The organism is Pseudonocardia sp. OZ21 (assembly GCF_059359135.1).
This window is the reverse complement of the sequence record NZ_JCADBN010000026.1, coordinates 1-56,761: the sequence shown is the minus strand read 5'-3', so window position 1 is coordinate 56,761 and position 56,761 is coordinate 1. Positions and strand designations below refer to the sequence as shown.

The 56,761-nt window shown below is 72.7% G+C and carries 50 protein-coding genes and 1 riboswitch (1 of these 51 cut by a window edge); of the genes, 17 read left to right on the top strand and 33 right to left on the bottom strand.

Translation table 11 applies throughout. From position 1 onward, the window contains the following. The 4 genes from AC5L35_RS35150 to AC5L35_RS35135 all read right to left on the bottom strand — a co-directional run. On the bottom strand, positions 1 to 312 hold the 5' portion of the coding sequence (locus AC5L35_RS35150) for a MarR family winged helix-turn-helix transcriptional regulator (protein ID WP_495064075.1). 219 nt of this gene lie to the left of the window's left edge; the window shows 312 of its 531 coding nt (coding positions 1-312); its start codon is at positions 310 to 312; its stop codon lies beyond the left edge, outside the window. A gap of 41 nt (positions 313 to 353) precedes the next feature. After that, positions 354 to 1,664, bottom strand: a complete 1,311-nt coding sequence (locus tag AC5L35_RS35145; RefSeq protein WP_495064074.1) for an MFS transporter — start codon at positions 1,662 to 1,664, stop codon at positions 354 to 356. Positions 1,665 to 1,714: 50 nt separating this feature from the next. Then, positions 1,715 to 3,040 (bottom strand): MFS transporter, encoded by a 1,326-nt coding sequence (locus AC5L35_RS35140; RefSeq protein WP_495064073.1) that lies wholly within the window; start codon positions 3,038 to 3,040, stop codon positions 1,715 to 1,717. A gap of 236 nt (positions 3,041 to 3,276) precedes the next feature. Further along, on the bottom strand, positions 3,277 to 4,047 hold the full coding sequence (locus tag AC5L35_RS35135; protein WP_495064072.1) for an IclR family transcriptional regulator: 771 nt from the start codon (positions 4,045 to 4,047) through the stop codon (positions 3,277 to 3,279). 145 nt (positions 4,048 to 4,192) lie between these two features. On the opposite strand from AC5L35_RS35135, the gene AC5L35_RS35130 reads away from it, so the two are divergent. Genes AC5L35_RS35130 through AC5L35_RS35105 form a run of 6 tightly spaced genes read left to right on the top strand, consistent with a single transcriptional unit; the run spans position 4,193 to position 10,878 of the window. Continuing rightward, the gene (locus tag AC5L35_RS35130; RefSeq protein ID WP_495064071.1) at positions 4,193 to 4,885 is read left to right on the top strand and encodes an SRPBCC family protein; all 693 of its coding nucleotides are present in this window, start codon (positions 4,193 to 4,195) and stop codon (positions 4,883 to 4,885) included. An 8-nt stretch (positions 4,886 to 4,893) separates the two neighbouring features. Continuing rightward, entirely contained in the window at positions 4,894 to 5,841 is a 948-nt protein-coding gene (locus AC5L35_RS35125) for an FAD binding domain-containing protein (RefSeq protein ID WP_495064070.1), read from the top strand. Continuing rightward, positions 5,798 to 8,137 (top strand): xanthine dehydrogenase family protein molybdopterin-binding subunit, encoded by a 2,340-nt coding sequence (locus AC5L35_RS35120; protein WP_495064069.1) that lies wholly within the window; start codon positions 5,798 to 5,800, stop codon positions 8,135 to 8,137. The genes AC5L35_RS35125 and AC5L35_RS35120 overlap by 44 nt, the downstream gene beginning before the upstream one ends. Next, a complete protein-coding gene (locus AC5L35_RS35115; RefSeq protein ID WP_495064068.1) occupies positions 8,134 to 8,613 on the top strand; it encodes a (2Fe-2S)-binding protein in 480 nt (159 codons plus the stop codon). The genes AC5L35_RS35120 and AC5L35_RS35115 overlap by 4 nt, the downstream gene beginning before the upstream one ends. Further along, positions 8,610 to 9,389, top strand: a complete 780-nt coding sequence (locus AC5L35_RS35110; RefSeq protein ID WP_495064067.1) for an alpha/beta fold hydrolase — start codon at positions 8,610 to 8,612, stop codon at positions 9,387 to 9,389. The genes AC5L35_RS35115 and AC5L35_RS35110 overlap by 4 nt, the downstream gene beginning before the upstream one ends. A gap of 13 nt (positions 9,390 to 9,402) precedes the next feature. Beyond that, positions 9,403 to 10,878 (top strand): UbiD family decarboxylase, encoded by a 1,476-nt coding sequence (locus AC5L35_RS35105; protein ID WP_495064066.1) that lies wholly within the window; start codon positions 9,403 to 9,405, stop codon positions 10,876 to 10,878. A gap of 561 nt (positions 10,879 to 11,439) precedes the next feature. Here AC5L35_RS35105 and AC5L35_RS35100 read toward each other — a convergent pair. The 5 genes from AC5L35_RS35100 to AC5L35_RS35080 all read right to left on the bottom strand — a co-directional run bounded on the left by AC5L35_RS35100 (position 11,440) and on the right by AC5L35_RS35080 (position 16,282). Further along, positions 11,440 to 12,708, bottom strand: a complete 1,269-nt coding sequence (locus tag AC5L35_RS35100) for a kynureninase (RefSeq protein ID WP_495064065.1) — start codon at positions 12,706 to 12,708, stop codon at positions 11,440 to 11,442. After that, positions 12,705 to 13,583: a tryptophan 2,3-dioxygenase gene (locus AC5L35_RS35095; RefSeq protein ID WP_495064064.1), complete on the bottom strand. Its 879-nt coding sequence runs from the start codon at positions 13,581 to 13,583 to the stop codon at positions 12,705 to 12,707. Before AC5L35_RS35095 ends, AC5L35_RS35100 begins: the two co-directional genes overlap by 4 nt. A 73-nt stretch (positions 13,584 to 13,656) precedes the next feature. Then, entirely contained in the window at positions 13,657 to 13,848 is a 192-nt protein-coding gene (locus AC5L35_RS35090) for a hypothetical protein (RefSeq protein WP_495064063.1), read from the bottom strand. 22 nt (positions 13,849 to 13,870) lie between these two features. Continuing rightward, complete coding sequence (locus AC5L35_RS35085) at positions 13,871 to 15,094, bottom strand: GNAT family N-acetyltransferase (RefSeq protein ID WP_495064062.1); 1,224 nt, start codon at positions 15,092 to 15,094, stop codon at positions 13,871 to 13,873. Between the two features lie 51 nt (positions 15,095 to 15,145). Further along, positions 15,146 to 16,282, bottom strand: a complete 1,137-nt coding sequence (locus AC5L35_RS35080) for a glycosyltransferase (protein WP_495064061.1) — start codon at positions 16,280 to 16,282, stop codon at positions 15,146 to 15,148. Between the two features lie 115 nt (positions 16,283 to 16,397). Between AC5L35_RS35080 and AC5L35_RS35075 the strand changes: the two genes are divergently transcribed. Both AC5L35_RS35075 and AC5L35_RS35070 read left to right on the top strand, forming a co-directional pair. Further along, positions 16,398 to 18,698 (top strand): glycerol-3-phosphate 1-O-acyltransferase, encoded by a 2,301-nt coding sequence (locus tag AC5L35_RS35075; protein ID WP_495064060.1) that lies wholly within the window; start codon positions 16,398 to 16,400, stop codon positions 18,696 to 18,698. Further along, positions 18,695 to 21,676 carry an HAD-IB family hydrolase gene (locus tag AC5L35_RS35070; protein WP_495064059.1) on the top strand — a complete coding sequence of 994 codons (2,982 nt, stop codon included), beginning with the start codon at positions 18,695 to 18,697 and terminating at the stop codon, positions 21,674 to 21,676. Before AC5L35_RS35075 ends, AC5L35_RS35070 begins: the two co-directional genes overlap by 4 nt. A gap of 7 nt (positions 21,677 to 21,683) precedes the next feature. Here AC5L35_RS35070 and AC5L35_RS35065 read toward each other — a convergent pair whose 3' ends face one another. Beyond that, positions 21,684 to 21,911: a hypothetical protein gene (locus AC5L35_RS35065; RefSeq protein WP_495064058.1), complete on the bottom strand. Its 228-nt coding sequence runs from the start codon at positions 21,909 to 21,911 to the stop codon at positions 21,684 to 21,686. A 252-nt stretch (positions 21,912 to 22,163) separates the two neighbouring features. On the opposite strand from AC5L35_RS35065, the gene AC5L35_RS35060 reads away from it, so the two are divergent. After that, a complete protein-coding gene (locus AC5L35_RS35060) occupies positions 22,164 to 23,315 on the top strand; it encodes a CaiB/BaiF CoA transferase family protein (RefSeq protein WP_495064057.1) in 1,152 nt (383 codons plus the stop codon). 329 nt (positions 23,316 to 23,644) lie between these two features. Then, positions 23,645 to 24,976, top strand: a complete 1,332-nt coding sequence (locus tag AC5L35_RS35055) for a CehA/McbA family metallohydrolase (RefSeq protein ID WP_495064056.1) — start codon at positions 23,645 to 23,647, stop codon at positions 24,974 to 24,976. 21 nt (positions 24,977 to 24,997) lie between these two features. Here AC5L35_RS35055 and AC5L35_RS35050 read toward each other — a convergent pair whose 3' ends face one another. Beyond that, positions 24,998 to 25,873: a metallophosphoesterase gene (locus tag AC5L35_RS35050; RefSeq protein WP_495064055.1), complete on the bottom strand. Its 876-nt coding sequence runs from the start codon at positions 25,871 to 25,873 to the stop codon at positions 24,998 to 25,000. Between the two features lie 35 nt (positions 25,874 to 25,908). On the opposite strand from AC5L35_RS35050, the gene AC5L35_RS35045 reads away from it, so the two are divergent. Then, positions 25,909 to 27,873 (top strand): ABC transporter ATP-binding protein, encoded by a 1,965-nt coding sequence (locus AC5L35_RS35045; protein WP_495064054.1) that lies wholly within the window; start codon positions 25,909 to 25,911, stop codon positions 27,871 to 27,873. A 43-nt stretch (positions 27,874 to 27,916) separates the two neighbouring features. Here AC5L35_RS35045 and AC5L35_RS35040 read toward each other — a convergent pair whose 3' ends face one another. The 4 genes from AC5L35_RS35040 to AC5L35_RS35025 form a co-directional block, all read right to left on the bottom strand. Next, positions 27,917 to 28,156 carry a hypothetical protein gene (locus AC5L35_RS35040; protein WP_495064053.1) on the bottom strand — a complete coding sequence of 80 codons (240 nt, stop codon included), beginning with the start codon at positions 28,154 to 28,156 and terminating at the stop codon, positions 27,917 to 27,919. A 31-nt stretch (positions 28,157 to 28,187) separates the two neighbouring features. Then, complete coding sequence (locus AC5L35_RS35035) at positions 28,188 to 29,321, bottom strand: inorganic phosphate transporter (protein ID WP_495064052.1); 1,134 nt, start codon at positions 29,319 to 29,321, stop codon at positions 28,188 to 28,190. 142 nt (positions 29,322 to 29,463) lie between these two features. Next, positions 29,464 to 30,885, bottom strand: a complete 1,422-nt coding sequence (locus tag AC5L35_RS35030; protein ID WP_495064051.1) for an SDR family NAD(P)-dependent oxidoreductase — start codon at positions 30,883 to 30,885, stop codon at positions 29,464 to 29,466. A gap of 20 nt (positions 30,886 to 30,905) precedes the next feature. Then, complete coding sequence (locus tag AC5L35_RS35025) at positions 30,906 to 31,412, bottom strand: DUF6319 family protein (protein ID WP_495064050.1); 507 nt, start codon at positions 31,410 to 31,412, stop codon at positions 30,906 to 30,908. A 242-nt stretch (positions 31,413 to 31,654) separates the two neighbouring features. Between AC5L35_RS35025 and AC5L35_RS35020 the strand changes: the two genes are divergently transcribed. Continuing rightward, on the top strand, positions 31,655 to 32,104 hold the full coding sequence (locus AC5L35_RS35020) for a universal stress protein (RefSeq protein ID WP_495064049.1): 450 nt from the start codon (positions 31,655 to 31,657) through the stop codon (positions 32,102 to 32,104). Positions 32,105 to 32,254: 150 nt separating this feature from the next. Here the strand turns inward: AC5L35_RS35020 and AC5L35_RS35015 are convergent, their stop codons facing one another. The 9 genes from AC5L35_RS35015 to AC5L35_RS34975 form a co-directional block, all read right to left on the bottom strand. Further along, entirely contained in the window at positions 32,255 to 33,730 is a 1,476-nt protein-coding gene (locus AC5L35_RS35015) for an APC family permease (RefSeq protein ID WP_495064048.1), read from the bottom strand. Continuing rightward, on the bottom strand, positions 33,730 to 35,235 hold the full coding sequence (locus AC5L35_RS35010) for a glutamine synthetase family protein (RefSeq protein ID WP_495064047.1): 1,506 nt from the start codon (positions 35,233 to 35,235) through the stop codon (positions 33,730 to 33,732). Before AC5L35_RS35010 ends, AC5L35_RS35015 begins: the two co-directional genes overlap by 1 nt. Before the next feature lie 152 nt (positions 35,236 to 35,387). Then, a complete protein-coding gene (hrpB, locus tag AC5L35_RS35005) occupies positions 35,388 to 37,895 on the bottom strand; it encodes an ATP-dependent helicase HrpB (protein ID WP_495064046.1) in 2,508 nt (835 codons plus the stop codon). 29 nt (positions 37,896 to 37,924) lie between these two features. Then, positions 37,925 to 38,872 carry an SDR family NAD(P)-dependent oxidoreductase gene (locus AC5L35_RS35000; RefSeq protein ID WP_495064045.1) on the bottom strand — a complete coding sequence of 316 codons (948 nt, stop codon included), beginning with the start codon at positions 38,870 to 38,872 and terminating at the stop codon, positions 37,925 to 37,927. Beyond that, positions 38,869 to 39,888: an iron-containing redox enzyme family protein gene (locus AC5L35_RS34995; protein ID WP_495064044.1), complete on the bottom strand. Its 1,020-nt coding sequence runs from the start codon at positions 39,886 to 39,888 to the stop codon at positions 38,869 to 38,871. Before AC5L35_RS34995 ends, AC5L35_RS35000 begins: the two co-directional genes overlap by 4 nt. Beyond that, a complete protein-coding gene (locus AC5L35_RS34990) occupies positions 39,878 to 40,114 on the bottom strand; it encodes a CDGSH iron-sulfur domain-containing protein (protein WP_495064043.1) in 237 nt (78 codons plus the stop codon). Before AC5L35_RS34990 ends, AC5L35_RS34995 begins: the two co-directional genes overlap by 11 nt. Next, entirely contained in the window at positions 40,107 to 40,757 is a 651-nt protein-coding gene (locus AC5L35_RS34985; protein ID WP_495064089.1) for a HemK2/MTQ2 family protein methyltransferase, read from the bottom strand. The genes AC5L35_RS34990 and AC5L35_RS34985 overlap by 8 nt, the downstream gene beginning before the upstream one ends. A 42-nt stretch (positions 40,758 to 40,799) precedes the next feature. Beyond that, positions 40,800 to 41,810, bottom strand: a complete 1,011-nt coding sequence (locus AC5L35_RS34980; protein ID WP_495064042.1) for a ferritin-like domain-containing protein — start codon at positions 41,808 to 41,810, stop codon at positions 40,800 to 40,802. Between the two features lie 158 nt (positions 41,811 to 41,968). Then, positions 41,969 to 42,934 carry a hypothetical protein gene (locus tag AC5L35_RS34975; protein ID WP_495064041.1) on the bottom strand — a complete coding sequence of 322 codons (966 nt, stop codon included), beginning with the start codon at positions 42,932 to 42,934 and terminating at the stop codon, positions 41,969 to 41,971. 222 nt (positions 42,935 to 43,156) lie between these two features. On the opposite strand from AC5L35_RS34975, the gene ligD reads away from it, so the two are divergent. Next, positions 43,157 to 44,137 carry a non-homologous end-joining DNA ligase gene (ligD, locus tag AC5L35_RS34970; RefSeq protein ID WP_495064040.1) on the top strand — a complete coding sequence of 327 codons (981 nt, stop codon included), beginning with the start codon at positions 43,157 to 43,159 and terminating at the stop codon, positions 44,135 to 44,137. 64 nt (positions 44,138 to 44,201) lie between these two features. Here ligD and AC5L35_RS34965 read toward each other — a convergent pair whose 3' ends face one another. From AC5L35_RS34965 to AC5L35_RS34940, 6 genes are all read right to left on the bottom strand, one after another. After that, positions 44,202 to 45,860 (bottom strand): catalase, encoded by a 1,659-nt coding sequence (locus AC5L35_RS34965; RefSeq protein WP_495064039.1) that lies wholly within the window; start codon positions 45,858 to 45,860, stop codon positions 44,202 to 44,204. 51 nt (positions 45,861 to 45,911) lie between these two features. Continuing rightward, a complete protein-coding gene (locus AC5L35_RS34960; RefSeq protein ID WP_495064038.1) occupies positions 45,912 to 47,084 on the bottom strand; it encodes a zinc-dependent alcohol dehydrogenase in 1,173 nt (390 codons plus the stop codon). A gap of 22 nt (positions 47,085 to 47,106) precedes the next feature. Continuing rightward, a complete protein-coding gene (locus tag AC5L35_RS34955; protein ID WP_495064037.1) occupies positions 47,107 to 48,027 on the bottom strand; it encodes an SRPBCC family protein in 921 nt (306 codons plus the stop codon). 120 nt (positions 48,028 to 48,147) lie between these two features. Then, positions 48,148 to 48,420, bottom strand: a complete 273-nt coding sequence (locus AC5L35_RS34950; protein WP_495064090.1) for a hypothetical protein — start codon at positions 48,418 to 48,420, stop codon at positions 48,148 to 48,150. Further along, positions 48,407 to 48,832, bottom strand: coding sequence for a DUF3618 domain-containing protein (locus AC5L35_RS34945; protein WP_495064036.1), 426 nt, complete (start codon positions 48,830 to 48,832; stop codon positions 48,407 to 48,409). The genes AC5L35_RS34950 and AC5L35_RS34945 overlap by 14 nt, the downstream gene beginning before the upstream one ends. Beyond that, positions 48,829 to 49,206: a phage holin family protein gene (locus tag AC5L35_RS34940; RefSeq protein WP_495064035.1), complete on the bottom strand. Its 378-nt coding sequence runs from the start codon at positions 49,204 to 49,206 to the stop codon at positions 48,829 to 48,831. The genes AC5L35_RS34945 and AC5L35_RS34940 overlap by 4 nt, the downstream gene beginning before the upstream one ends. Positions 49,207 to 49,485: 279 nt before the next feature. Between AC5L35_RS34940 and AC5L35_RS34935 the strand changes: the two genes are divergently transcribed. From AC5L35_RS34935 to AC5L35_RS34925, 3 genes are all read left to right on the top strand, one after another. Beyond that, a complete protein-coding gene (locus AC5L35_RS34935) occupies positions 49,486 to 49,938 on the top strand; it encodes a DUF4383 domain-containing protein (protein WP_495064034.1) in 453 nt (150 codons plus the stop codon). Between the two features lie 282 nt (positions 49,939 to 50,220). Next, positions 50,221 to 50,790 (top strand): ATP-binding protein, encoded by a 570-nt coding sequence (locus tag AC5L35_RS34930; RefSeq protein WP_495064033.1) that lies wholly within the window; start codon positions 50,221 to 50,223, stop codon positions 50,788 to 50,790. A gap of 39 nt (positions 50,791 to 50,829) precedes the next feature. Further along, positions 50,830 to 51,114 (top strand): DUF6343 family protein, encoded by a 285-nt coding sequence (locus AC5L35_RS34925; RefSeq protein ID WP_495064032.1) that lies wholly within the window; start codon positions 50,830 to 50,832, stop codon positions 51,112 to 51,114. A gap of 10 nt (positions 51,115 to 51,124) precedes the next feature. On the opposite strand, the gene AC5L35_RS34920 is transcribed toward AC5L35_RS34925, so the two are convergent. From AC5L35_RS34920 to AC5L35_RS34910, 3 genes are all read right to left on the bottom strand, one after another. Further along, complete coding sequence (locus AC5L35_RS34920) at positions 51,125 to 52,081, bottom strand: methionyl-tRNA formyltransferase (protein WP_495064031.1); 957 nt, start codon at positions 52,079 to 52,081, stop codon at positions 51,125 to 51,127. Between the two features lie 112 nt (positions 52,082 to 52,193). Continuing rightward, on the bottom strand, positions 52,194 to 53,552 hold the full coding sequence (locus AC5L35_RS34915; RefSeq protein ID WP_495064030.1) for an aminotransferase class V-fold PLP-dependent enzyme: 1,359 nt from the start codon (positions 53,550 to 53,552) through the stop codon (positions 52,194 to 52,196). A 38-nt stretch (positions 53,553 to 53,590) separates the two neighbouring features. Continuing rightward, positions 53,591 to 53,706, bottom strand: a riboswitch (SAM riboswitch). Between the two features lie 270 nt (positions 53,707 to 53,976). Next, a complete protein-coding gene (locus tag AC5L35_RS34910) occupies positions 53,977 to 55,350 on the bottom strand; it encodes an alpha/beta hydrolase family protein (RefSeq protein WP_495064029.1) in 1,374 nt (457 codons plus the stop codon). A 152-nt stretch (positions 55,351 to 55,502) separates the two neighbouring features. Here AC5L35_RS34910 and AC5L35_RS34905 point away from each other — a divergent pair, with 152 nt between their 5' ends. After that, positions 55,503 to 56,723: an MFS transporter gene (locus tag AC5L35_RS34905; RefSeq protein ID WP_495064028.1), complete on the top strand. Its 1,221-nt coding sequence runs from the start codon at positions 55,503 to 55,505 to the stop codon at positions 56,721 to 56,723. Positions 56,724 to 56,761 lie beyond the last annotated feature (38 nt).

Here is a 56,761-nt window from a genome sequence, read left to right as displayed (position 1 = left end):
GTCGTCGCGTTCGAGGGTGTTGACCAGCGCCGACACCGCCGCCCGGCTCATCCCCGCCAGCTGGGCGACGCGCTTGGACTCCAGCGGGCCGCCCACCCACAGCACGAACAGCACCCGGAACCCGGCCCACGACCAGCCGTGGGGCCGATGCACCGCCGACTCGAGGTCGTAGACCATCGCGTTCGACGCGCGGTAGAGGCTCAGGACCAGCCGCATCGCGTGCGCGTCCACTGTGGGCAGGGCGCGCACGGTGCGCTCCACCGCGACATTGACGAACGACCAGTAGTCCACGTCGGATGAAGGGTCGGACACACGGGCAGCGTATGCGGCCGGTTGCGGTCCACAGTCCGGGCTCATTCGACGGCGACGATGGTGCGTCCGGTGCGGTCGGGCACGGCCAGCGCGAAGATCGCACCGAGGACCGGCCCGACCACGCCGAGCGCGAGGGCCACCGGCACGGAGCCGCCGATGCTGAGCGCCGCCAGCGGGAACAGGCCGGCGCCGACGCCGCGCCCCGCGTAGTAGCTGGTGTTGGAGCCGGCCGACCGGATGCGGGTGGGGAAGAACTCGGCCATCCACACCCCGAGCACGCCGAACCCGCCGCTGCCCGCCGCGCACAGCATGACGGCCCAGAAGGTCTGGTCGGTCCAGAAGTGGACCGTCACGTGCGCCGAGCCGGTGGTCACCAGCAGCAGCAGCCAGCCGAATCCGACCACACCGACGAGCACGGACACGAAGAACGCGGACCTGCGGCTGATGGCGTCGGAGAGCGCGCCGGTGAGCGGGTAGGTGATGGCCGTGATCACCAGCCCGAAGAGCACGATCAGGCTGGCCGTGCCGAGCGGCACCTTCTCGACCTGCACCAGGAACGTGGTGAGGTAGGAGATGAGCGAGTTGGTGCTGATGAACATCGCGCTGGCCAGCACGATGAACAGCACGGTGCCGCGGACGTGCTCGCGACGGAACAGGTCGCTCAGCGGGACCTTGGCCGGGCGCATCCGCTCGGGCACCCGCCCGGCCGCGAGCTCGCTGCGGTAGTGGCGCCACTGCTCCGACTCGGGCAGGGTCAGGGCGGCCAGCAGCCCGATCACCAGCGTCACGACGCCGATCACGATGTAGCCGCCGCGCCAGCCCTCGGCCTCGCCGAAGCGGACCGTGCAGAAGTAGACGATGCCCTCGGTGACGATCTGACCGGCGAAGTACATGGACTGGATCGAGCCGCCCATGGCGCCGCGCCTGCTGGTCTTCCAGCTCTCCGTGAACATCGAGTAGGCCAGCCCGAACAACCCGCCCATGCCGACGCCGGCGATCAGCCGGGTGACCAGGAACAGCCCGTAGGTGGGGGCGAGGCCGCCGAGCACCGCCGCCACGCCGAAGATCAGCACCGAGCCGGTGTAGGTCCAGCGCCTGCCGAAGCGGTCGCCCAGCCAGCCGCACACGAGGCCGCCGAGGATGGACGCGAACCCCTGCAACGTCGTGACCTGCACGATCTGGATGGTGCTGACGTGCAGGCTGCCGGCGATGTAGGCCATCGGGTAGCCCACGAGGTTCAGCTCGGCGCCGTCGAACAAGGTGCCGAGGAACGCGAACACGAGAACGCGTCCGGCTCCCTGGCGGAGCGAGCGGGCCTCGGCTGGGGACGCGGCCCTGCTGACTGTCGACATCGACTTCCTCTGCACGGATGTGGTGGGGGTGCGGCAGGGCCGGGGAGTGCTCACTCCGGCAGCGGGCGTCCCCGGGTCTCGGGGCAGAACGGGGCGGTGATCAGACCGACGATGTAGATCAGCCCGACCACGGTGGCGGCGATCCCGTAGCCGCCGAGCTTCGAGATGATCGCGCCGGAGAGCAGCGGTCCCAGGAACGCGACGAAGCGGGCGGCGTTGAAGACGAACGCCGAACCCGTCGCGCGCAGGTGCGTGGGGTAGAACTCGGGGAGCCAGACGGGCATCCAGGTGTACTGGCCGAGGGTGAAGAACCCGTTCACGACGAGGACGACCACGATCAGCCGCAGGTCGTGGGTCCAGAGGAACAGCACCGGGGTGAGCACCAGCGACCCCGCGAAGTACAGCAGGACCGTGGGCTTGCGGCCGTAGCGGTCGGCGAGGAAGCCGAACGCCACGTACCCGGCGATCGCGCCGATGTTGTAGATCATGCCGGCGAGGCTGGCCCAGCTGGACGCGCTGTGCCCGGCCTTCACCGCGACGTCGGAGACGTAGAGCGGCACCCAGGTGGAGATGCCCCACCAGCCCAGCGTGGTCACCAGCGACATGATCGAGCCGAGGATCGTGAGGCGTCGCAGCTTCGGGTCGGCGAAGATCTGGCGCAGGGTCAGGCGGGTGTAGGCCTGCTCGCTCTCGGTCAGCCGGCCGGGGCCACGCTCGCGCAGTTCCGCGCGGCGGCGGTGGGCCTTGGTCCACTGCTCCGACTCCGGCACCGTTCGGCGCAGCCAGAGCGCGAACAGCGCGGGCAGCACGCCTATCAGGAACATCAGGCGCCAGGAGTCGGGCCCCAGCGGGGCGATGAAGAACCAGCAGGCCGAGGCGATGAAGAAGCCGAGCCCGAGGCCGCACTGCATCAGGCCGGCCGCCTTCGCCCTGGCGCTGCTCGGCCACATCTCCGCCACCAGCGACGTCCCGGTGCCCCACTCCGAGCCGAGGGCGAACCCGGTGATGAAGCGCAGCACCAGGAACGACTCCCACGACCACGACAGCGCGCTGAGCCCCGTGAACGCCGCGTAGAGCACGATCGCCGTGATCAGCGTGCGCCGCCTGCCGAAGTAGTCGGCGAAGACGCCGCCGAGGATGCCGCCCATGCCCCAGCCCAGCAGCGTCACCGCGATGGTGGCCCCGGTGAGGAACGCGAGCGAGCCGGCGGGCACTCCGGGTGCGAGCCGGTGCAGCACCGTGCTCGCGGTGAGGATGAGCGCGTAGGTCTCGAACCCGTCGAACAACCAACCGAGGTTCGCTGCGATCAGCGAACGCCACTGGGAGCGGTCGAGGCCGCTGCGCCAGGAATTCCGTGCGACAGCGATGTCGTGCACCGAGGTCCTCCTCCGTCGTCCGGCGGCGATGAGCCTGCCCGCTGGACGAGTTGTCCTATATGCAGGACATCTGATCCGGTGCCGGACGCTATGGCAGAGCGAGATGTGCCGTCAAGGCGCCGCGCGTGGCCGATGTGGGGGCGCCCGGAAGTTCAGGAAAGCCACTTTCCTGCCCTCTGCGGGCCTGAAAGTGGCTTTCCTGAACTTCGTCCCGGGGCCCGGCGGGGGGCGTTGGGTTACGTGGGGGGGAGGGTGCCGCCGGTGCGTTCCGTGATGCGCTGCGCGCACTCGCGGATCAGTTCCCCGGCCCGTGCGGCGGCCGGCTCGTCGAGCTCGGAGGAGAACGCCAGCGAGCACAGCACCATGCTCACCCGGCCCCGCTCGTCGAAGACGGGGGCGGAGACGCCGGACTGTCCGAGGTCGTACTCGCGGATGCTGACGCCGTAGCCGCGCTCCCGGGTCTCGGCGAGCACGCCGCGCAGCGCGTCGCGGTCGACGACGGTCTCCGGGGTGAAGGCGGTGAGCCCGTACTTGTCGATGAGCCGGTCCACCTCGGTGGGGTCGGACCAGGCGACGAAGGCGCGCATGATCGCCGGCGCGGAGAACGCGAAGGTGTCGCCCAGGCCGACGGTGATCCGCACGCCCTGTGCCCGGTCGGCCTTGGCCAGCACCGCGTACTCGGAGGAGCCGTGCCTGCGCACCGCGAAGGTGAGGTAGCCCAGCCGCTTGCTGAGGTCGTCGAGCTCCTGCTGGACGACCTCGCGCGTCCAGTCCTGGGAGGTGTCGACCATGGCCAGCAGGCGCGGGCCGAGCCACCAGCCTGCGCGGTCGCCCCTGGTGGCGGCCCAGCCGGCCCGTTGCAGGGTGCCGAGGATGTTGTAGCAGGTGCTGCGGTTGAGCTCGAGATCCTCGATCAGCACCCCCGAGGGGACGGGTTCGGGCCAGTCGCGGGCGATCCGCTCCAGCAGTCGCACGGCGTTCATGACCGCGGGCACATCGCTCGCCATCACGCTCCCCTGTCTCTCCGTACACGCTGCGCGACCAGACGGTAGCCGAGGCGTTCCGGCCGGGCGGTGGTCGGGTTGACGCCCGTCCCGAGCCCTGCCTAGTGTCCTGCATAGGAGATAACTAGTCCAGTATGGTGGTCATGCTATGAAGCTGAGTTCCTCGTTCTGGGTGCCCGCTGCCCCGGAGCGTGTGTTCACGCACTTCCTGGATCCGGACTCGATGCAAGCCTGCGTCCCGGGCTGCCAGGAGCTGGTGAAGGTCGACGACACGCACTACCGGGGCCGGCTGGTGAACGAGGTCGCGCATGTCCGGTTCAGCGCCGGCTTCACGGCCGAGATCACGGAGCTGTCCGGCCCGGGGCGGGTACGGGCCACTCTGCGCGGCGAGGACCGCAGGCTGGGCAGCACGATCAAGATCGAGGCGGACCTGTCGGTCCGCGAGGACGGCGCAGCCGACCGGTCGTGCGTGGAGTTCGGTCTCGACGTCGCGCTCTGGGGCAAGATCGGCCGGCTCGGCGAGTCGATCGTGCGGCGCCGCACCGAGGAGGTGGAGCGCCAGTTCGCGGCGGACTTCTCCCGGGTGTGCGCCGCCGGGCCGCCGGGGCCGGAGAACAGCGCGGTGCGCGAGCTGCTCGCGGGTACGGGTACGGGTCGTCGCGCGGCTGCGCCCGTGACCGTCCCGGAGAAGCCGGTGCCGGACAACCCGGTGCCGGAGATGTCGGTGCAGGCGGAGCCCGTGCCGACGACCGCGCCCCGGGCCGCGACCACGCGCCGGCTGCCGTGGTGGCGGCGCCTGCTGGCGCTCCTAACCGGCCGGACCGCGGCGGCCAGGCGATGACGGCAGGGATGGCAGCGCCTCTCGGGGCGCCCACGCTGCACCGCCCGGGCACGCTCGACGAGGCCTGCGCGCTGCTGGCGAGCCTGGACGATGCGATGGTCTACGGCGGCGGCACCGCGGTGCAGATCCTCATCAAACAGGGTGTCCTGTTCGCCTCCGACCTGGTCGACCTCTCCCTGGTGCCCGACCTGGACGGGATCGAGCGCACCGACACCGGCCTGCGGGTGGGCGCCATGGTGAGCCTGCGCCGGATGGAGACCGACCCGGTGGTGCGCCGGGTGGTGCCGCTGGCGGCCCAGGTCTACGGCCACGTGGCCAACCCGAGGGTGCGCAACACCGCGAGCGTCGGGGGGAACCTCGCCCACGGCGACTACCGGCTCGACCCGCCCACCGCGCTGATGGTGCTGGGTGCCCGCGTGGAGCTCCGCAGCAGTGCCGGCGTGCGGCACGTCCCGGTGCGCGACTTCTTCGTCGCCTTCCAGGAGACGGCCGTGGCGCCCGGTGAGCTGGTGACCGCGGTGGAGATCCCCGCCCAGACCGGGTCGTCGTCCGGGTTCACGAAGCTGAGCAGCCAGTCGGTCAACGACTGGCCGTGCGCCTCGGCGGCCGCGCTGGTGACGTCACCGGTGCGAGGGCAGCGAGAGCTCCGGCTCGGACTCGGCGCGCTGGCCGAGGTGCCGAAGTACGTGAGCGTCGACGTGCCGAGTGACGCCGGGGTGGCCGATGCCGTGCGGCTGGGCCAGGAGGCCGCGGGTCCCGCGATCGACCCCATCCCCGACATCCGCGGGGGAGCGGATTTCAAACGACGCCTCGGCCTCGTCGCGGTCGAGGACTCGATTCGAGCGGCCTGGGGTTCGACGGGCGGCACCGATGCCGATGCCGCCGGCAGGTCCACAGGAAAGGAGGACTCGGATGCTCGGCGAAACTCGCGTCGCCGCTGGTGGCGCAGTCGGTGAACGGTGGGCGCGCACCGATGCGCGGGCGAAGGTGCGTGGGGAGCTGCTCTACGCAGCCGACCAGCCGCTGCGCCCGTGCCTCGACGTCGTGGTGCACCGCAGCACCCGGCCCCACGCGCTGATCGGTTCGGTGGACACCGAGCGGGCCATGGCGGTGGACGGCGTGGTCGCGGTGGTCACCGGAGCGGAGCTCTACAAGCTCTTCGGGAACGCGTTGATGACGGGCCCGGCTTTCTCCGACCAGCCCTGCCTCGCGGTGGACCGGGTGCGCTACATCGGTGAGCCCGTGGCCGCGGTGCTCGCGCGGGGGCTCGCCCCGGCGCGGATGGCCGCCGACGAGATCGAGGTCGACTACACCGAGCTGGAGCCGGTGCACGACGTGGACGTCGCCGTCGCCGGTGCCCCCTACGTGCACGATGTCCTGCGCCCGTCGGTGGTCTTCGGCGACCTGAAGCACCTGCGCGGCAAGCGCGACACCAACGTCAACTACGAGTACACCCTGCGCCGGGGCGACGTGGCCGAGGCGGCCGCGGTCGAGGGCGGCCGCACGGTGCACGAGGAGTTCTGGTGCCCGCCGACGCACCACGTGCCGATCGAGCTGCCGTTCACCGCCGCGTGGCGGGACGGGGACCGGCTCGAGATCCTCTCCGCGACGCAGACCCCGTCCTACGTCCGGCAGTCGGTGGCCGACCTGCTCGGCATCCCGCTGAACGCGGTCCGGGTGCGGAGTGCGCCGCTGGGCGGCAGCTTCGGCGCCAAGATGTACGACCGGCTCGAGCCGCTGGCCGCCGTGCTCGCCTGGACGCAGCGCACCGCCGTGCGGATCACGGCCTCCCGCGAGGAGGCGTTCCTGCTCACCACCCGCCACGGCGCCGCGGTGACCGGCAGCATGACCGCCGACAAGGACGGCCGCATCGTCGCGGCCACCGCCGACGTGCGCTACGACACCGGGGCGTACGCCGACGTGGGCCCGCGGATCACCGCCAAGTCCGGGATGGTGGCCACCGGGCCGTACCGCGTGGAGAACGTGGACGTCCGCTCGCGCTGCGTCTACACCAACAAGCCGTCGGCGGGCCCGTTCCGCGGCTTCGGGGTGCCGCAGGTGACCTGGTCGCACGAGTCGCTCGTGGACGAGCTCGCCCGGAGCTGCGGCGTCGACCCGGCGGAGTTCCGGCGGCGCAACCTGCTCCGCGAGGGCGACGTCGCACCGGTCGGCACGCCGATGCACAGCGCCGACTTCGCGGGCTGCCTGGACGCCGTGACCGAGGCGATCGGCTGGGACGCCCCGCTCCAGCGTGAGGAGGGGCGGCTGCGCCGGGGCCGCGGCGTCGCCGTCGGCGTCAAGGCCGTGCTGACCCCGACGATCGCCAACGCGGTGCTCCAGCTCAACCAGGACGCCTCGGCCACCCTGCTGATCAGCACCGTGGACATGGGGCAGGGCAGCGACACGATCATGGCCCAGATCGCCGCCGAGGCACTGTGCCTCGGCGAGGGACAGGTCCGGGTGGTGGCGGCGGACACCGACGTCACCCCCTACGACACGATCACCGCGGGCAGCCGGTCCACCTACCACACCGGCAACGCGGTGCGCCGGGCCGCGGAGTCCATGCGCGACAAGCTGCTCGACCTGGCAGCCGAGCGCTTCGGCGTGGCCGTCACCGACGTCAAGCTGACCGGGGACGGCCTGGTCAGCGCCGAGAACCAGCAGAAGGTGTCGATCCCCGAACTGCTCCACGGGCACTTCGGCGCGCGGGGCACCACCCTCACCACCGAGGCCAACTTCACCACCTCCTGGGTGCCCTACGACCACGAGACCGGCCAGTCCGAGCGGGTCACCGAGCACTGGTTCGCCGGTGCGGTGGCCGTGCAGCTCACGGTCGACACCGCCACCGGCCGGGTGCACGTCGAGCACCTCGCCGTGGCCGGCGACGTCGGCCGGGCGATCAACCCGAAGCTGGTGGAGCAGCAGCTCACCGGGGCGGCGATCATGGGTGTCGGCCACGCGCTGTTCGACCAGATGGTGTTCGACGAGGGCCAGATCGTGAACGGCACCCTGCTCGACTACCAGCTGCCCTCCGTGCTCGACGTGCCCGACAAGATCACGCCGATCATCGTGGAGAGCCCGCACCGCAGCGGGCCGTACGGCGCCAAGGGCGTCGGCGAGACCACGATCATCCCGCTCGCCCCCGCGGTGGCGAACGCGGTGCGCGACGCCATCGGCATCCGTTTCCCCCGGCTGCCGCTCACGCCGGAACGGATCCTCACCGCACTCGCCGAGCAGGAGGCCGGGGCATGACCACGGATGTGCAGATGACCGTGAACGGGGTGCGCCACCGCGTCGCGGTCGCGGACGACGACCTGCTGCTGGAGGTGCTGCGCAGCCTCGGCATCACCAGCGTCCGCGAGGGCTGCGGCGTCGGGGCCTGCGGGGCGTGCACGGTGCTGGCGGAGGACCACAGCGTGAGCAGCTGCCTGGCCCGCGCGATCCGTTACGACGGGGTGCCGCTCACCACCGCCGACGGGCTGGCGGAGGACGACGACGTCGTCGAGGAGTTCGTCGCGGCAGGCGCGATGCAGTGCGGCTACTGCATCCCCGGGTTCGTGCTGATGGGGCACGAACTGCTGGCGCAGAACCCGGCCCCGACCCGCGAGGAGATCGCGGCGCACCTGGAGGGCAACATCTGCCGCTGCGGCACCTACCAGGAGATCTGCACCGCGATCGAGGCCACCGCCCGCCGCAGGCAGGCCGAGAACGAGCGGCGGTCGGCATGAGGGTCGACACCGCGCGGGGCACGTTCGAGATCACCGCAACGGGAGACTCCGGTCGCCCCCTCGTGGCTCTGCACGCGCTGGCGCTGTCGGGACGGGTGTGGGACCCGATGGCCGCGACGATGGCCGCGAACCGCCGGGTGCTCGCCCCGGACGCCCGCGGGCACGGCGGCTCCGGCTGGGACGGCGGCCCGTTCGGCATCGCCGACCTCGCCGACGACGTGGCCGCGATCATCGAGGCCGTGGCCGAGGGTCCGGTCGACGTGGTCGGCCTGTCCATGGGCGGCAGCACCGCGATCGTCCTCGCCCAGCGCCGTCCCGACCTCGTCGCGCGCCTGGTGCTGGCCGACACCACCGCCGACTACGGCCCGGACCGGGCGGCGCAGTGGATCGAGCGCGCCGAGAAGGCCGTGGGTGTGCCGCGGGAGAAGCAGGTGGCCTTCCAGGTCGACCGCTGGTTCTCGCCGTCCTTCGTGGAGGCGCACCCGGACGAGGTGCGCCGGGTGTCCGACATCTTCGTGGCCACCGACTCGCGGGCCCACGCCGCGGCGTGCCACGCGTTCGCCGGACTGGAGGCGGAGGCCGGGCTGGGCGACATCCAGGCCCCGACCCTGGTGCTGGTGGGACGCGACGACTACGCGACGCCACCTGCGATGGCGCAGGTCCTGGCGGCCGGCATCCCGGACGCCCGCCTCGAGGTGCTGGACAACACGCGGCACCTCAGCCTGATCGAGCGACCGGACCTCTGGCCGCTCGTCGAGAAGCACCTGGACTCCTGAGGAGCGCACCGGCATGACGACATCCACCCCGCCCGGTGACGAACCGCTGCTGAGCCTGCGCAGCCACATCGACGCCGTCGAGAAGATGGGCGAGCTGCGGCACGTCCGCGGTGCCCACTGGGACCTCGAGCTGGGCGGGATCGCCGAGGTCAGCTACCACCTGCCGCATCCGCCGGCCGTGCTGTTCGACGAGATCACCGGCTACCCCGCCGGCATGCGGGTGCTCACCGGGAGCACCGGGTCGTCCCGTCGCTTCGGCGCCACCCTGCGCCTGGGCGACGACCTCGACGACGCGGCCCTGGTGGACGCGCTGCGCGGCAAGCCCTCGCGCTGGGCCGCGGCCGCCACCGACTTCCCGGTCGAGCCCGTCGACACGGCGCCGCTGCTCGCGAACGAGGTGCCGGGCGACGAGGTCGACCTGCTGAAGTTCCCGGTGCCGCGCTGGCACGAGCACGACGGCGGCCGGTTCATCGGCACCGGCTGCTTCGTGGTCACGAGCAACCCGGAGACCGGCGTGCACAACGGCGGGTGCTACCGGATGGAGGTGCAGGACGACGGCCGCAGCACCACGATCGCGGCCGTCCCGGGCAAGCACGGCGCGCAGAACATCGAGCGGTGGATCGCGCGCGAGGGACGCGCACCCGTGACCGTCTCGTTCGGGCACGACCCGCTGCTGCTGGCGCTCGGCGGCACCGAGGTGCCGGGCGGCGTGTCCGAACTGGAGTACGCGGGCGCGGTGCTCGGGCAGCGGGTCCCGGTGGTGATCGCCCCGGACACCGGCCTGCCGATCCCGGCAGGCAGCGAGATCGCCGTCGAGGGCTGGCTCACGCCCGACAACATGCGCGAGGAGGGGCCGTTCGGGGAGTGGACCGGCTACTACTCGGGACGGCGCCGCCCCTGCCTGAACCTCTCGATCACCCGGCTCTACCACCGCGACGACCCGATCCTGCTCGGAGCGCCCCCCGGCCGCCCGCCGCACGACTACTCGTACATGCGCACCGTCATGAAGTCGGCGATGATCCACGACGAGCTGGTGGCCATGGGCGTGCCGGGCGTCACGGCCGCCTGGGCGCACGAGTCCGGGGGCGGCCGGCTGTTCGTCGCGGTGTCGCTGGAGCAGCGCTACCCGGGTCATGCCCGCCAGGTCGCCCACCTCGCCGCCCAGTGCCCCGCCGCCGCCTACATGAACCGGTACGTGGTGGTGGTCGACGACGACATCGACCCCTCCGACCTGGAACAGGTCATCTGGGCCATGTCCACCCGCAGCGACCCGGAACGCGACATCGAGACGATGCGCTACGGCTGGGGCAGCAAGCTCGACCCGATGCTCCCCGAAGGCGCCCCCGCCTACAACAGCCGGGCGATCATCGACGCCTGCCGCCCCTTCGAACGCCGAGCCGACTTCCCCCGCGTCGCGGAGAGCAGCCCGGAGTACCTGCACGGCGTCCGCCAGAAATGGGGCCACCTCCTGACCACCCCCACCCCCTGACCCCACCCCGCGAGTCGCCCGCTCCCTCCCCGCGAGTCGCCCGTTCCCGGCGCGCGAGTCGCCCGTTCCTGGTGCGCGAGTCGCCCGGATTCCGTGCGCGAGTCGCCCGCTGTGGCCCCGCGAGTCGCCAGCTCGCTCCTTGATCGCCGCGAGATGCGGGCTTCGGATGTTCGGAGGGCGAAGAGGCGGGCCTCGCGACGATCTTGCTTGCTTGATCGCTACGAGATCCCGGTCCTGGCCCCTCCGAGGGCGAAGCGTCGTGTCTCGGATCAATCTTGCTGGTCGCCGCGGTCCGGGGCCGCATGCGGCCGGCGGCGCGGTCCCCGGTGCGTGACCCTTCGGCCCCGCGAGTCGCCCGTTCCCGGCGCGCGAGTCGCCCGGATTCCGCCCGCGAGTCGCCCGCGCCGGTTTTCTTGATCAGTGTGAGACGCGGGTTTCGGCCCTTCGGGGGGCGACAAGGCGGGTCTCGCAGCGATCTTGCTGCCTTGGTCGCTACGAGATCCGCGGTTTGGCCCTTCCGGGGGCGAAGAGCCGGGTCTCGGAGTGATCGGGTGTCCGGGGTCAGGTGCCCTGTTCGAGTACGTCACGCAGCACGCGGAGTCCGGCGTGGACCTCGGTGAAGCTGGTGCTGAGGGGGGCGAGGCCGAGGCGGATGCCGTCCGGCTCGCGGAAGTCGGGGATCACGCCGCGTTCCCAGAGGTGGGGGAGCAGGTCGCGGAACCCGGCCCGGCGAATCGTGACGTGGCCGCCGCGGCGGCTGGGGTCGCGGGGGGAGGCCACCTCGACGCCGTACGGCGCGAGCCAGGCGTCCACCAGTTCCAGCGCGAACTCGGTGAGGGCCACGGACTTGGCGCGCACGGCGGCGATCCCGGCCTCCTCGAGCTGGTCCAGCGCCGACAGCAGCGGCACCATCGCCAGGATCGGCGGTGTCCCGCTGACCACGCCGCGGACGCCGTCGGCCGGCGCGTAGCCGGGGCCCATCAGGAAGGGGTCGCGGCGGCCCATCCACCCCTGGATCGGCTGGCGGAGAATGCCCTGCAGGTCGCGGCGGACGTAGCCGAACGCGGGGGAGCCGGGGCCGCCGTTGAGGTACTTGTAGGTGCAGCCGACGGCGAGGTCCACGCCCCAGGCATCGAGTTCCAGCTCCACCGAGCCTGCGGAGTGGCAGAGGTCCCAGAGCACCAGGCCACCGGCGTCGTGGACGATCCGGGTGATCGCCGGGGCGTCGGCGAGCCACCCCGACCGGTAGGCGATGTGGCTGAACAGCACCAGCCCGGTCGCCGGCCCGACGACGGACGCGACCTGCTCGGACGTGACCCCTTCGGCGGGGTCGGGCTCGATCCAGCGCAGGACGCACCCGCGCTCCGCGGCGATGCCCTCCAGCACGTACCGGTCAGTAGGGAAGTTGTCGGTGTCGAGGACGATCTCGCGGCGGCCGTCGAGGGCCTGTGCGTCGACGGCGGCGCGCGCCAGCTTGTAGAGCAGCACGGTGGTGGAGTCGGCGACGACGGTCTGCCCGGGGGCCGCGCCGAGCGCGGCGGCGGCGATCCGGTCGCCCACCAGGCCGGGCCAGTCCATCCACGGCCGGGCCGAGCTCGCGCCGGCCGGCCTGTCGCTGGTCCATCCCCGGATGAGCCCGCCGCCCCACTCCTCGCGGACGAACCGCTCGAGCCGTTCGGCGGTGCCGGCCAGCGGGCGGCCGAGGGAGTTGCCGTCGAGGTAGGCCACCACATCGGGGGTGGGGACGAAGCGGTCGCGGTGGGCGGCGAGCGGGTCGGCGGCGTCCAGTTCGGCGGCGCGCGAGGCGAGGTCGAGGGTGTCCGCGGTCATGAGCCGATCTCCGTGCGCACCGCGTACAGCTCCGGGAAGAATGTGAGCTCCAGCGCCGCACGCAGGAACTTGACCCCGCTGGAACCCCCGGTGCCGCGCTTCACCCCGATCGTGCGTTCCACGGTCTTGAGGTGACGGAAGCGCCAGAGCTGGAAGTTCTCCTCCAGGTCCACCAGCTCCTCGCAGGCCTCGTAGGCCTCCCAGTGCTCGTGCGAGTGCTCGTAGATCCGACGGAAGACGGGCACCAGCTCGGGGCAGAACGTGTGCGGCTGCGTGACGTCGCGTTCCAGCAGCGCGCGCGGCACGTCGTGGCCGTGGCGGGCGAGGTAGCGCAGGAACTCGTCGTAGACGCTGGGCCGGGCCAGCAGCTCCGCGAGCTGGGAGCGGGCCCGCTCGTCGTGGCCGAAGAGCTGGAGCATCTCGGCGTTCTTGTTGCCGAGCACGAACTCGACGGCGCGGTACTGGTCGGACTGGAACCCCGACGACGTGCCGAGGAAGCTGCGGAACTCCGCGTACTCGGACGGGGTGAGCGTGGCGAGCACCGACCACTGGTCGGTGAGGGTGCGCTGGATGTGCTTCACCCGCGCCAGCCCCTTGAGCGCGGGCCGCAGGTCGTCGGCGGCCAGCTGGGCCTGCACGGCGCACAGCTCGTGCAGCACCAGCTTGAGCCACAGCTCCGACGTCTGGTGCTGCACGATGAACAGCAGCTCGTCGTGGTGCTCCGGCCTGCTCACGGGGTGCTGGGCCGACAGCAGCTCGTCCAGGTGCAGGTAGGCACCGTAGGAGAGGTTGACCCGGCCCTCGCGCGACCTGTCGACGCCGAACTCGCGGACGATGCCGTCCTCGAGCGGGCGGCTGCCGCCGGTGTCGCTCATGGGTGGAACCTTAGGACCTGCCCCGCTCGGTCACCGTGTGTCGATTGTCGCGCCGAGGGGACCGGCCCGTCCGTCAGCTGCCGCCGGGCTTGCCCCCGAGATGCTCCTTGAGCTCCTTCATCACGCCGCTCGGAGCGTCGACCTTCCGCAGCCCCTTCAGCGCCCCGACGAGGTCGTCACCGGCGCCGTTCTTCTTCGCCAGCCGGGCGAGGGCCGTGCCGTACATCGGGTAGTACGCGGGGCTACCCGACGCCCGTGACGCCATGCGGCATTCGTCGAGGCAGGTCTCAGAACTCCGTGCCGTGCTGGGGGAGGCGGTCGGTCAGGAACGCGGCGTCGACGTGGCGCAGCGCGACCGGGTCGTCGCTCTCCAGCAGCCCGCCGCGGGCGAGTGTCGCGGCGCGCTCCCCGCCGAACAGCAGCGGGCCCAGCCCCGCGATGTCCACCACGACCGAGGGGCCGCCCCCGGCCACGCGTTCGCACTCGGCTCCGTCCGGGCCGCCGCGGAGCCGGAACCGGCCGCCGAGGTCGAGGAACGAGTCGTGCACGTCGAGGACGACGTCGAGCTCGGTGCGGTACCGGCGGGCCGACAGCGCGGCCGGTACGTCGAGGACGCGGGCCCACATGCCGTCCCGTAGGCGGGTGGTGCGTACCTGCCGGGGGTCGGCGAGCAGGTGGCCCAGCGGGTCGTCGAGCGGGTGGGACCACAGCGCCACCGTCTCCACGAGGTCGAGGGCCAGCAGCACCCGCCACAGTGCGGCGTGCGCCTCCGCGGTGACGCTGACCAGCTCCACCACGCGACAGGTCCGCTCGCCGTGCTCGATGCGGTAGGAGGCGTAACCGTCGGCGTGGACCAGGTGGAACAGCGCCGTGCCGCCCCCGCGCCGCGACTCGCGGTCGAGCATGTGGTTGTCCCACCACGCCTCGCTGCGGCTGAGTGCACCCGGGACGAGAGCGGTCCAGCGGCGGTGGATGTCGGGGAACAGCAGCCGTGCCTCGTTGCCGTCGATCTCCCGGACGCCGCCCGGGTCGGGCGCGCCGGCACGGAACGTGGCGCGGCGGCGCGTGATCTCGATGGCACGGTGCTGGGTGGTGATGCCGTAGCCGAAGCGGCGGTAGATCGCGCCCTCGCTCGCGGTGAGGAGCGAGACAGCGGAGCCGTCGGCGGCGAACCCGCGGTGCTGCTCGGCCATCAGTGCGCGCAGGATGCCGCGGCGCCGGTGGGTGACGGCCACGGAGACCCAGGTGACGCCGGGCGCGGGCAGCGTGGCTCCGCCGGGCAGCGTGACGTCGAACGGGAACGAGCCGGTGACCCCGATGATCGGGCCGTCCTGCTTCGCGCCGTCCTCGGGATCCTGGGCCAGCAGGTAGCGGTCGGGCTCGAACAGCGGCCGGAAGTCCTCGATGTCGGTGTCGCTGTAGTGCACCCCGAACCCACGTCCGTCCGTGATGGTGATGGCGCGGAGGTCGTCGGCGGTGGCTCGGCGCAGGGCGGGGGCGGCATGCGGCACGATCAGTGATTGTGACGGCCGGGAGGCGCGTCGTCGACCGGTTTGCCGGGGTCAGGACGGCTGGGGCTTGCCGAGGTCGACCAGCACCTCCCGGTAGAGGTCGTGCAGCCGCCGGGCCCACCCGATCGCCTCGTACTCGGCGAGGAACCGCGCCCGCGCCGCCGTGCCGAGCCGCTCCCTCCGTGCGCCGTCCTCGGTGAGGGCGACGAGCGCGTCGGTGATCGCGGCGGGGTGCAGGGCGACGAGCACACCGGAGTCGGCCGTGACGATCTCCGGGACGCCCCCGACCCGGGTGGCGACGGCCGGGACACCGGCCGCCATCGCCCGCAGCAACGCCGTGGGCGCCGCACCGGAGCGGGCGGTGTGCAGCACCAGGTCAGCCGCCCCGAGCAGGGCCGCAGGCTCCTGGTGACGGTGCACGAACCGGACCCGCTCGGCCAGGTCGTCGCTCGCGTCCACCCGCGACTCCAGCCACGGCCGCAGCGGGCCGTCCCCGGCCAGCGCGACCCTCAGGCCGAGCCCGTCCGGAAGGGACTCGAGCGCCTCGAGCAGGAGCTCGAGTCCCTGGTCGCGGCGCATCGGCGCCGTGCTCACCGCGAGCACCTCGCCGTCGCCGACCCCGAGGGCGCTGCGCCTGCGCTGCCGCTCGGCGGGATCGACGGGACCGGGGTCGGTGACGCCGTTCGGGACCACCACGAGGTTCTGCGCGGGCCCGGCTCCCGACAGGCCGCGGTACCACTCCCGTTGCACCTGCGAGATCGCGATCGTGCGGGCCATGAACCGCTGCCGGGCGAGGATCTTCGCCGTGCGCTTGAACCGGTCGATCCGGTCGGCGGGCAGGTTCTCGATGCGGTGCAGGGTGGACACGGCGGGCACCCGGTTGCGCAGCGCCGCCGCCGCGCCGACCACGTCGGCAGGCGGGAGGTGGGTGTGCACGAGCTGCACCTGCTGTTCCCGGACCAACTGCGCGGTGCGGCCCACCGCGCGCGGGTCCCACGGGCCGAGCCCCAGCTCCAGCACCGGCACGCCGAGCCGCTGCAGGGCGCTCACCTGGCTCGTCTCCGACGTGGACGCCAGCGCGATCACCAGGAGCTCCATCCCGGTGTCCTGCGCGGCGCCGGCGAGGTCGACCAGGCCGATCTCCGGTGCGTCGGGGTGCAGGGTCGGGACGAGATGCGCGATCTTCACGGGCCCTCAGGGTACTGACGCTCGCCCGCAGCGTCTCGGGGACACGATGCCGATTCATATGTCCACGTGGGGCCGGTGGCCGGGCAGGATGGGACGTCGACGGAAAGGTGGGCACATGGACGTGCGTCGACCGGTGGGCCCGCAGCACGAGGGCGGATCGGACGCCCCGCTGATCCTCTTGTCGGACGCGTCGACCGCGGTGGAGCGAGGGCTCGTCGAGGACTGGATGCGGCAGGAGGAGCTGCGCCCGGTCGCGGTCCTGCCGGTCGCGGGCCCCGCGCTGGCGTCGACGCTGGCGGAGTCCGGTGAGGACGCCGTCGTCGCCGCGGTGCGGGTGGCGTGGATGCCCCGGGAGCGTGGCGGCCAGCGCCGGGTGCGCTGGGTGGACGTCATCGCGCTGCGCAACCCGCGCCACCCCCCGTCGAGCCAGCAGGCGCGCATCGTGCGGCGGGAGCCGGACCGGGTGGCCGTGGTGGTGGCCGAGCCCGCCACCGTCGGGTCCCTGCGCGCCCGCTTCACGGCCCGCCGCCCCGGCGCAGCGGCGGGGTTCGGCGACTTCGTGGCCCGGCAGGCGGCGCTGGCTCTCGACCGGGCCGAACGTGCGCTGGTCGGCGACCGGTACAAGGTGCCGCGGCAGATCGTCGAGGTGATCGAGAGCAGCCCGGAGTTCCGCCGCGACGTCGGTGAGCTCGCGGCCCGGCTCGGGCGTCCCGAGGAGGACGTGGCGGCGAAGGCGCGGGCCGACCTGCACGGCCTGGTCGCCTCGATGAGCCCGATGGCCGTCGACCTGCTGACGGCGGCGGTCCGGCCGCTGCATGCCAGAGCGTGGGACGTCCAGGTGGACAGCGCGGGCCTGGAGAAGCTGCGCGAGCTGAACCGGCGCCACCCGCTGGTGTTCCTGCCGAGCCACCGCTCCTACGCCGACCCGTTGCTCCTGGCCGAGGTGCTCGCCGAGCACAACTTCCCCCGCAACCACGTGCTCGGCGGCGATAATCTGCGGTTCTGGCCGGTGGGTCCGCTGGCCAAGCGTGCGGGCATCGTCTTCATCCGGCGCAGCTTCGGCGACGACGAGATCTACAAGCTCGCCGTCCGCGAGTACTTCGCGTTCCTGCTGGCCAAACGGTTCAACCTGGAGTGGTACATGGAGGGCGGCCGCTCCCGCACCGGGAAGCTGCGGCCGCCGCGCTACGGGCTGCTGGCCAACGTGGCCGAGGCCGTCGAGCGGGGCCGTACCGAGGACGTCCACCTGGTGCCGGTCTCGATCACCTACGACCAGCTGCGTGAGGTGTCGGCGATGGCGGCCGAGCAGGCCGGGGCGCCGAAGAAGGGGGAGGGGCTGGCCTGGCTCGCGCGGTACGCGAAGGCGCAGCTGCGCCCCATCGGCGCCGCCCACGTGCGGTTCGCCGAGCCGATCTCGCTGCGCGACGCGCTCGGTCCGGCCCCGGCCACGACGGATCCGGACGCGCGCAGGCTGGCCCTGCAGAAGGTGGCGTTCGAGGTCGCCGTGGGGATCAACCGGGTCACGCCGGTCGTGGCGACCGCGCTGGTCACCCTCGCGCTGCTGGGCGTTCGCGACCGGGCGCTCACGCTCGGGCAGGTGCAGCGCGTGCTGGAGCCCGTGCGTTCCTACGTCCGGAGCCGGGGCTGTGCGATCGACGTGAACCGGCCCGACCCGCTGGACACGGCGGCTGGTGTCCGCCGCGTGCTGGCCGCGCTCGCCGAGTCGAAGGTCGTCACGGTCTACACGGGCGGGGAGGAGCCGGTGTACGCGATCGAGCGCGGCCAGCACCTGATCGCCGCGTTCTACCGCAACAGCGCCATCCATCACTTCGTGGACCGGGCGATCGCCGAGCTCATGCTGCTCAGCCCGGCGGAGGACCGCTGGGAGGAGGCGATGCGGCTGCGCGACCTGCTGAAGTTCGAGTTCTTCTTCCCGGACCGGGAGAGCTACCGGGCCCAGCTGTCGGGAGAGCTGCGGCAGCTGCACCCGGCGTGGGAGACCGAGCCGGGGGAGCATGTCCTCGCGGGCGCCGACTTCCTCATCGCGCACCGCGTGCTCCGGTCGTTCCTCGACGCGCAGCTCGTGGTGGCCGAGCGGCTGGCGGCCCGTGCGGCAGCGCGGCCGGTGGTGGAGAAGACCTTCCTCGACGAGTGCAGCGGCGTCGGCCAGCAGATGCTGTTGCAGGGGCGGCTGCACGGCCCGGAGTCGCTCTCCCGCGAGCTCTTCGGCAGCGCGCTGAAGCTGGCGGCCAACCGGGACCTGCTGGGCTCGGCGGACGACCCGGCGGCGCAGGATGAGCTGGCGCGCCGGCGGGAGGCCTTCGCCGCCCAGCTACGTGACGCCGTCGCCCGGGTGATCCGGATCGACGAGATCGACGCCGCGTCGCGGCGGGAGGCGGTAGGAGTCGAACCGTGAGTACCGGTACCAGTGGCTCGACCGGCCAGGGCTGGAGCGAGGAGCAGCTGCTCGCCGACGTCGAGGCCGGTCCGCAGGGTCCGCGCGTCGGCGCGTTCTTCGACTTCGACGGCACCCTGATCGACGGATACTCCCTCGGTGCGTTCGCGCGTCACCACATGCGTTCCGGGCACGTCACTCCGGGCGACATCGGGCGGATGCTCCTGCTCGGCATGCGCGGGCTCACCACGGAGGAGGACTTCGAGGACTTCTTCGTGCTCGGCATGCGCGCCTGGGCGGGTCGCCACGAGGACGAGCTGACGGAGCTGGGGGAGCGGCTGTGGACCCAGGCCGTGGCCGGCTCGCTGTACCCGGAGGCGTGGCGGCTGGTGGAGGCGCACCGCCGGGCCGGGCACACCGTGGTGCTGGCGTCGTCGGCCACGAGGTTCCAGGTGGAGCCGGCGGCGCGGGCGATGGGGGTCGACCACGTGCTGGTGACGCCCGTGGAGATCGAGAACGGGCTGTGCACCGGCCGTCCGGGCGGACCGCCGCTGTGGCGGGCGGGCAAGGCCGCCGCGGTGCGGACGTTCGCCCAGCAGCACGGCATCGACCTCGCCGAGAGCTACGCCTACTCCAACGGTGACGAGGACGTGCCGTTCCTGTCCACCGCGGGGCGCGCGCGGGCGCTGAACCCCGGACCGGGGCTGGCCGCCGAGGCGGCGCGGAAGGACTGGCCGATCGCGCGGTTCCGGTCGCGGGGCCGGCCGGGAGCCCGGGAGCTCGCCCGCACGGTGGGGGCGGTGGGCGGCACGCTCGGAGGGTTCGCCGCCGGGCTCGCGCTCGGTGCGCTCAACAGCGTGGCGGGGGAGGGCACCAGACGCGAGGCCGTCGACCTCGGGCTGACGCTGGCAGGCGAGCTGGGCACCGCGCTGGGCGGGGTGCGCCTCGACGTCCGCGGCGCGGAGCACCTCATGGCCGCCCGCCCCGCGGTGTTCCTGTTCAACCACCAGAGCCAGCTCGACGTGCTGATCCTGGCGAAGCTGCTGCGCAGCAACTTCACCGCGGTCGCGAAGAAGGAGGCCGCGAGCGTGCTCGGGTTCGGGCTGGCGTTCCGGCTCGCCGACGTCGCGTTTGTCGACCGTAGCGACTCGACTGCCGCGCGGGCGGCGCTCGAACCCGCGGTGCAACGGCTGCGGGAGGGGATCTCGCTGGTCATCGCGCCCGAGGGCACGCGGTCGATCACCCCGGCGCTGGGCCGGTTCAAGAAGGGCGCGTTCCACGTCGCGATGCAGGCCGGGGTGCCCATCGTGCCGATCGTCATCCGCAACGCGGGCGAGCTGATGTGGCGCGGGGCGTCCACGCTGCGGGAGGGCACGGTGCAGGTGGCCGTGCTGCCGCCGATCCCGACCGACGGGTGGACGGTGGAGGAGCTGGATCGTCACATCGAGGAGGTTCGCGGCCGCTACGTCGAGACGTTGACGCACTGGGGCGATCCCGCCACGGGCTCCGCCCCGAGCGGAAAGGTCGCCGTCACCGACGGGCCTGCCGGACCCGTCGGTGCTCCGCTCGACGCGCGACCCCTGCGGTGGGGCACCGCGCCGGAGATGAACGCGCTGGAGACGGCGATGTGGCGGGGCGAGGCCGCCGACCCGCGGCTGCGCTCGAACGTGACGTTGCTGGAGCTGCTCGACCCGGCACCGGTCTGGGAACGGCTCGTCGCCTCGCACGAATGGGCGTCCCGGATGGTGCCGCGGATGCGGCAGCGGGTGGTGGAACCGGCGCTGGGAATCGGGGCGCCGACCTGGGCGACCGTCGACCACCTCGACCTCGTCCACCACCTCGCGCGGGTGCGCCTGCGCTCCCCCGGGACGATGGCGCAGGTTCTGGAGGTCGTGCAGGAGTTCGCGGCGACACCGTTCGACCGCAGCCGGCCGCTGTGGCGGGCGCTGCTGGTGGAGGGGCTGGAGGGTGGCCGCGCCGCGTACGTCGTGACCACGCACCACAGCGCCACCGACGGGCTCGGCGCCGTGCAGCTCATGGGCATGCTGCACAGCCGCTCGCCCGAACACGACCCGCACCGGCCCGAGCCGCCGGAACCACATCCGGAACGGCCGGTGTCGCCCTTCGGGCTGCTCACCGACCAGCTACGGCGCACGGCCCGCGAGGTGCCCGGCGAGGTGCTCCGGCTCGGCGGAGACGTGCTCGGCGCGCTGACGAGGCCGGAGGCGGCCGCCCAGCACGCCGTCGACGCGGTGCGCTCGCTCAACCGGGCGGTCGCTCCGCCGTCGTCGACGGGTGGGTCACCCCTGCTCGCGCAGCGCAGCGGCCGGTGGCACTTCGAGGTGCTCGACGTCCCGTTCGACGAGCTGCGAGCCGGGGCGAAGGCGGCCGGTGGGTCGCTGAACGACGGCTACCTGGCCGCGGTGCTGGGCGGTTTCCGGCGCTACCACCAGCACTTCGGCTCCGACCTGGGCACCATCCCGATCGGCATCCCGATCAGCCTCCGCACCCAGGACGACCCGCAGGGCGGCAACCGGTTCACCGGAGCGCGGCTCCCCGGCTCGCTCGCCGAGCCCGACCCGGCGGCCCGGATCCAGGCCGTGCGGGAGTTCGTGCTCACCGCCAGGGCCGGCACGGGTGTGGACGTGGTGGGGCTGCTCGCGCCGGCACTGACGTGGCTGCCCGGTTCGGTGCTGGGCCCGGCGTCGGCCCGGTTGACCTCGGCCAACGACGTGCAGGTCAGCAACCTGCCCGGCGTGGGCCACCCGGTGTACATCGCGGGCTCGCGGATCACGCACATGTACCCGTTCGGTCCGCTGCCGGGAGTCGCGGCGACGATCACCCTGCTCTCCCACGACGGCACGTGCTGCATCGGCGTCAACCTCGACCCCGCGGCGATCACGGAGCCGTCGGTGCTGGTGGCCGGGATGCGCGCCGGCCTGGACGAGGTGGTGGCGCTGGCCGGCTCCACGGGAGCGGGCCGCCGGTCGCGGCGGTGAGCCCGGCTCATCCCGTGAAGGTGGTGGCGACGGGCTGAAGGTCCGAGGCCTCGGTGTCGGTGAGGACCACGGCGCTCTCGACCTGTTTCGCGAGATCGGGCGTGGCGAGGATGTAGTCGATCCGCGTGCCGCGCTTCGTGGCCATGTCGCGGTAGAAGGGCCCCTGCGAGAAGAGTTGGGCCGACGACCTTGCACGGGTGTCGTACGGGTGGCCGGCCCACGGCGGGTCGGCCAAGGCGCCCGCCGGATGTGCGGTGCGGGCCTGTGAACCGGGCGACTCGCGGGGGCGGCCCCGATGATCGTTGCGAGATCCGGTTCTTCGTCCTCTGCGGGGCCGACTCGTGGATCTCGCGCCGATCAAGCACCCTCGGCGCGCGGGAAGGGGGCGACTCGCCCACCGGAAACGGGCGACTCGCGGGTGGGGAACGGGCGACTCGCGGGGGGCGGGGCAGCGGGGGGCTGTGCCGCCGCGGGGGATGATGCGGTGATGATGCCCCTTCCCCTGGACGGGATCGTCGTCGTCTCCTGCGAGCAGGCCGTGGCCGCGCCGTTCGCCACCCGCCAGCTCGCCGAGCTCGGCGCCCGGGTGATCAAGGTGGAGCGGCCGGGGGACGGGGACTTCGCCCGGGCCTACGACACCGCCGTGAGCGGACTGTCCAGCCACTTCGTCTGGCTCAACCGGTCGAAGGAGAGCCTGGCGCTCGACCTGAAGGCCGACGCGGGCGCGGGTGCGGACGCGGTGATGCCCCGACTGCTGGCCCGCGCCGACGTCTTCGTGCAGAACTTCGCTCCCGGTGCGGCGGAGCGGCTCGGGCTGGGGCACGAGGCCTTGCGCGAGCGGTATCCCCGGCTGGTCACCTGCTCGATCTCCGGGTACGGCCCGTCCGGCCCGTACCGCGACGCGAAGGCCTACGACCTGCTGATCCAGTCCGAGGCGGGTCTGGTCTCGGTCACCGGGACGCCGGAGGCGCCCGCGAAGAGCGGCATCCCGGCCGCCGACATCGGCGCGGGCATGTACGCGTTCTCCGGGATCCTCGCCGCCCTCTACGACCGCGAGCGCACGGGCGTGGGCACGCACCTGGAGATCAGCCTCTTCGACGCGCTGGTCGAGTGGATGGGGTTCCCGCTGCTGTACACCGCGGGAAGCGGCGCCCCGCCGCCGCGGGCCGGCACCAGCCATCCCGCCATCGCGCCCTACGGCACGTTCGCGGCGGGCGACGGCACCGAGGTCGTGATCGGGATCCAGAACGAGCGGGAGTGGGCGGCGTTCTGCGGGGCCGTCCTGCAGCGTCCGGAGCTGGCCGGTGACGAGCGGTTCCGGACGGGCGCGCTGCGGGTGGAGCACCGCCCGGCCCTGCATGCCGAGATCGACGCCGTATTCGCCCGCCTCACCGGCGACGAGGTGGCGACGCGGCTGGCGGCGGCCCGGATCGCCCACGCCCGCCGCCGGGAGGTGGCCGAGGTGCTCGAGCACCCCCAGCTCGCCGCGCGGGGCCGCTGGACCGAGGTCGGCTCGCCGGCCGGGCCGCTGCGCACGGTGCTGCCGCCGATCACACTGCCCGGACGGCCGCCTCGGCTGGACCCGATCCCGGAGGTCGGCGAGCACACGCGGGCGATCCTCGACTGGCTCGACGACTGACCCGGACCCGGCAAACAGCCGAAAAGGGATTACCGAATCAATGTCGTAATCTGTTACCTGCTCAGCTTCCGGCGTTCATTTGTTGGTGGTCGCCCGATCCGGGAACGGCACTACTTTTGCCCGATCATCATGACGGTGGAGGTAATGTGCAGTTCAGCGGTATGAGTCGGCGTGACGTGCTCCGCGTGGGGGGCGCGCTCGCCGGCGGCGCAGCGGTCAAGCTGCTCCCTTCGGTCGCGTTCGCGCCACCGGCCCCGGGCGCACCGGATCAGACAAAAACGGTGCAGGGTACGTTTCCCCCGAGCATCTCGGATTGGTACTACCTGCCGGTGGAGGTCCCCAAGGGGGTCAACCAGATCGAGGTCGTGTACTCCTACGACAAGCCGGCGGTGCCGAGCGGAACGCGCGGGAACGCGTGTGACATCGGGATGTTCGGTCCGGAGGGCCACGACCTGGGCAACCAGCGCGGTTTCCGTGGGTGGTCCGGCGGCTTCCGGGACCGGTTCTCGATCAGCGCGTCGGAGGCCACTCCGGGATACGTTCCCGGCCCCATCAAGCCCGGCACGTGGCACGTGATCCTCGGCCCGTACACGGTCGCGCCTCAGGGCATGAACTACCACGTGGACATCACGCTGCACTTCGGACCGGAGGGCGCGCCCTTCGTCCCGCATCCGGCACCCGCCACGGCGCCCGCGAAGCAGCGGGGCAAGGCCTGGTACCGGGGTGACTGCCATCTGCACACCGTGCATTCCGACGGGAAGCGGACCCCCGACGAACTGGTCGCCGACGCCAGGGCCGCGGGTCTGGACTTCATCGTGTCCACCGACCACAACACGATCAGCTCGCAGCTCCAGTGGGGCGACCACGCCACGGACGACCTGCTGATCCTCAACGGCGAGGAGGTCACGACGCGGTCCGGGCACTGGCCGGCGATCGGGCTGCCGGCAGGCACCTGGATCGACTGGCGCTACCGCGCCGCGGACCGGAACGACTACAAGAAGTTCGTCGAGCAGGTGCACAAGGCCGGTGGACTGGTCACGGCCGCGCACCCGTTCGCGAACTGTTTCGGCTGCACGTTCGAGTTCGCCTACGAGCTCTCCGACCTCGTGGAGGTCTGGAACGGCCCGTGGACCGACGAGGACCAGCAGTCGGTCAACCACTGGGACGGCCTGCTGCGGTCCGGGCAGTTCATCCCCGCGATCGGTGACTCCGACGCCCACAACCCCGACCAGACCGTCGCCCTGCCGCACACGGTGGTCCTGGCCGACAGCCTCGCGCAGAAGGACCTGCTCGCCGGGATGAAGGCCGGGCGCTCCTGGCTCGCGGAGTCCTCTGCGGTCACCCTGACGTTCGTCGCGTCCTCGGGCGGGCGCTCCGCCGGCATCGGCGACCGGCTCCCCACCGACATCGGCGTGCCCGTCACCGTGGAGGCCGAGGTGGGCGGGGTGCCCGGCACGTCGGTGTCGATCCTCGACCAGCTCGGCGTCGAGCACACCGAGACCGTGCCGTCGTCCGGTTCGGCGAAGGTCAGCTGGACCACCGACGCGCGGTACAGCAGGTGGGTCCGGGCGGAGGTGCGTCGCGCCTCCGGCAGCCCCAAGACCACTGTGGCCAACGCGATGGTGGCGATGACCAACCCGATCTTCCTCGGGAAGCCCTGAGCCCCTGCCGTCCACCCACGCTCACGCCACCCCGGCGGCCTCCCGGAGGTTCGCGAGCCGGGGTTCCATCTCCTCGGCGGGCACGTCGGCCATGATCTCGGCGGCGATCGGCACGGACGTGGTGAGCAGGTCGCCGGGGAACAGGTCGATCCTGCTCACCGACGGGGCTCCGAGCGTGCGCAGCGCCGCCCCGGGTGCGAGAGCGTCCACGGTGGTGGCGAGCGGGCCGCCGGTCCAGACGGGGATGCCGGCGAGCGTGCCTGCGCTCGCGACGTGCGTGTGCCCGGCGAGCACCAGCCGGACGTCCGTGCCCGAGATCGCGGCGCCGAGCTCCTCGCGGTGCAGCAGCGGGATGGCCGTGGCCAGCGGCGAGGCACTGGGCAGCGGCGGGTGGTGCAGCACGAGCACGGTGCCGGCGGGTGCGGGTTCGGCCAGCAGGGCACGCAGCCACGCGAGCTGACCGGGCCGGAGCACACCGTGGGCGAGGCCGGGGACGGTGCTGTCAAGGACGACGATCCGCAGCGGTCCGACGCGCACGACGTGGTCGAACGGGGCGGTCGACGGCGCCTCGCCCAGCAGGTGCTCCCGCAGTGCGCCGCGGTCGTCGTGGTTGCCGGCGGCGAGGACGACCGGTACCCCGAGGCGTTCCGCCGCGGGCTCCACGATCGCCCGCAGCCGCCGGTACTCCGCGGGCCGCCCGTGCTCGGTCAGGTCGCCGCTGAGCACGAGCGCGGTCAGGCCCTGCCCGTCGGAGCCGGGACCCATACCGGCGACGGTCTGCAGCGCGCGGTCGAGGAGGGCGGCGGTGTCGACGCCGCCCGGGAGAGCGTCGCCCTCGGCGACGAGATGGAGGTCGGTGAGCTGGATCAGGGTGTGAGTCGGGACGGAGAGCGTCACACCCCCCATCGTGGCGCCGGGTTAGTGTCGGCGCCATGGAGTCCGACCGGCTGGGTCGTCGGGTGTGGGGGCTCTTCACCCCGTACCGCACGAGCCTCGTGATCATCGGCGTCGCGGTGCTGCTCAGCAGTGGGCTGGGCATCATCACCCCGTTCCTCACCCAGGCCGTGTTCGACCGTGCACTGTTCCCGGTGGGGGGCGGTGGCGTGCGCATCCCGTTGCTGGCCTGGCTGGTGGGCGGGATGGTGGCGGTGCCCGTCGTCACGTCCCTGATCGGGGTCTACCAGACCTACCAGACCACACTGCTCGGCAACCGCGTGATGGCTGACCTGCGCAGCCGGCTGTTCGAGCACCTGCAACGGATGGACCTGGCCTTCTTCACCGCCACCCGCACCGGGGCCATCCAGTCGCGGCTGGCCAACGACGTCGGCGGCGTGCAGTCGGTGCTGTCGGAGACGGCCAGCTCGATCCTGGGCAACGTCGTGACGGTGGTGGCGGCGCTGGTCGCGATGCTGCTGCTCAGCTGGGAGCTGACGCTCGTCGCCGTGGCGCTGACCCCGCTGTTCGTGCTGCTTCAGGTGCGGGTGGGCCGGGTGCGGCGCAAGCTCGCCGGCCGCACCCAGGAGTCGCTGTCGGACATGACGGCGATCACCCAGGAGTCGCTGTCGGTGTCCGGTGTGCTCCTGACGAAGGTGTTCAACCGGCAGGCCTACGAGGTGTCGCGCTACCGCGACGAGAACGCCCGCCAGGTCGACCTGCAGGTGCGCCAGGCGATGTCGGGCCAGTCGTTCTTCGCGGTGGTGCAGACGTTCATGGGCATCACCCCGGCGCTGGTCTACCTCGTGGCCGGGTTCCTCATCGCCGGGGGCGTCGGGGTCAGCGCCGGCACGATCGTCGCGTTCACCACGCTGCAGACGAGACTGCTCTTCCCGACGGTCAACCTGCTGCGCGTCTCACTGGACGTGCAGACCTCACTGGCCCTGTTCGGGCGGATCTTCGACTACCTGGACCTGCAGCCGCGCATCGTCGACGCACCGGACGCACGCAGGCTCGACCCGGCCACCGTCTCCGGGCGCGTCGACCTGGAGAGCGTGTGGTTCGCCTACCCGCCGGCCCCGCCGCTGGGGGTGGTGGCCGCCCCCGTCGTCGCGCAGGCTGCCGACGGGCGGGGGACCGACGGGAACGGCACCGACGGGAGGGTGACGTGGGCCGTCCGTGACGTCTCGTTCACCGTGGAGCCGGGGCAGCTGGCGGCGATCGTCGGGCCGAGTGGTTCGGGCAAGACGACGCTCTCCTACCTCGTGCCGCGGCTCTACGACGTCAACCGCGGCCGGGTGCTGATCGACGGCCGGGACGTCCGGGGGCTCACCCAGGCCTCGGTGGCCGACGCCGTGGGCATGGTCACCCAGGACACCTATCTCCTGCATGCCACGGTCCGCGACAACCTCCGCTACGCGAAGCCCGATGCCACCCAGGCCGAGATCGAGGAGGCCGCGACGGCGGCCAACATCCACGACCGCATCCTGTCCTTCGCCGAGGGCTACGACACGGTGGTGGGCGAACGGGGCTACCGGCTCTCGGGCGGGGAGAAGCAGCGCCTCGCGATCGCGCGGGTGCTGCTGAAGGACCCTCGCATCCTGATCCTCGACGAGGCCACCAGCGCGCTGGACACCACGAGCGAACGGCTCGTGCAGCAGGCGTTGGAGGCCGCGACGAGGCGGCGCACCACGATCGCGATCGCGCACCGGCTCTCCACGATCCTCGGCGCCGACGTGATCCTCGCCGTGGATGCCGGCCGGGTGGTGGAGCGCGGCACGCACGCCGAGCTGCTCGCGAAGGGCGGGCTCTACGCGCGGCTCTACACCGAGCAGTTCGCCGGCGGGAAGGTCGAGGCGCGCTGCGCCGACGGCGTGCGCTTCACCGACGGGGAGGTACTGGTCGGGCGGTGTACGGGTGAGCCCGCCGTCCCGGGCGTCCGGGACGGCGGGCTCACCGCTTAGGTCGAGGTCGAGCCGGCCTGTCGGGGAACGGGGCTCCCGTGGATCACCGGGCCACGAGGTAGATGCCGTAGGCCGCGATCGCCGCCGCCGCGAACAGGCACACGTAGGCCATGGTCGTGGCGACGGCGGGGCTGAGCACGCTCGCGCCGGCCCCGCCACGGGGGGCATCGGTGCGGGCACTGGACAACCCGACCAGCGCCAGTGCCACGAGCACGACCACAGCCACGGCAGCCGCCAGCGACACGAGCGCCACGAGCAGCAACGATCCCCAGTCGATGTTCACGTCCGATTCCTTCTCTCGGGTGGTGCAGCGGTCAGGCGTTGGCCGGGACGGGCTCCGCCCGGCCGGGCACGTCGTTGACGTTGTCGGCGTTGATCGGCCTGCGTCGCGCGCTGGCGAAGATCCCGGCGGCCACGCCGACACCCACCACCGCGACGACCACGGTGCCGAAGGTGCCGCCGTCGCTGACCGCCAGCGCCGCCGCCCCGCCGACCACCGCGGCGGCCGGGAGCGTCACCACCCAGGCGACTGCCATCTGCCCGGCCACTCCCCACTGGACCGACGCGAGACGACGACCGGCGCCCGCTCCGAAGATCGATCCGGTGCAGACGTGGGTGGTGGACAGCGCGAAGCCCATGTGCGACGAGGTGAGGATGACCGCGGCGCTGCTGGTCTCGGCAGCGAAACCCTGGGGGGTCTGGATGTCACTCACGCGCTTCCCGAGCGTGCGGATGATCCGCCAGCCACCGAAGTAGGTGCCGAGGCCGATGGCCAGGCCGCACGTGAGAATGACCCAGAGCGGCGGACCGGAGGCCGCGGGCAGTGAGCCGGCGGTGATCAGTGTGAGGGTGATGACTCCCATGGTCTTCTGCGCATCGCTTGTGCCATGGGCCAGCGACACCATCGATGCCGAGACGATCTGGCCGACCCGGAATCCGCGACGCGTGGTGCCGTCGTCCGCTTTGGCGGTGATCCGATAGGCGAGATAGGTCGCCACAAGGGCGATTACGCCGGCGACGATGGGGGAGATCACGGCGGGCAGCACCACTTTGCTGATCAATGCGCCGAAATGGATCGCGCCGGTTCCGGCGGCCACCCAGGTTGCTCCGATCAGCCCACCGAACAGCGCGTGCGAGGAGCTCGACGGGATGCCGATCAACCAGGTGACCAGGTTCCACAGAATTGCGCCCACGAGGCCGGCGAAGATGACGACCGGTGTGATGCGGGCCTCGTCGACCAATCCGCTGGAGATCGTCTTCGCGACCTCGACGGAGAGGAAGGCGCCGACAACGTTCAGTACACCTGAGATCAGGACTGCGATCCTGGGCGGTAAGGCACCCGTGGCGATGGATGTAGCCATCGCGTTAGCAGTGTCGTGGAAGCCGTTGGTAAAGTCGAATGCAAGCGCAGTGACGACCACCACCACGACGATGACCGAGAAATTCATGTGGGCCCGTACCTCCGCGTCATGGTCACGCCATCACGCTACGGGTCGTCAGGCGAAATTCAAATGAACCCGTGACCAAAAATAGGTACGGAGTTTCGCGACATAGCGAACCAACAGGACGACCGCGCGCCGCGTCCTGCATTCACCAATGCGTCGGAGAGTAGTCCTTCAGGAAGCAACCGTGCAGATCCTCGCCCGCCTCGCCGCGCACGATCGGGTCGTACACCCGGGCCGCCCCGTCGACGAGGTCGAGCGGGGCGTGGAACCCCTCGTCGGCCAGCCGCAGCTTGGTGGGGTGCGGGCGTTCGTCGGTGATCCAGCCGGTGTCGACGGCCGTCATGAGGATGCCGTCGGTCTCGAGCATCTCGCCCGCGCTGGTGCGGGTGAGCATGTTGAGCGCTGCCTTGGCCATGTTGGTGTGCGGGTGGCCCGGTCCCTTGTAGGCGCGGGTGAACTGCCCCTCCATGGCGCTGACGTTCACCACGTACTTCCGCCGCGCAGGCGATGCGGCCAGCGCCGGTCGCAGGCGGCTGATCAGGATGAAGGGAGCCGTCTGGTTGCACAGCTGCACCTCGAGCAGCTCGAGTGGGTCGACCTCCTCCACCCGCTGGGTCCAGCTGTTCACCGGCGCGGTGTCCGGCAGCAGGCCGCCTGCGTCGATCGCGGTGCCCGCGGCGATCCGTTCGGGCGACGCACTGCCTGCCGTGAGGGCGAGCTCGGCGAGTGCGGTGGGGGTGCGCTGCGGACCGGCCGCGATGGCGGCCGGGCGCTCATTGCGCACGTGGTCGAAGGTGACGACCTCGACCAGCTCGGCGGCCGGCCCGGGGCCCGCGCTCTCCGCCTCGAGCAGCGCCGCGTAGGAGCCGGGGGAGCGGCGGACGGTCTGTGCCGCGTTGTTGACCAGGATGTCGAGCGGGCCCTGGGCGGCGACCGAGTCGGCGAGGCCGACGACCTGGGCCGGATCACGCAGGTCGATGCCCACGACGCGCAGCCGGTGCAGCCAGTCGGCGCTGTCGGGCATGGCGGCGAACCGGTGCACCGCGTCGTTCGGGAAGCGCGTGGTGATCGTGGTGTGGGCGCCGTCGCGCAGCAGCCGGAGCGCGATGTACATGCCGATCTTCGCCCGGCCGCCGGTGAGCAGGGCCCGGCGGCCCCTGAGGTCGGTGCGAGCGTCGCGCCTGCTCCGGTTCAGTGCCGCGCAGGGCGGGCAGAGCTGGTGGTAGAACGCGTCGACCACGTGGTAGCGGTTCTTGCACGTGTAGCAGGCCCGGGAGCGCAGCAGCGTGCCCGCCGTGGCGCCTACGGCGGTGGAGACGAGGGGCAGGCCTTGGGTCTCGTCGTCGATCCGGCCGGGGGCGCCCGTGGCGGTGGAGGCGGTGACCGCGTCGTCGTTGGCGGCGATCGCGTCCCGCTTCTCCGCCCGGCGGCGGAGCTTCACCGACTTGTAGATCCCGGCGGTGGCACGCCGGATGCGCACCGCGTCCGGATGCTCGGGGGGAAGGTCGTCGACCTCGGCGAGCACCCGGAGGCAGGTCTGCAGGTCGGCGGGGTCGATACCGGACACCCCAGAAGGGTACGGGTGGGTCAGTCCTCGATCTCCGCCAGCGCCTTGCGCGCCTGCTCGAGCTCGGCCTCGAGCGCGGCGACGCGGGCCGCGCGCTGCTCCCGGGCCGCGCCGATCACGGCCTCGATGGGACCGGCCAGCTCGGCGTGCAGCTCCTGTGCCGCCCGGGCGACAGCGGCGGCTGTGACGGGCAGGCCCCGGCTGAGCCAGGTGGTGCCCTGCTTGAGCTCGGCCTGCCAGTCGCCGTCGGCCGTGCCGCTCACGGTGAGGGTGAGCTCGACCGTGCGGGTGGTACGGGCGGTGGAGGAGCCCTTGGGGCGGCCGCGGCGGGGCTTCTCCGACTCGGCGCCGGGCTCGCCGGTGACCGCGGCGGGCTCCGGGGCCGCCACGGCTGCGGGCTCCGGGGTGGCCTCCGCCGCAGGTCCGGACGTGGATGCGTCCGGCGCGGCCGTGTCGGCGGGAGCCGATGCCGTGGTGGTGGCGCTGGTGGATCGCCGGGTCGGGGGCGTTTCCTGGGGGGTGCTCATCGGTGCGGCGTGCTCCCTCTCGTGACAGTGCGGCGAACCAGGTTGATCGTAGAACACATGTTCGACCAGGTCGGGGTCGGGGCGTGGGACACAAAGCGGTGAAAACGCTTAGCAACGCTATAAACTGTGGGTGTGCACGCCCTGACCAGCTCGTCCCCCCGTCCGGGCTGCGTCCCGGTACGGTCCGCCACCGTGGCCTTCACCGCGGCGACTCCTGAGGGAACACGACAGGTGGTGGGACGATGACGCGCTTCGAGCTGGGCTGCGACGGCCCGATGACGCTGGTGGTCGGCGTGGACGGCTCCGACACCGGATGGCGCGCCTTCCACTACGCACTGGGGCAGGCACGCCGTCAGGGCGCTGAGGTGGTGGCCGTGTTCGCCGAGACCTTCCCGGCGGCCACGTTCGCGGGCACCGGCGCGCTCGCCCTCCCGATGGCCGAGAGCTCGGCGGACGAGCTGCGCGATGAGCTGCGTGGCGCCGTCGAGGCGCTGGCCGCCGAGCACGGGGTGCAGGTCCGCTTCGTCGTCGCCGCGGCCGACCCGGTGCTCGCGCTGACGCAGGTCGCGGAGGAGGTGCGGGCCGACGCGATTCTGGTCGGTGCGAGCACCCAGGCGGCTCACCGGCTGTTCGGGTCGGTCGCGGTGCGGGCGGTGCGGGCCGGGCGGTGGCCGGTCACCGTCGTGCCTTAGCCGAGCAGGCTCGCGCGCGAGCCGGCCACGATGATCGTTGCGAGATCCGGCTCTCCGCCCTCTGGGGGCGAAAACCCGGATCCGGCGGCGATCAAGGTGCCCCGTGCGGGCGACTCGCGCACGGGAAACGGGCGACTCGCGGGATGGTGATCAGCCGGCTCCCGAGACGGCGGAGGACTTCTTGTCCTCCTCCTCGCCGATGATCGACCCGATGCGTTGCGCCGCCTCGGGGCGGCTGACGCGCAGGAGTCCCAGCGCGAGGACACCGAGAACGAGCGCGGCCAGCGTGATGTACGGCGTCATGTCCAGCGGCTCGGGCGGGGTGGGATAGACCGAGCCGTACAGCGCGGCGCCGAAGATGACGACCCCGGCCACCGGCACCACCAGGTGGGTCACGATGCGGTAGCGCCCCACCTCGCACCGGAAGAACACCGCGCCGCCGACGCAGAGCCCGATGTAGACGAGGATGACGCAGAGGGTGCCCAGCGTCGCGAAGAAGTAGTAGACGGTGGTGGGTTCGCCGCCGAGATCGTCGGTCCCCAGCCCGAACCCGACCAGCGCTGCCCACACCGTGGCCAGCGCGGCCACCGTGAGTGCGGCGTTGGCCGGTGTCCGGAAGCGGGAGTGGGTGCGGCCCAGCCAGGGGGGCAGTGCCCCCTCCCGGCCCATCGCGAACAGCGTGCGGGTGGCGGCCGTGGCGCATCCGACGCACACGAAGAACGCCGACAGGAGTGCGCCGATCTCCACCAGGGAGCCCAGTGGCTCGCCCACGAAGCGGGCCGCGATCGTCTTGAGCGCGAACGGGTCACTGCCCAGCGCCGCCCCGTTGTCCACGCCGAAGCCGATGGACAGGCTGTAGGTGGTCAGGAGGTAGAAGACGGTGGCGATCCCGACCGCGGTGATGACGGCGATCGGGATGGAGCGGCGCGGGTTCGAGGTCTCCTCGCCGAAGTCGGCAGCGGACTCGAAGCCGATGTAGGACGTGATGCCGAGGATGATCCCGTAGAAGACCCCGGAGAGCCCGCCCTTCTGGGTGTGGGCGAACGTGAACGGCGCCAGCGAGTTGCCGTGAGCGCCCCCCTTCGCGGTGACGGCGACGTCGACGACGAGGATGACGAGGATCGTCGCGGCCGCCACCACCAGCTGCAGCTTGCTGGTGACCGCGATCCGGACCACCGACAACGCCACGAGCACGGCCATCCCCACGAGGAAGAGCGGGAACCACCAGTGCTGGCCGAGTCCCAGCAGGTCCGACGCGAGGTAGGCGACGGCGGCCATCGTCATCGGCACGAAGCAGATCAGGCCGAAGGTGTACATCCACCCGGCGAGGAAGCCCGCCGTCGCGCCCAGGCTGCGGCTCACGTAGGTGTAGGCGTAGCCGGCCGCGGCCATCCGCCGGGTGAACCCCATGACGACGACGGCGAGGGCGAGGCAGGCCACGCCGCCCAGCAGGAATGCCAGTGGCGTGGAGGTGCCGGCGATCACCGCGACGCCGGGGACGTTGAGCAGCATCGCCATCCCCGGCGCGAGGATCGTCACCGAGATCGCGATGACGTCCCTTGTCGACAGCGAGTTCGCGGCGAGCGCGTTGGGGCGGATCGACTCGCTGCGGTCCGGAGTGCTCATCAGTAGAACTCGAAGTATTCGCGCAGCTGCCATTCGGCGGCTGCCGTGTCCGGATCTTCGGCGCCGCCTCGGGCCGCCTCGAAGCGTGCGTACTCGGCGCGCTTCATCATCAGGTAGGAGTCGACGAACTCCGGGCCGAACTGGTCACGGTAGAGCGGGTCCTTGTCCAGTTCGGCCACTGCGTCGAGCAGGGTGGCCGGCAGTGCGTCGGCCTCGGTCTTGTACGGGTCGCCCGCGACGAACGGCGGAGGGGTCAGGCCGCGGGCGATGCCGTCGCGCCCGGCGGCGAGATCGGCGGCGAGGAAGAGATAGGGGTTCGCTGCCGGTTCCCCGAGGCGGTTCTCCAGGTGCGTTCCGGGATCGCCCGGCCCACCCTGGACCCGGACGAGCGAGCCCCGGTTCTCCACGGCCCAGGAGATCCGGTCGGGGGCGAAGGAGTACGGCGCCAGCCGCGAATAGCCGTTCACCGTGGGGTTGGCGAAAGCGGCCATGGCCGGCGCGTGAGCGAGCTGCCCGGCGAGATAGCCGAGTCCGGTCTCCGACAGGACGGTCTCCTCGGCCTGGAACACGTTCGCACCCGACGCGTCGGCCAGCGATGCGTGCAGGTGCCAGCCGCTCGCGAAGAAGTTCGGCAGCGGGGGCTTGCACATGAAGGTGGCGTGCAGTCCTTGTCGCGCGCAGATCTGTTTCACCGCACTGCGGAACAGGATCATTGCGTCGGCGGAGTCGAGGCCGACCATCGGGCTGAAGCTGATCTCGAGCTGCCCGGGGCCCCATTCGTCCTCTATCGACCGCGGTGGCAGTCCGATTCCGATCAGTCCGTCCCGCAGGGCGGTGACCGTTTCGTTCACGGAGTCCAGCCGGACCTCCGAGAGGTACTGGTAACCGAACTGGAATGGTTCCACCGCAAGGGGGGCCGGGGGCTGGGTGGTGCCGTGCAGACCGATCGTGGGTGTCACTCTGCGCGTGATGTAGAACTCGACCTCGAGACCTGTCACATAGGTGAGGTTCTGTTCGGCCAGCCGCTGCACCTGGGTGCGCAGGATGTGCCGGGGGTCGAGGGGAACCGGGCGCCCGTTGGAGAAGTAGGAGTCACAGAGGATCCAGGCCGTGCTGTCGGCCCACGACAGAACGCGGAAGGTGGTCGGATCGGGGACGATGACCACGTCCGGGAAGCCCGTGAGCTCCTCGATGCCCAGTCCGCCCCCTGGTGCGAAGGCTGGGGGAAAAAGGAAGTTCGCCGAGTCCATGCTGTAGATGGCCCCGGAGAAGTCGATGCCGTTGCTGAGGCCGGCGATCGCGGCGTGCGGCGACAGGAACTTCGCACGTGGGGTGCCGTGCTGGTCGACCACCACCACGCGGACGGTTTTGATTCCCAGCCGGTCGATCTGCTCGGCTACCTCGACGGCTGCGGATTGCTGGTCGGCGGTGTGCAGCCCATGCTCGGCGACGAATCCATGCCGGCCGATACCAGAGGCCGCCGGCGAGAAATTCGCGGCAGTCATTCGGTTGGTCCACCTTCCCTAATGCTTTTCCCGGCCCGGGTCTGTGGTCGGTCATTGTTCCGGGCCCGTGTGAAGTCTACGTGTGGTGACAAGAGGGAAAAGGGAGCGAGTAATGAAAGAGGAAACGAAAGGTAATTGCTGTCGATGTGGGATCAACGACGGCGCGGACGCCGGCTCGGCGAGGCGGTCGAGGGGTCCGGTGGCCAGTCGTGCTTCGGGTACCGGCCGCGGAGCTCGGAGCGGACCTGCGGGTAGCCGGTCGCCCAGAACGAGGCCAGGTCGGCGGTGACCGCCGCCGGACGCCCGGCGGGGGAGAGCAGGTGCAGCACCACCGGGAGCCGGCCGCCGCCGACCGTCGGGGTGGCGGTCCACCCGAAGACCTCCTGCACCGCGACCGCGAGCACCGGCTGGTCACCGGAGTAGTCGAGGGCGATCCGGGAGCCCGACGGCACGGTGATCCGTTCGGGGGCGAGCTCGTCGAGGGCGGCGGCGTGCCGCCAGTCCAGCACCGCGCGCAGGACTGCCGTGGCGTCGATCCTGGCGAGGTCCGCGCGGCTGCGCGCAGTGGTGAACGGGCCGGTCCACCACCGGTCGGGATCGGCCAGGAGCGCGGCGTCCGATACGTCGGGCCACTCATCGCCGAGGGTGCGGTGCAGCGCGGCGAGCCGCTCGCGCAGCCTCCTGGCGCCGTCGGTCCAGCGCAGCAGGGCGGTGCCCTCGAGCCGCAGACCGTCGAGCAGCGCCTCACGGACGACCGCCCGGTCGGGGTGGGACACGCGGCGCTCCTCGAGCACGATCGCGCCCAGCCGTCGGACGTGCCGGGCCACGACGTCACCGTTCCCGCGACCGGAGGTCTGCCAGCCCACCTCGTCCGCCTCGGCGAGCAGCGCGGGCGCGGCGAGCTCGGCGAGCTCCTGGTCGGCGACGGCCGCCAGCCGCACGCGGCCGTTCTGGGCGCCGGGAGACCGCTCGGCGACGGCGACGGCGAGCCACTCCTGCCCGTCGAGACCGCTGCCGGCGGGCACCTCGACCGCCGTGCCGCCTGCCATCAGGTACAGCGGCGAGCCTGCCGCCCGCCTGCGGGCCAGCCGCTCGGGATGGGCGAGCGCCACGACCAGCGCACCGGACCGGTCGGGACCGGGGTCGCCCGGGGTCGGGTGCGTCGCCGGGCGGTTCCGCGTCCCGCGGGGAGCACCGGACGACGGCAGCAGGCGGGTCAACCTGCTCACCTCGCCGCGCCAGCGGCCCGAGCCCGGTGCCGCGCCCGAGCGCAGCCGGCGCAGCTCGCCGTCCACCTCGGGGCCCGCGGTCAGGGTGTCGTCGTCGAGCAGGGCCACCACCTCGGCCGCGGTCCGTGCGCCGACGAGCGCGGTCCCGTCGAGCAGGGCGCGGGCCAGGCGGGGGTGCAGCCCCAGCTCCGCCATCCGCCTGCCTCGGTCGGTGGCGCCCGTGCCGTCGAGCGCCCCGAGCGCGCGCAGCACCTCCTGGCCGGCGCGCAGCGGCCCGTCCGGCGGTGCGTCCCACCAGCGCAGCGCGCTGCCGTCCGGGGTGCCCCAGCAGGCCAGGTCCAGTGCGAGGCGCGTGAGGTCGGCGGTGCGGATCTCGGGCTCGGGATAGCGAGCCAGCAGCTCACCTTCCGGCCAGCAGCGGTACACGAGCCCGGGTGCCTCGCGGCCCGCCCGACCGGCCCGTTGCTCGGCCACGGCGGCCGACACCCGCACGGTGACCAGCCCAGCGAGCCCGCGGCGATGGTCGACGCGCGGCACCCTGGCCAGCCCCGCGTCCACGACGACCCGGACTCCGGGCACGGTCAGGCTGGACTCGGCCACGGCGGTGGCGAGCACCACGCGGCGCCGGGGGCCGGGCCGCAGCGCAGCGTCCTGCTCGCCTGCCGGCATCCGCCCGTGCAGCGGCAGCACGTCGGCGTCCACTCCGGACAGAGCGGCCGCGGTGCGCCGGATCTCGGCGACACCGGGCAGGAACGCGAGGACGTCGCCGTCCCCGTGGTCGAGGGCGGCCCGCACCGCCCGGGCCACGCACGCCTCGATCCGCTCCCCGCGAGCCGGCGGTATGTGCCGGACCGCGACGGGGAACGTCCTCGCCTCCACCCGCAGCACGGGGGCATCCGCGCCGGAGGCTCCCAGCAGCTCCGCCAGGCGGCCCGTGGCGACCGTGGCCGACGTCGCGAGCAGCTTCAGGTCCGGCCGGAGCCCGTCGCGGGCGTCGAGCAGCAGCGCCAGCAGCAGGTCGGCGTCGAGGTGGCGTTCGTGGCACTCGTCGAGGAGCACCACGCCCACCCCGGCCAGCTCCGGATCGGCGAGGAGCCGGCGCAGCAGCAGCCCGGACGTCACCACCTCGATGCGGGTGGCGGCGGAGCGGCGTGCGTCCCCGCGCACCGCGTACCCGACGGTCTCACCGACCGGCTCCCCGAGCAGCGACGCCATCCGGGCGGCCGCGGCCCGGGCCGCGAGCCGGCGTGGCTCCGCGACCAGCACCTTCGCGTCCGTCGTCGCGGCGGCCAGCGCGAGCGGTACCAGCGTGGTCTTTCCCGTGCCGGGCGGCGCCACGAGCACGGCGCTGCCGTGCGTGTCCACCGTGGTCGTGACCTCGTCGAGTGCGCCACGGACCGGGAGGTCGGGTAGGTCGGCCGGCAGGATCATCCCGGGCAGTGTGCCCCCCTGCCGCGGTGTCAGCGCCGGCCCACCGGGTCGTCGTGCTGGTGGAACCGCCGGGCGGCGCGCCGGGTGAGCGTGGTGACCGCGTCGAACCAGCGCGCCGGGCGCGCGACGGCGTGTCCCGGCTGCACCGGGCGGCGCGTCTCGTCAGCGGGCAGGAGCCGGGCGACCCCGGCGAGCAGCCGCAGCGTCGTCGCGGGGGCGAGCCCGTGCAGCCGGACGCCGATCTTCGCGGCGGGGGTGAGTATCACCTCGGGACGGCCGCGCCGGGCGGCTCGGACCAGCTTCGCCGCGGCGCGCTCCGCGTCGATGGACAGCAGCGGGAGGCTGTCGGCGACGGTGAACCACCGGTTCTCGGCGGTCCGGTCGCCGGTGAAGAGGGCGTTGCGCGGGGAGCCCGTGCGCATCAGGCCCGGCACCGCCGTGGTGACGGTGACGCCGTGCCGCCCGGCCTCGACCCGCAGCCCCTCGGCGAACCCGACGGCCGCGTGCTTGGCGGCGGTGTAAGGCAGCAGGTGCGGCGCCGGCAGCTTCCCGCCGACGGACGTGATCGCGAGGATGCGGCCGCCTCCGTGCTCACGCATCACCGGCAGCGCGGCCAGCACGGGGTGGAGCATGCCCCAGAACATGACGTCCATGGCCTCGGCGAAGTCCTGCGCGCGCATCGCGGCCGCGGGTCCCACCTGGATGATCCCGGCGTTGGTCACGAGCACGTCGAGGCGCCCGAAGCGCTCCACGGCACTCGCCACGAGCCGCTGGGCATCGGCCTCGACCGACACGTCGCCCGCCACCGTGACGACCTCGGCCCCGCGGCCCTGCAGCTGCGCCGCCGCGGTGGCCAGCCCGTCCTCGGAGCGGGCGTTCACCACGATGTCGTGGCCGTGATCGGCCAGCTCTCTGGCCAGCAGGAAACCCAGCCCGCGGCTGGCGCCGGTGACGACGGCGACGGGCCGGTCGGTCACGACGCCGCTTCGAGCTCGGGAGCGTCCGGGAGCGGGTGGCACAGCGCCGAGCGACCGTCGGCCCAGCGCTCCAGCAGCAGGTCGCCGAAGCGGTCGGCGAGCAGCCCGCTCGCGCGGATGCCGAACACGACGTCAGCGGCGAGTGCCGGTTCGGCCGCCAGCAGCGGCGCGATCACACCACGCCGCACGACCTGCTCATGCACGGCGTCGGCCTCGACGTGCTCGGCGTAGAACTCGACCGCCGCCTCGGGCAGGTCGAGCCGGCGCATCGCGCGGACGAGCCGGTCGGAGCCGGGGGAGGAGGTCAGCTCGACCGAGGCGAACTGCCCGATCAGCGCGCCGCGCAGGGAGCGGTGCAGCCCGCACATCGACATGAGGTTCACCTCGGCCAGCGCCGGTGCGGGCGCCGCGTCGAGGTAGGCGCCGTAGGAGGCGTCGAGATCCAGCGCGCGCATCATCTCGGCGAACAGGTGCGCGTGCATGCGGTCGGGGTCGCCGGCGCCGTACTCGTCGTGCTCGACGGTCACCAGCGCCGCTTTCGCCGGGCCGTCCAGCCGGGCGATCACCCAGGCCTGCGGGTCGGCCTCCTTGAGGTGGTAGAGCGACCGGTGGGCCACGTACTCGCGCACCTGCCAGCGCTCACCCGCGCGGCGCAGGTGATGGGAGACGCCGCGGGCGTCCACCGGTTCGACGAGCAGCGACTCCAGCTCGGCGTCGACAGCGTCGGGCGTGCCGTCGGAGGGAGCGACGTCGTCGCGCAACGCACCGAGGAAGACCTGTTCCATCGCGCGCCGGACCGTGAGCAGCGACGGGTCCCACTCGAGGTCCTCGTCGACACCGGCGAAGCCCCGGTAGTGCAGCTCGTAGAGGCAGTACAGCGCGAGCTGCAGGTCCTCGCCGTACGGGTCGGTGACCTCCACGGGCGGCAGGATCTCGGGCCCCCGGCGCAGCGAGCCGATCACGGCAGCCGACAGCGGGCCACGCGGCTCGGGCAGCGCCGGCGGCTCAACCAGCACAGGTCGGTTCCTGCTCAGCACGGTCCTCCCCTTCGTCCTGGCGCACCTTGCGCCGGTGGCTGGTGTCACAGAACGGCTGGCGGCGGCTGCGCCGGCACGTGCACAGGGCGCTGACCGCGCGGTCGGAGCGCACCCGTCGCCCGTCGGGAAGCACGACCTCGATGGGCCCCGACACCAGGATCGGGCCGTCGTCGGTGAGCACGATCTCGCGTGCGCGCTCAGGCACGCCGGGCCCCGACCACCACGAGCTCTTCGAAGCGCTGGCCGGGCCGGATCAGGCCGCGGGACTCCAGCAGAGCCGCCCGCCCGCGCATGACCGGGCCGAACGGCACCGTCGCGCGTTCGAGAACCTGTGCCTCCAACCCGACCCGCGTCAGCGCGTCGAGCGTCATGTCGGTGTCGCAGACCGCCGAGTGCACCAGCAGGACGTCGCCGTCGGGCTCGAGCACGTCGGACACCCCCGCGCAGATCCGGTCGAGCAGCGCGCGGCCGTCGGGTCCCGCGTCCCAGCAACGGGCCTTGCGGTGCCGGGGCAGGGCCTCGGTCGGGGCGGGGACGTACGGCGGGTTGGCCACGACCAGGCCGAAGCGCCGCCCGCTCACCGGGCCGAACAGGTCACCGCGGTGGACCGTGACGGGCGCCCCGTGCAGCCGGCTGTTCAGCCAGGTGGCCACCACCGAACGCAACGAGAGGTCGACCGCGGTGACCGAGGCGGCACCGGAGCGGGCCGCGGCAACCGCCAGCGCCCCGCTCCCGGTGCCGATGTCGAGCACGTCACGACCGACGGCGAAACGGCCACGGCTCATGATGTCGATCAGCATCTGGCTGTCACTCTCGGCCCGGTACACCCCGGGTGGCCGCAGCAGCATCACGCTCGCTCTGTGCCCGCTGACCGGAAAGCCAAACCCTTATCAGTCCACATCGGCCACGTTCTTCGCGATAGCAGCGAAGCGTGTCTGCGCCGCCGAGATGACGCCCGAGCGGTTCTTGTGGTTCTGCTCGAACGCGATCATGGTGGTGAGGTCGGCGGCCGTGGTCAGCTCGCGCAGCGCGGCGATGGCGTTCTGCGCCGTCATCTCCTCGTAGTGCTTGATCGGCAGCTCGGACGCCTTCAGGCTGCCGAGGTCGGCCCGCGTCTCGCGCACCACGTCGGCCACGCCGTCGGCGCCCTCGCGCGCGGCCACTCGCTCGGCCCGCTGCAGCGCCGCGTCGCGACCGGCCGTGGCCACCTCGCGGGTGCCGCTGCCGAGCTGGACGACCTTGCCCGCCACGTCACTGACGGCGTCCCTGGCCTGCTCGCCGGTGCGGTAGGCGATGTGGACCGCGTGGTTGACCCGCCCGACCGCGAAACGCGTCGGCAGGCCCACGGCGTGGACCACGCCGCCCGCCACCCGCTGTAGCGGGGTCGGCGTCAGCGCGGCAGGTCCGCCCAGCGCCTCCTCGGCAAGCACGGTGGTGAGCCATTCGACGGTGGCGGTGTGGGCGGTGACGAGGTCGTCGGCGAGCTTCTCGACGGCCGTGAGGTCCGCCCGCTCGGCGAGTACCCGCAGGTAGCGGGCCCGGTCGAGGAGCTGGTGCTCCAGGCTGAGGTCTCCGAGCAGCGCCTCGTCGATCGGCTGGGCCTGTTCCATGGTGCTCTTGACGAGCGCGAGCACGCGGCCCAGCGCGGGGGTCACCACGTCCGGCACGGCGTGCAGGGTGTGCAGCTGGTCGGCGATCCGGCGGGCACGGCGCACGGCGTTGTCGCCGTTCTGCCGCAGCTCGCGTCGTACGGCATCGGTACGGGCCTGGGCGACGCGCAACCTGGCGATCTGGGCCTCGGTGTGCGTGAGCTGTTCGAGCGCGCGCAGCTGCGCGACGACCGTGTCGGTCACGACGGTCTTCGTGGCCATCTGCGTGGTCGCGGTGCTGGTGTTCGCCATGATGGCGATCAGTCCTCTCGTGGTCGGGCCGGTATGTCCGGGGTGCCCGCCTCCGGGGCAGCTCACGCGTCGCGACCGTGTGAGCACGCTCTCGGGTGGTTGCGGTGACCGGGCGCCGAGCGGTCACGCGCCCGGCGAGGCCTGCGCGGGATCGGCGCTCAGTCCTCGTCGAGGCGGGTCCGCGCCCTGGCGGTACGGGCGGCGGCGGCCCCCGCGGCCCTGGCCGAGGCCTTCGCCGTGGCCTCCGCCTCCCGGGCCGCCGCGGCGGCGGCGCGTTCCCGGTCGCGGGCGGCGTCCAGCTCCGCCGTCAGCTCGGCGACCCGGTCGCGGGCGGCATCCCGCTCCTCCAGGGCCGCGTCGCGGGCGTCCTCGGCGGCCTGTTGCTGTTCGCGCGCCGCCTCCTCCTCGGCCTCCGCCTCGGCGAGGGCTCGTTCCCGCCGTTCCCGCTCAGCCCGTTCCCGCTCGGCCCGTTCCCGCTCGGCGCGCTCGGAGTCGCCCGGTTCCGCGGCGACGGGAGCGGCCGGCGGGGGTGGGGCGGCCGCACGGAGCGCCGGTGCAGGCCGGGCGTCGGGGTCGGCCTCCGGCCCGAACCCCGTGTAGCTGACGGTGCGGGTCAGCCGGCCCGACCGCACCTGTTCCGCGATGTCGGGCCGGGCGAGCGCGGCTTCGAGGATGCCCTGCAGCTCCCGCAGCACGCTCTCGGCCGCCGGATCGCCCGCCTCCATCGCGAGCCGGCCCGCCTCCCGTGCCATGGCTGCGACGAGCTGGTGGCGCGTGCTCGACAGTCGGCGCAACGCCGCGCCGTCCAAGGTGCGCTGGGCGTCGGCGAGGCCGGTGGCGAGCCCGAGGAGCCCGTCGAGCTGCTCGCGGCGGTGCCGGGCGAGCAGGTTGGCCAGCCACGCGGCCCGGGTGGGACGGCGCAGCCTCCCGATCGCCTTGGCGAGCTCGCGGTCCCCGCTCTCGCGGGCGCGGGCCACGGCGGCGTCCCGCTCGCCGACGAACTCGTCGGGCAGCACCCCGTAGAGCTCCTCGGCGACGGCGTCCAGTGCCGCGCCGCTGTCGGAAGCACCGGCGCGCTCGTCGGCGGGCTCGCTGTCCGCGGTCCACCCCGGCTCGTCCGGCACGGGGCGACCCTAGCGGGACACTGGTGTAGAAACCGGAAACGGCAACCTTCTCGGCCGTGTGCGGACAAGTGGGGAGGGGCTCTCCCCGATTGCGCACGCAACGGTTACCGTGAAGTAGCGCGGAGCAGCGGAACCCCCGAGCCGCTGACCGTGCCCGGCGGCCGCTTCCCCACCCCTCGAGAAGCGGCCGCCGGACCAGCGCAAACGCGCTACGGTCGGCGGATGACCGGGTCGGTGCCTGAGCTCCCGCTGCCCGAGCCCGTCGCGCCGATGCTGGCCTCCCCCGGCCGACCGCCGGCCGGCCCGGGATGGGCGTTCGAGTTCAAATGGGACGGAGTGCGGGCCGTCACGGGCGTGGCGGGCGAGCGCTTCCGGGCACACAGCCGCCGCGGCAACGAGATCACCGGCGCCTATCCCGAGCTCGCCGACCTGCCCGGGCTCCTCGACGGGCGCCCCGCGCTCCTCGACGGGGAGGTGGTGGCGCTCGATGCGGACGGTCGACCCGACTTCGGCCTGCTCCAGCACCGGATGCACGTCCGCTCGCCGGCGCCGGAGCTCATGGACCGGATCCCCGTGTCGTACCTGGTGTTCGACGTCCTGCACCTCGACGGCACCTCGCTGGTCGGTGAGCCCTACGACCGGCGACGTGCGGTGCTGGAGGAGCTGGCGCTGGCCGGCCAGCGGGTGCGGGTGCCGCCCGCAACCGCGGGCCTCGACGGCGAGCAGCTGTTGCAGGTGGCCCGGGACCACGGGCTCGAGGGCGTGGTCGGCAAGCGCCGCACCGCGCAGTACGAGCCGGGCCGCCGGTCCTCGGCGTGGGTCAAGACCGCGCTGCTGCACACCCAGGAGGTCGTGATCGGGGGTTTCACCGAGGGCGAGGGGCGTCGCAGCGCCAGCCTCGGCGCGCTGCTGCTCGGCGCCTACGACGAGGACGGCAGCCTGCGCTACCTCGGCCACGTCGGCACCGGGTTCACCGAGACGGCGCTGCGCCACCTGCTCGGTGAGCTGGGTCCCCGCCAACAGCCCGCGAGCCCGTTCGACGAGGAGGTGCCGCGGGAGGAGGCGCGCAAGGCCCGGTGGGTGCGCCCCGAGCTCGTCGGCGAGGTGGTCTACCGCGTGCTGACCGCAGAGGGCAGGCTGCGCCACGCCGCCTGGCGCGGCCTGCGCCCGGACAAGACCCCGGGCGAAGCGCGCCTGTACTGAACGGTCGTCCACATGCCACCGGCACCGCCCCACCAGGGACGGCGCCGGTCGGCGGACGGTGGGATCAGGCGGTGGCGCCTGCGGCCACCTTGCGGTGCTCGTCGGGGACGCAGTGGGTCATCGTGTGGCCCTCCACGTCACGCGGCCCGTTGTGGCCGAGGTTCTCGAGGCGCTTGCGCTCCTCGTCGTTCAGTGTCTGCTTCGGCAGCGGATCGAGGTCCTGCACGGCCTCGAGGGAGATGCCGAGGCCCTCGCCGACGCGCTGCCCGAGCTCGTCCTCGCACAGGTAGAAGTGCCAGACCATGCGCTTCTGGACCTCGTCGGTGGCCTCGGCGATGTTGGCGACGAAGTTCGCGACGAGGTCGTCGCGCTCCCAGTCCTCCATCAGCCGGAACCGCTCGCCCGCCTGCGCGTAGTCGTTGGTGCGCTGCAGCCGCTTGCGGGTGAGCCTGCCCTCGATGACGGGGCCCTGCTCGTCGTGCGCCGGGGCCGGGGCCTCGGACAGCCCGCCCATCGTCGACGGCTCGTAGTTCACGTGCGGGTTCTCGCCGCCCGTGTCCACGAAGTAGGTCATCTGCCCGTCCCGCTGGTTGGTGCCCACCGACGCGTTCTTCGGCGAGTTCACCGGCAGCTGCAGGTAGTTCGGCCCCACCCGGTAGCGCTGGGTGTCGCTGTAGGAGAACGTCCGCCCGACCAGCATCTTGTCGTCGGAGAAGTCGAGGCCGTCCACCAGCACACCGGTGCCGAAGCTGGACTGCTCGTTCTCGGCGAAGAAGTTCTCGACGTTGCGGTTGAGCTGGAGCGTCCCGATCTTCTTCGGCGGGAAGATCTCCTCCGGCCACACCTTCGTGTCGTCGAGCGGGTCGAAGTCCAGCTCGGGGTGGTCGTGGTCGTCCATCATCTGGACGAGCAGCTCCCACTCCGGGTACTCGCCGCGCTCGATCGCGTCGTGCAGGTCCTTGGAGGCGTGTCCCAGGTCGCCCGCCTGGACGGCGGCTGCGTCCTCCTCGGTCATCGAGGCCACGCCGCAGGTGGGCATGAAGTGGTACTTCACCAGCTTCGTCTCGCCGTTGGCGTTGACCCACTTGTAGGTGTTCACGCCGAAGCCCTGCATGTGGCGGTAGTCCGCCGGGAGGCCGCGCGGGCTGAACAGGTTGACGATCATGTGCATCGACTCGGGAGTCTGCGACATGAAGTCGAAGATCCGGGCCGGCTCCTGCCGGAACGTGACAGGGTCGGGCTTCAGGGAGTGGATGACGTCGGGGAACTTGATCGCGTCGCGGATGAAGAAGATGCCCAGGTTGTTGCCGACGAGGTCCCAGTTGCCGTCCTCGGTGTAGAACTTCACCGCGAAGCCGCGGGGGTCGCGGGCGGCCTCCGACGAGTCCCGGCCACCGATGACCGTGGAGAAGCGGAGCGCCACCGGGGTCTGCTTGCCGTCCTCGGAGAACAGCTTCGCCCGCGTGTAGCGCTCGATGGGCTCGTCGCCCCACTTCCCGGTGGCGGTGAAGGTGCCGTAGGACAGGAAGCCGCGGGCGTGCACGACACGCTCGGGGATGCGTTCCCGGTCGAAGTGGCTGATCTTCTCGAGGAACTGGTAGTTCTCCAGCGTCGCCGGGCCGCGGGCGCCCACCGAGCGCGTGTTCTGGTTGTCGACGACGGGGTGGCCCTGCCGGTTGGTCAATGTCCGGTGGCCGTCTCCGGTGTCACGAGCCTGGGTCACGATGTCTCCTTCGTTGGAACTGCGCGTTGTCTCCCCGCGGCGCCGTGGTGGTCAGGGGGTGAGGACGACCTTGATGCACTCGTCCTGCTTGTTCTTGAACATCTCGTAGCCCTGCGGGGCCTCGTCAAGCGACATGCGGTGGGTGATCACGAAGCTGGGGTCGAGGTCGCCCTGCTCGATCCGCGCCAGCAGGGGCTCCATGTAGCGGTGCACGTGGGCCTGGCCGGTGCGCAGGACGAGCGACCGGTTCATGAACGCCCCGATCGGGAACTTGTCCATCAGCCCGCCGTACACGCCGATCACGGACACGACCCCGCCGCTGCGGCAGGCGAGGATCGCCTCGCGCAGCGCCGTGGGTCGCTCGGTCTCCAGGCGCGCGGCCTGCTTGACGCGGTCGTACGCGTACAGCGCCGAGGCGGCGTGGCCCTCGAGGCCGACGGCGTCGATGCAGGCGTCCGGCCCGCGGCCCCCCGTCAGCTCCTGCAGTGCCTCGAGGACCGGCGTCTCGGCGTAGTTGATGACGTCGGTGGCACCGGCCTTCGAGGCCGCCATGTCGAGGCGCTCGGGGAAGCGGTCGATCGCGATCACCCGCTCGGCTCCCAGCAGCCTCGCGCCGGCGATCGCGAACTGCCCGACCGGCCCCGCTCCCCACACCGCGACGACGTCACCGGGCGAGATGTCGCACATCTCCGCACCCATGTACCCGGTGGGCAGGATGTCGGAGAGGAAGAGCACCTTCTCGTCGGGGATGTCCCCGTTGATCTTCAGCGGTCCGACGTCGGCGAACGGGACGCGGACGTACTCCGCCTGCCCACCGGCGTAGCCGCCCAGCATGTGCGAGTAGCCGAAGATCCCGCAGGGGGAGTGGCCCATGAACTTCTCGGCGATCCCGGCGTTGGGGTTGGAGTTCTCGCACACCGAGGTGAGCCCGCGTTCGCAGGCGTTGCACGCGCCGCACGCGATCGGGAACGGGACGACGACCCGGTCGCCCGCGCTCAGGTTCGGCACGCCGCTCCCGGTCTCCACGACCTCGCCCATGAACTCGTGGCCGAGGATGTCGCCCTTGCGCATCGTCGGGACGTAGCCGTCGTAGAGATGCAGGTCGGAGCCGCAGATCGCGGTCGAGGTGACCTTCACGATCGCATCGCGGGAGTTGAGGATCCTGGGGTCGGGGACGTCCAGGACCTCCACGCTGTTGCGGCCGGTCCAGCAGTTCGCACGCACGAATGGGGTCCTCTCGCTCTGGTCAGCTCGACGGGGGCAGCGGCTGGGCGGGGCGCTGGCGAAGCTGCCGGGACGCCTTGGTGCCCTCGGGGCTGCCGTCGCTGAGCACGACCTCCCCGGTCTCCAACACCTGCTTGAAACGGCGCAGGTCGTCATGGATCTGCTGGTCGGGGCTCTCGCCGAACAGCTTCGCGACCGTCGAGCCGAGCCGGCCGGCCGGCGGGTGGTACTCGATGGCGACGTGCACCTCGGTGCCGCGGTCGCCGGGGGCGGGCTGGAACCGGACCCGGCCCGTGGTGGCCACGGCCGAGCCGTCCACCGAGCGCCACGCGATCAGCTCCTCGGCGGTGTGGGCGGTGACCTCCGCCTCCCAGATCACCTCGATGCCGGCCGGCGCCTTCGCCCTCCACCGCGACCGGTCCGAGCCCAGCAGGGTCACGTCCTCGAGATGGGCCATGAAGCGCGGCAGGTTGGTGAAGTCGTGCCAGTAGTCGAAGACCTCGGCGACCGGCCGGTTCACCGTGATCGCCGCCTGCACGGACAGCTCGTCGGAGCGCAGGCCGCCCCGGGTGGCGCGGCGCGCGGTCGCCACGTCCGCCGCGGCCACCCCGAGCACCGCTGCCGCTGCGGCGAGCGTGCGCGTCCGGCGGGCGGGATGGCGGGCCGCGACCGTGCCGAGCAGGGCGAGGTCCACGGCGTCTCCCGCCACGCGGGCCCACAGCCAGGGGCCCGGTGCCGAGCTCGAACCGATGCCGAGGCCCGCCGCAAGCTCCCGGACCCCGCACGCCCACCGGGTGATGAGACGGGTGGTCGGGCTGTCGTCGGCGCCGACGAGACGTGCGACCGCACCGGGCGCCCCTACCTGTGCGCTGCCGAGTCCGAGGCTGAACAGGGCGAGCCCTGTCGCTCCCCGCCGGGTCCTGCCGTCGCTCTTGCGATCCACCGCGATCCTCCCTCGCGCAGCCCGGTTCGTCCGGCTGCCGCTTCAGGGGGGTACCCCGCTGCCGGCCGGTGACACCGCACGACCGGGTCGTCTGCGGGCCGGGGGAGAACGCGAGTTCGCTCAGACGTCGTCGTCGCCGGGGTTCCAGTCGTTGGCGACCTCCATGTCGTGCTGTGCCCGGCTCATCTCGTCCGGGCTCATCCCCGCAGGGTCCGGGTCGTTGCCTGCGCCCGCGGTGGGGAGGTCGGTGCGGGTGGGCGGGTCGTCGTCGGCCGGGGGTTCCGGGTCGGCCCACTCCTCGCGGTTGGACCCGCCGGGGCCGAGCTGTCCGGCCAGTTCGTCGGCCAACGCGTCGTCCTCGCGAGGGCTGTGCTTCGAGCTACCGCGTTCCATTGCCGTCCTTTCCGACGTCTGCGAGGGTCGCTGCTGCAGCGGCGATACCTGCGGCCTTGAGCCGTCGCCGCCGCGCCTTGCGCCGCCGCAGCCGGCTGACCAGCAGATAGCTCAGCACGAGCGCGATCCCGGCCACCAGACCCGGCCGGTCGCGGAGCGCGGCCTTCACGGTGGGCGCCTTCTCGGCGATCACCTCCCGCGCCTGGACGACCTGCTCCTGCACCCGCGCCGTCGTCTCCTCGCGCTTCGCACGCACGCGGGCGGGGACGTCGACCCGATGGGCGAGCTCCTCGACCGTCTCACCGAGCTCGGCGCGCAGGGCGTCGAGCTCCTCGCGCATCTCCTCCGGGCTGCGCTCGCCCGAGGCCGCGGGTGTGCCGCGGGGCGCCGGGTCGGCCGGGGTGCCGGTCATCGCTGCACCGCCTCCTTCACCGTGCGCACGTCGCGCTGGACACTGTCCACGGCCTGCTCGGGGACGGGCGGGGTGGCGCCGCGCAGCTGGTTGCGGCCGAGCAGCGCGAGCACCCCGGCCACGATCAGCAGCACCACACCGATCAGCAGAGCCGACAACCACAGCGGGAGCACCAGGGCGAGCCCGGCGATCGCGGCCGCGATGAGGGCCGCGACGCCGTACAACGCCACGATCCCGCCTGCTCCGGCGAGCCCGGCACCCGTCCCGGCGCGTTTGCCCTTGGCGGTGAGCTCGGTGCGCGCGAGCTCGAGCTCACCGCGGACCAGCTCGGAGAGCTGTGTCGACAACCGCTTGACGAGCTCGCCGGTGGACACGTCGGCTGGGTCGACAGGGAGGGGCGTGCTCCGGGGATCGGCAAGTCCGCCGGACTCGGCATCGCCACTCCGCCCAACTGTCTGCGGGGTCATGCGACGGGCTACCCGCAGACGCAGCGCCACTAACGCTGTGCTCCCCCCGCGTCACCCGGGCGGCGCTGGGCGCTCCCCGGTGCGGTGGCGGTCGACACGTCGGCGTTTCGGCATGCGGGTGAGGGGTATCTGCCCCACTCGTCCGCATCGTGCGGATGTTCTCTTTCGCACAGATCGGAGGAGCCGATGTCCGGCTCAACCACCACCCCGCGAACACGTCATCCGGTCCAGCTCGCCGCCATGGTCATCAGCGTGGTCTTCCTGCTGGTCGGAGTGCTCGGCTTCATCCCCGGCGTGACCACGAACTACGACCAGCTCGGCTTCGCCGGGCACGAGTCCACCGCCCTGCTGCTCGGTCTGTTCATGGTCTCGGTGCTGCACAACCTCGTGCACCTGGCGTTCGGAGTCGTCGGTCTGGGGATGGCCCGCACGACCACCGGCGCCCGGAACTACCTGGTCGGCGGCGGCGTCGTCTATGCCGTCCTGTGGCTCTACGGCCTGCTGATCGACCACGGCGGCAGCGCGAACTTCGTGCCCGTCAACAACGCGGACAACTGGCTGCACCTCGTGCTCGCCATCGCCATGATCGGCCTGGGCGTCCTGCTCGGGCGCGATCTCAGGGCCACCGCCACCCGGTGACGCCGGGCGCGCCGATCTTCCCTGGACCGGCGTGACACGCCACGATCGTGCACAGCACTGATCGGGTACACCGGGACGGGGGGGACGAAACCGGTTCGCCCTGGTGAGGCGGGGGGTCCTCGGATCGGAGGGCGCGCCGAGGCCGGCACAGCGTGCGGGTGCGTCGTCGGCGTGCCCCGCGACGACGATACGGTCGACCGGTTACCCGCCACCGGACGTCGGGTCGTGAGTCCTGACCTGGAGGCGGAACGAGGTCGGGGCCGAGCGTGGAGAGCGAGGATCATGGATCAGGACCCCCCCGGGCACGTCGAGTTCGTGCACCGGAGCTGGCCTGCCGACCCGGAACAGCTGGTCCTGATCCGACGGGAGCTGGGCAGCTGGCTCGCCCCGCTCGCGTTGACCGAGGACGAGGTCGCCGACGTCGTGCTCGCGGTGGACGAGGCGGCCGCCAACGCGGTGCGGCACGCCTACGGCCCCGACGAGTCCGGCGCGGTCGAGCTGACCCTGTGGACCGAGCCGGGCACGCTCAGCATCGAGGTGGTCGACCACGGGAGCTGGCGCCCGCCCGTCGAGCAGTCGGCGCAGGGTGGCCACGGCATCCCGCTGATGAACCGGATGTCGGAGTCCGTGCTCATCCACTTCGACGGCCGGGGGAGCCGGGTGCTGCTCCGCCACCGCATCCCGCACGCCGAGCCGGCGGCGTCCCAGCCTCCCGAGCTGTCGGTCGCCCCGCCTGCCGGGCCGCCGGTGTCGCAGCCTGCCGAGCCTTCCGAGCTGTCGGTCGCCGAAGCCGAGGGGTCGGGGACCACCGGATCGGCGAGGCATCGGCTCCCGGACGAATCGGCCCCGTGAATCCGTGCACGGCTGCCCGGGCGGGGGTACCCCTGGCTCATGGCCCCCGATGAGCCCCGTCGCCAGCGTTCCGACTACGAACGTGGCCTGCCCGGGTACCACGACCCCACCTCCGGGGTGGGCGGTGCGGCACCTGCCCGGAGCGCGCTGACGCTGCGCGCCGTGCTTGCGGTGTTCGGGCTCGTCTTCGCCGGCGGAGCGGCGTGGCTGGGGTTCGCCGCCGGGCTTCCGGTGCTGGGGTGGGTGATGGTCGTGGTGGCCGTCATCGCTCTCGGCGACCTCGCGGTGGTGCTGTACCGGAAGCGTCGGGGGGAGCCCGGCTAGTGCCGCCGCACTAGGGGGTGGGGTGGGAGGTGAGGTAGCCGCCCATCCGCGTGAAGTACTCCGTGGCCGCGACGTCCTGGCCGTCGTCGGTGCGGACCCGGTGGACCACCAGGCCCGGGTTGCGCCCGTGCCGCGCGTCGGCGCCCGTCACCACCACGACCCCGCCGGCACCGTCGCGGACGAAGATGCGTCCGGGTGTCCCGCCGTACGGAGTGTCGGTGACGCCCGCGGCGAGCACCCGCAGCCGGGTGCTCCCGTGGAAGCAGTACGCGTTGGGGTAGGGGTCCACCTGCGCGCGCACCAGGTTGGCGATGTCCCTCGCGGGCCAGCTCCAGTCGATCCGGTTGTCCTCGTCGCTGCGGCGGTGGAAGTAGCTCGCTCGGCTGCGGTCCTGCGGCTGCCAGTCGGTGCGCCCGGTGGCCAGTTGCTCCAGCGCGTCCACGGTGATCGGCCCGAACATGGCCAGGGTGCGCTCGAACAGGTCCACCACGGTGTCGTCGGCGCCGACCGGGGTGGCCCACTGCGCGACGATGTCCCCGGCGTCGAACTCGCCGTTCATCATGTGCGCGGTGACCCCGACCTCCGGCTCACCGTTGATCAGCGCCCAGTTCAGCGGCGCGAAGCCCGCGTAGGCGGGCAGCAACGCGTCGTGCACGTTGAGCGTGCCGAGCCGGGGGAGCGAGAAGACGGTGGGCGACAGCCACGTGCGCCAGTTGGCCACCACCATCGCGTCGGCGCGCGCGGCCCGCACCCGCTCGACGACCTCCTCGTCGTCGGCGCGGTTGCGCACCAGCACCGGGATGCCGTGCTTGGCGGCGAGCTCGGCCACCGAGTCGTTGAAGATCGTCTCGTACGGGTTGTCGCTCTCCGGGTGCGTGACGACCAGTGGGACGTCGTGCCCGGCCGCAAGCACCGCGTCCAACGTCCGGTGGCCCCACGTCATGTAGCCGAACACGACGACGCGCATCCAGCGCTCCCTCCCCCTGGGACAGATGATCGAGGAGGAGGATAACGGTAAGTTAGGTATGCCTGTCCAACTTCACCGTGGCGGCCGGGTTCGAGGACGTCAGATCTCGCGCTCAGTCGGAACTGCAGGCGGAGGCACCGGTCCCGAGCACCAGGGCGCCGATGACACCGAGCGGATCGTGGTCGCGCGGGTCCGGCGTGGGCACCCACCGCCCGTCGACCACTCCGTACGTCCAGCGGGCGCCACACGTCGTGAGCTGCCGCAGCGCCGCCACCAGCCGGTCCACGTGCTCCTCCGTGGTGCTGATCCCGATGCTCGCACGCAGCGCCTCACCGCTCTCCCCGCAGAGCTTGAGCAGCAGGGGGTGGGCGCAGAAGCGCCCGTCGCGGACGCCGATCCCGTGCTCGGCGGACAGGTAGGCAGCGACCAGACCGGCGGGCCGGTCCGGGAGGGTGAAGCTGTGGACGGCGACCCGGTCGGTGCTGTCGGGCCAGATCCGCAGCGTCCGAAGGCCGGGCACCGTGGCCAGCCCGGCCGCGAGCCGTTCCGACAGCGCCTTCTCGTGCGCGTGGGCGGCCCCGTCGAGCAGCGGTGCGAGCGTGCGGCAGGCCTGCGCGAGCGCCGCTGCACCGACCACGTTGGGGGTGCCGCCCTCGTGGCGGTGGGGCGCGGCCGCCCAGACCGTGCGGTCGATCCGCACCTCCCGCACCGCGCCGCCGCCCGCGAGGTACGGCGTGCCCTCGTCGAGCCAGTCACGCCTGCCGACGATCGCGCCCGCGCCGTAGGGCGCGTAGAGCTTGTGGCCCGACAGCGCCACGTAGTCGATGCCGGTGGCCGCGAGGTCGATCCGCCGGTGCGGTGCGAGCTGGGCCGCGTCCACCACGATCCGGGCGCCCGCCCGGTGCGCGATGTCGACGAGGCGCGCCAGCGGCAGCGTCTCACCGGTCACGTTGGACGCCCCGGTGACCGCCAGCAGCGCCACCGGCGCCGACGCCAGCGCGGCCTCCAGGTCGGCGAGGGTCTGCTCCACGGTCTCGGCCACCCGCAGCACGCGGTGGGAGCCCGACTTCCACGGCAGCTGGTTCGCGTGGTGCTCCACGTCCAGACAGAGGACCGCGCCCGGGACGCAACCGGCGAGCAGGTTCAGCGCGTCGGTGGTGTTGCGCGTGAACACCACCACGTCGTCGCCGCGCGCCCCGACGAACTCGCCGACCGTGACGCGCGCCGACTCCAGCAGCGCGGTGCTCACCTGGGACGCGTAACCGGCACCGCGGTGCACCGACGCGTAGTACGGCAACAGCTCGGCGACGTGGGCGGCCACGGACTGCAGCGCCGGTGCGCTGGCGGCGAGGTCGAGGTTCGCGTAGGTGATGTTCCCGCCGGTGACCAGCGGCACCTGGAGGTCGGCTCCCACCACGTCGGGCAGGGCGGCGGCGCGGGCGGCATCGGAACGGGCGAGCACGAGCGTCATGGCGGTCTCCTGGGGAAGGGGACCCGGCATCGCAGGCGGGTCCGCGCTTGCCACCGGACACCCCGCCCGGCAGCCTGGTCGTCACCCGGAGCACCCCGCCGCGGAGGAGGGTTGCCGGCCAGCGAGCCGGGGCTTGACGCTGGCACTCATGACCTGGCGTGGACGTTACGACGGCCGCCGACCGATCGTCAAGCCGCCCTCCCGGCCGCCTGCCGGGACCGCTGCCCGCCACGGGAGGTCGGTGCGGGCAGCGGCGGGGCTCGGCGGTGGGACGAGCCGCCACCGCTCGCCCGCGGCCTGAGCGCGCCGCCGCTCGGCCTCGACGACCTGACGGATCCCGATCTCCGCAGTGCCGCGGGCGGGGTCGTGCCGGCAGCGCTTCACCCACCCGCCATCACGGCTCCGACGTGCGGAGACTCCGATCTCAGAAGCGCTCCCGCATCCATCCGGAGACGAGCTCGAGCACCTCCGGCGACACGGTCGTCTCGATCGTCGAGTACTCGGTGATCGCGCCTGTGGCGGCCGGCTGCATGAGGTGGTTCAGCGCCGGGAACGTCCGGATCGTCGTGTCGGGATCGCCGGCGAGCAGCGTCCGCAGCGCCGGCTCGCTCTGCGTCGGCGGCACCTGGAGATCCTTGCCACCGTAGAACGCCAGCACCGGCACCCGCAGCGCCCGCAGCGCGGGGGCGGGGTCGTAGGTGAGGACGGCGCGGTAGGCCGGGGTGGCGGGCAGTTGCGCCTCGGTCTCCTCCGGCGTCGGGCGCTGGTCCTCCGGCAGAGCCGCGGTCTGCGCGCTGACCCGGTCCCTGGCGAGCTGCCGGGCCCTGTCGTAGTCCCCGGCCCGCAGCATCCCGCTGAGCTTGCGCACGTAGTCGATCTGGGCCTGGACCTGCTCCGGCGGGGCGCCCGCCTGCTGGAAGAGCAAGCGGTTCTGCAGGACGAGCACCTCCTCGCCCGAGACGGCGGGGGCCGCCATCAGCATGACGAACGCCACACCGGCGCCCGGCTGCTGTGCCACCAGCGGGGCGAGGTAGCCGCCTTCGCTGTGCCCGAACAGCCCGATCCGCGTGGGATCGATCTCGGGGCGGCTGCGCAGGAACGCGAGCCCGGCGAGCGCATCGCCGGTCAGGTCCTCGTAGCTCGCCTGCTGCAGATCGCCGGTCGAGCCCCCCACGCCCCGGTCGTCCACCCGCAGCACGGCGTACCCGGCGCGCGTGAGCGTGTCGGCGAGCAGCAGGAACGGCCGGTGTCCGGCGATGGTCTCGTCGCGGTCCTGCGCGCCGCTCCCGGTGATCATCAGGACGGTGGCGAAGGGTCCACCGGCGGACGGCAGGGTGAGCGTCCCGGCCATGGTCAGGTCGCCGCTCGGGTACGTCACCTCCTCGCTGCGGTACGGGAAGGGCGGCTTCGGCTCCTGCGGTCGGCCCGGAGTGGGCAGGGCGCCGCGGGACAGCGTGAACGGGACGGTCTGGCCGCCCTGGCTGTAGCTCCCGCTGATCGTCCCGGCGGCGCTCAGCGTGCCGTCGAACGTGGCCCCGCCCGGGACGTCGGGCAGCCGGAACGTGACCGCCTGGCCGTCGAGCCGCACGTCGTGCAGTGCGAGGGCGCGCAGTCCCTGGGCCGGGAGGTCGAAGGTGCCGCCGTCGCCCGCCAGGCTCACCCCGAACTGCAGCGGCGCCCCGGGGGTCTGGATGCTGCCGTGCCAGTCACCGCTGATGTCCGGCGGTGTCTCCGCCGCGGGCGCGGAACATGCGGCGAGGAACAGCACCGCGATGAGCCCGAAGATCGTCCGTCGCATCCGCACACCGTAGTGACGGCCCGGACCACCGGATTCATCGGCGCAGGAGGCACCGATCGGACGGCCGGGAGCGACGCCCCGAAACCCCCGGAGTGACCGTTCTCACCGCGTTTCGTGCAGCGCGAGCGAGCGCGACGGACCATGGTCTATCGGTGAGCACGGAGACGCGCCCCGGCGTGGGGGAGCGGGGTCGGCTGCGGTTGCTGCAGCTGGCTGCCTTGACCAGCACGGTCGACCGCTTCGCCATCGCCCCCCTCCTCGTGGTGATCGGTCTCGACATGAAGGCGCCCCTGTCGGCCGTCGCCGGCGTCGCGAGCGCGTACTTCCTGGCCTACGGCCTCATGCAGCCCGTGTGGGGCATGATCAGCGACCGCATCGGGCGGGTCCGGGTGATGCGCCTGTCGCTGCTCGGCGCGGCACTCGCGGGCGTCGGCTCGGTGCTCGCCCCCAACCTCCTGGTCCTGGGCCTGACGCGCACCGTCGCAGGCGGCTGCTTCGCCGCGCTCATCCCGTCCACGCTCGTGTACGTCGGTGACATGTGGCCGGCCGCCGTGCGCCAGCGCCCGCTGTCGGACGTCCTGGCCGCGTCCTCGCTGGGCATCGCGGTCGCCACGGCAGGCGCCGGGTTGCTCGCCGACCTGATCCACTGGCGTGCCGTGCCGGCCGTGACGGGCGTGGCCGCCGCCCTGCTCTGGATCGCGCTGGCCCGGCTCCCGGAGCCGGACCGCCAACCCTCCACCGGCAACCCGCTGCAGTCGGTGGCGAGGGTGCTGCGCAACAGGTGGGCGCTGGTGGTCTTCGTCCTGGTGTTCGTCGAGGGCATCGCGGTGCTCGGCGTCCTCACCTACCTGGCGCCGGCCGTGCAGTCACTCGGGTCGTCGGCCGCGCTCGCGGGACTGGTGGCGGCATCGTTCGGGGTCGGGGCCCTCGCGTGGTCGCGCCTGGTGCGGTCGCTCGTCGGACGTTCGTCGGCAGGCGGGCTCGCCACCATCGGGGGCGCACTGCTGGTGGCAGGCTGGGCCGTCCCCGCCGTCGCGGTGAACATCGCGACGGTGACGATCGCCGGGCTGCTGCTGGGTGGGTCCTGGGCGTTCCTGCACACCACGCTGCAGAGCTGGGCGACCGAGGTGGTGCCCACCGAGAGGGCCACGGCCGTGGCCCACTTCGCCGCACTCCTGTTCCTCGGAAGCTCCGCCGGCACCGCCGCCGTCGGCCCGCTGGCCGACTCGGGGGCGTTCGGCACGGCCTTCCGGCTGGCACTCGTGGTGGCGGTGCCGCTCGCGCTGGCCGCCGCGGTCGCCCGCACCCGCTACGGCACCCGCACCGCGGGCGACGAGCAGGCCGCCCCACCCCCACCCCCCGCCGCCGAATAACCCACCCCCCCCCCCCCCCCCCCCCCCCCCCCCCCCCG

Bases quoted from the DNA above. Each gene is read 5' to 3' on its own strand.
- AC5L35_RS34915 (WP_495064030.1), bottom strand. From the start codon at position 53,552: ATGACGCTCGTGCTCGCCCGTTCCGATGCCGCCCGCGCCGCCGCCCTG.
- AC5L35_RS35035 (WP_495064052.1), bottom strand. From the start codon at position 29,321: ATGAATTTCTCGGTCATCGTCGTGGTGGTGGTCGTCACTGCGCTTGCA.
- AC5L35_RS35145 (WP_495064074.1), bottom strand. From the start codon at position 1,664: ATGTCGACAGTCAGCAGGGCCGCGTCCCCAGCCGAGGCCCGCTCGCTC.
- AC5L35_RS35110 (WP_495064067.1), top strand. From the start codon at position 8,610: ATGAGGGTCGACACCGCGCGGGGCACGTTCGAGATCACCGCAACGGGA.
- AC5L35_RS35015 (WP_495064048.1), bottom strand. From the start codon at position 33,730: ATGAGCACTCCGGACCGCAGCGAGTCGATCCGCCCCAACGCGCTCGCC.
- hrpB (WP_495064046.1), bottom strand. From the start codon at position 37,895: ATGATCCTGCCGGCCGACCTACCCGACCTCCCGGTCCGTGGCGCACTC.
- AC5L35_RS35125 (WP_495064070.1), top strand. From the start codon at position 4,894: ATGGCAGCGCCTCTCGGGGCGCCCACGCTGCACCGCCCGGGCACGCTC.
- AC5L35_RS35010 (WP_495064047.1), bottom strand. From the start codon at position 35,235: ATGACTGCCGCGAATTTCTCGCCGGCGGCCTCTGGTATCGGCCGGCAT.
- AC5L35_RS35105 (WP_495064066.1), top strand. From the start codon at position 9,403: ATGACGACATCCACCCCGCCCGGTGACGAACCGCTGCTGAGCCTGCGC.
- AC5L35_RS35020 (WP_495064049.1), top strand. From the start codon at position 31,655: ATGACGCGCTTCGAGCTGGGCTGCGACGGCCCGATGACGCTGGTGGTC.
- AC5L35_RS34945 (WP_495064036.1), bottom strand. From the start codon at position 48,832: ATGACCGGCACCCCGGCCGACCCGGCGCCCCGCGGCACACCCGCGGCC.
- AC5L35_RS34920 (WP_495064031.1), bottom strand. From the start codon at position 52,081: ATGCGCGTCGTCGTGTTCGGCTACATGACGTGGGGCCACCGGACGTTG.
- AC5L35_RS34910 (WP_495064029.1), bottom strand. From the start codon at position 55,350: ATGCGACGGACGATCTTCGGGCTCATCGCGGTGCTGTTCCTCGCCGCA.
- AC5L35_RS35115 (WP_495064068.1), top strand. From the start codon at position 8,134: ATGACCACGGATGTGCAGATGACCGTGAACGGGGTGCGCCACCGCGTC.
- AC5L35_RS34950 (WP_495064090.1), bottom strand. From the start codon at position 48,420: ATGGAACGCGGTAGCTCGAAGCACAGCCCTCGCGAGGACGACGCGTTG.
- AC5L35_RS35045 (WP_495064054.1), top strand. From the start codon at position 25,909: ATGGAGTCCGACCGGCTGGGTCGTCGGGTGTGGGGGCTCTTCACCCCG.
- AC5L35_RS35060 (WP_495064057.1), top strand. From the start codon at position 22,164: ATGATGCCCCTTCCCCTGGACGGGATCGTCGTCGTCTCCTGCGAGCAG.
- AC5L35_RS35090 (WP_495064063.1), bottom strand. From the start codon at position 13,848: ATGGCGTCACGGGCGTCGGGTAGCCCCGCGTACTACCCGATGTACGGC.
- AC5L35_RS34980 (WP_495064042.1), bottom strand. From the start codon at position 41,810: ATGGCGAACACCAGCACCGCGACCACGCAGATGGCCACGAAGACCGTC.
- AC5L35_RS35120 (WP_495064069.1), top strand. From the start codon at position 5,798: ATGCTCGGCGAAACTCGCGTCGCCGCTGGTGGCGCAGTCGGTGAACGG.
- AC5L35_RS35100 (WP_495064065.1), bottom strand. From the start codon at position 12,708: ATGACCGCGGACACCCTCGACCTCGCCTCGCGCGCCGCCGAACTGGAC.
- ligD (WP_495064040.1), top strand. From the start codon at position 43,157: ATGACCGGGTCGGTGCCTGAGCTCCCGCTGCCCGAGCCCGTCGCGCCG.
- AC5L35_RS35095 (WP_495064064.1), bottom strand. From the start codon at position 13,583: ATGAGCGACACCGGCGGCAGCCGCCCGCTCGAGGACGGCATCGTCCGC.
- AC5L35_RS35130 (WP_495064071.1), top strand. From the start codon at position 4,193: ATGAAGCTGAGTTCCTCGTTCTGGGTGCCCGCTGCCCCGGAGCGTGTG.
- AC5L35_RS35135 (WP_495064072.1), bottom strand. From the start codon at position 4,047: ATGGCGAGCGATGTGCCCGCGGTCATGAACGCCGTGCGACTGCTGGAG.
- AC5L35_RS35025 (WP_495064050.1), bottom strand. From the start codon at position 31,412: ATGAGCACCCCCCAGGAAACGCCCCCGACCCGGCGATCCACCAGCGCC.
- AC5L35_RS35075 (WP_495064060.1), top strand. From the start codon at position 16,398: ATGGACGTGCGTCGACCGGTGGGCCCGCAGCACGAGGGCGGATCGGAC.
- AC5L35_RS34985 (WP_495064089.1), bottom strand. From the start codon at position 40,757: ATGCTGCTGCGGCCACCCGGGGTGTACCGGGCCGAGAGTGACAGCCAG.
- AC5L35_RS34925 (WP_495064032.1), top strand. From the start codon at position 50,830: ATGGCCCCCGATGAGCCCCGTCGCCAGCGTTCCGACTACGAACGTGGC.
- AC5L35_RS34930 (WP_495064033.1), top strand. From the start codon at position 50,221: ATGGATCAGGACCCCCCCGGGCACGTCGAGTTCGTGCACCGGAGCTGG.
- AC5L35_RS34935 (WP_495064034.1), top strand. From the start codon at position 49,486: ATGTCCGGCTCAACCACCACCCCGCGAACACGTCATCCGGTCCAGCTC.